This is a genomic window from Isoptericola sp. NPDC019482 (assembly GCF_040632295.1).
Taxonomy (GTDB): domain Bacteria; phylum Actinomycetota; class Actinomycetes; order Actinomycetales; family Cellulomonadaceae; genus Isoptericola.
Genome location: NZ_JBEYBQ010000035.1, coordinates 1 through 47,553 on the forward strand (window position 1 = coordinate 1; position 47,553 = coordinate 47,553).

The following is a 47,553-nucleotide window of genomic DNA, read 5'->3' on the forward strand; positions in this document are numbered from 1 at the left end:
GCAACCCCCGCCGAGAAACTCGCCGAGCTACTCTCGACCACCTGACCAACCCGGTGTTGCGATGACCGGTTGAGACCGCCGTACTACCTCGGCCCACGCGGTACTACCTCGGCACCACGGGTACAACCTAGGCAGCGCGGTAGCGCCCCCCACACGACGACGGCCCGACCGCTCTGCGCGAGCGTCCGGGCCGTCGTGGTGACCGAGGTCAGCGAGCGAGGATCACTCCTCGATCTTGCCCTCGATCTGCCGCTGGTAGGTGTAGGTGTTGTCGGCGCCGTACTTGTAGATGCCGATGAAGGCCGACGTCGGGTCGTTCGACTCGTTGAGCGGCCCGATGCCGGACTTGCCGACGTAGTTGATGTCGTCTCCGGCCTCGAGCGCCTTGACGCCCTCCTCGAAGGTCGTCACCTCGGTGCCGCCGTCGGCACCCGACACCGCACGGAGGTTCTTCGAGATCGTCTCGCCGTCCGTGCCGTTGCCCTTGATCGCCGCGAGCGCGGCGAGGACGACGGCGTCGTACGACTCGGCGGAGTACGAGAAGTCGTTGAGCTCGCCGCTCTCGTTCTCCGTGTACCAGGTCTTGAGCTGCTCACGGAAGGCCTCGTCGGCCTGCGCGCCGGGCAGCGTGCCCTGGACGCCCTCGAGGGTGCCCTTGTCGAAGTCGTCGCCGTAGTTGGACAGGTTGCCGTCGACGAAGTACGTGGTGCCGTCGAACTTCCAGCCCTGCGAGACGAGCTCGTTGACGATGGCGGTCGTCTCCTCGAACGCGATGATCGAGATGGCGTCGGGCTTCTGCGCGAGCAGGTCGGTCACCTGTGCGCCGAAGTTCGTCTCGCCGGGGGCGAACTCGTGGCCCTCGCCGTTACCGCCGTAGACGGCCTCGCAGCCGCCGGCCTCGAGTGCCTCCTGGACGTAGTCGCGCAGGCCGTTGCCGTAGGCCTCGTTCTGCACGAGGAAGCCCACCTTGCAGTGGCCGTCGCCCATGATGAGGTCGGCGTGCGCCGGCCCCTGGACGGTGTCCGGCGGCGCCGTGCGGGCGAAGAAGTCGCCGTAGCCCGACAGGTCGGCCGCGGTGTTCGCGGGCGAGATCTGCATGACCCCGGCCTCCTCGAACTGGTCGACCACACCGAGCGAGACGGCCGAGGACGCCGCGCCGATGACGACGGAGACGCCCTTGCCGATCAGGTCGGTGGCCGTGCTCTTCGCGACGTTGAGGTCGGTGCTGTCGCCGGAGTCGCCCCACTCGACGCCCACGTCGTTGCCGAGGACGCCCCCCGCGGCGTTGATGTCGTCGATCGCCAGGCCGACGCCGGCGATCTCCGGCGGGCCGAGGAAGGCGAGCGTGCCCGTGACGGGGAGGATCGTGCCGATCTTCAGCGGCTCGGTCGAGCCGCCGCCCTCTCCCTCGTCGCCCCCGCCGTCTGACGAGGCGCATGCTGCGAGGCCGAGGCTGAGGACTGCCGCGAGGGCGATGCCCTTGGCGGCGGTGGTGCGTCGGATCATGCTGTTCCCCTTTTGGAGGTAGGACATTCGCGGCTCAACACCGCATTCAGTGCCGCTGAACGTAGCGAGACTGTATGTCGCCGACGTGTCGCGCGGGTCACTCCCTGCAGATCGTGACGAACCTGTTACCTGCGTCACACTCGGCCCTCGCCCACCCCCGTCAGGACCGGAACTGCGTGAACGACGCGGTGGCCGGGTCCGCGCCCGTGCGACCCTCCACGCCGGCCTCCAGGGCGTCGATCGACGCCACCTGCGCGGCCGACAGCTCGAACGAGAACACGTCCAGGTTGGTGGCCTGCCGCGCGGCCGACAGCGACTTGGGGATGACGACCCGCCCCTGCTGCACGGCCCACCGCAGCACGACCTGCGCGGGCGTCACACCGAGCTCCGTGGCCGCCGCCACGACGGCAGGTGCGTCCAGGTCGGCCCCGCGGCCGAGCGGCGAGTACGCCTCGACGACGATGCCGAGCTCACGGCACCGTCGCTGCAGCGCGGTCTGCTGGAACGTCGGGTGCACCTCGATCTGGTTCACGGCGGGCACCACGTCGGTCTCGGCGACCAGCCGGTCCAGGTGCTCGACCAGGAAGTTCGACACACCGATCGCCTGCACCGCCCCGTCGGCGAGGAGCTTCTCGAACGCCCGCCACGTCTCGACGTACAGGTCCTTGCTCGGCACCGGCCAGTGGATCAGGTACAGGTCCACCTGGTCGACGCCGAGCGCGCGGCGCGAGTCGTCGAAGGCACGCAGCGCCTGCTCGTACCCCTGGTCGCCGTTGCGGAGCTTGGTCGTGACGAAGACGTCCTCGCGCGGGAGGCCCGACGCCCGCAGCGCGGCACCGACGCCGGCCTCGTTGTAGTAGCCGGCGGCGGTGTCGACGTGGCGGTAGCCGAGCTCGAGCGCCTGCTCGACGTTGGCCTGCGTGCCGTCGTCGGGCACCTGGAACACGCCGAGGCCGACCTGGGGGATCTCGACGCCGTCGGTGAGGGGCAGGGCAGGGACGGGGGAAGTGGTCATGACTCCTTTGTATCCGCACCCGCCGACCCCGCGTCCACCGGCGTGACCACCCTGTGGACAGCCGGTGCGGCAACACTGGTGCGCGTGCTCGCGCTCGCGTACCGTTGTGCCCGTTGCAGTGCCTCGCTCGATCCGGACGGTCCCCGTCCGCGCCACGGCGAACGCGTCGGAAGGAACGACGCGGACTCCCGGCGGACCTTGGTCTCAAGAGTTGACGACGATTCACCGTGATGCGCGATCTCGACGGTCGAGGTCGTCGACACCTCTTGAAGGAGTAAGCATGGCCACCGGAACCGTGAAGTGGTTCAACAGCGAGAAGGGCTACGGCTTCATCGCCCCCGAGGACGGCTCGGCCGACGTGTTCGTCCACTTCTCCGCGATCCAGTCCCAGGGCTACCGGTCCCTGGACGAGGAGCAGCGTGTGGAGTTCGACGTCACGCAGGGCCCGAAGGGCCCGCAGGCGGAGAACGTCCGCCCGCTCTGATCTCGCTCCCGGCCGGCTGACGCCGGCTGTGTGAGTCGTACGGCCCGCACCCCGCTCGTCGGGGTGCGGGCCGTCGCCGTTCCCGGGAACGGACGCGTCCCGGTGGTCGTTGGACCGTCATGGGATTCCTCGACCGACTTCTCGGCAGAACGCCCGACGAGCGCTCCTACCACGGCGTGCCCGGCCGGCCCGACGACGCCCGGCCGGGCACCGGTGAGGCCCCGGGTAAGCACGGCTACGCGCCGTACCCCGGCGAGCAGCCCGCCGGGCGGCCCGGCGCCGGCGTCCCCGCCGCGCACCGCGACCCCGACGAGGTGGCCGTCGAGCGCTACCGCTACCTGCTGCGCACCGCCCCGCCGGACGCCGTCGAGCAGGCGCACGCCGAGGCGTTCGCCCGCCTGACGCCCGAGCAGCGACGCCGCGTGCTCGACGAGGTCGGCTCGGGCCTCCCCGCGAACGAGCGGCCCACCTCCGACGACCCGCAGTCCCTCGCGCGCATGGCCACCCGCGCCGAGATGCGCAACCCCGGCACGCTGGAGCGGTCGTTCCGCGGGCGGGGCGGCGCGCGCGGCCCCGGCTTCGGGTCGATGGTCGGCTCCAGCCTGCTCGGCACCGTCGCGGGCGTCGTCATCGGGTCCGCGGTGGCGAACGCCCTCTTCGGCCCGGCCTTCGGCGACCCGTCGCAGGACTTCGCCGGCGACGCCGGGTCCGAGGGTGGCGAGGCCGGAGCCGACGCCGGGGGCGACGCGGGCGCGGACGCCGGGTCCACCGAGGCCGCGGGCGCGGACCCCGGCTACGACGGCGGCGGCGACATGGGCGGGTTCGGCGACTTCGGCGGCGACTTCGGGGGCGGCGACTTCGGCGGCTTCTAGACCGCCCGCGCGCACAGCCCGAGGAAGGCGCCGAGGCGCCCGAGTCCCTCGGGGGTGTGCGGCAGGTAGTCGGTGAGCTCGGGCGAGCGCACGACGATCGCGCACCACTGCCCCCGCGAGACCGCGACGTTGATCCGGTGCCGGGACAGCAGGAACCCGGTGCCGCGGGGCACGTCGTGGGGCGACGACGCGGCGAGCGTGACGATCGCGACCGGCGCCTCGGCGCCCTGGAACCGGTCGACCGTGCCGACCCGGACGCCGTGGAGGCCTGCGTCGTCGAGCGCGCGCCGCACCGCCCAGACCTGGGCGTTGTAGGCGGCGAGGACGACGACGTCGCGCGGCTCCAGCGGGCGCGGGGGCCGCCCGGGGCTCGGCGTCCAGGCCCGCCCGACGACGGCGGCCGCCTGCGCCGCCACCTCCTGCGCCTCCTCGGGCGAGGCGACGCCGCGGCCCTCGTGCCGCACCGGCACGTGGTGCACCCCGGGGGCCACGCCGTCGAGCCGGCGCGCGGCCGCGGTCTCGTGGGCCTGCAGCCGTCCCTCGTACGCGAGCTGGGACACCGCCTCGCAGAGCGCCGGGTGCATCCGCCACGACCGCGCCAGGAAGTAGCCGAGCCCCGGCGGCAGCACGTCGCGGCCGTCCGCGAGCCACCCGAGGGCGGACCGGTCCACCGGCTCGGGGTGGCGCCCGCGGCTGACCTGCGGCAGCTGCTGCGGGTCGCCCAGGAGCAGCAGGCGCCGCGCGGACCGCGACACCGCGATCGTGGACGCGAGCGAGAACTGCCCCGCCTCGTCCACGACCAGCAGGTCGAGGCCGTCGTCCGGCCAGCGGCCCGGATGGGCGAAGTCCCAGGCCGTGCCGCCGACGACGCCGGGGCCGCGGCGGGAGAACTCGGCCAGGTCGTCCCCCGACAGCTCCGCGCAGACCGCGCTCGAGGAAGCGTGCGGGGCGCCGTCGGCCGGCCGCTTCCTGGCCACCCGGTCGGCGGCCACGCCGGCCTTCTCCACCACGGCCCGCAGCATGTTCTCGACGGCGGCGTGCGACTGCGCGACCACCCCGACGCGCCAGCCCTCCGCGACCAGCGCGGCGATCACGTGCGAGCCGACGTGCGTCTTGCCGGTGCCGGGCGGGCCCTGCACCGCGAGGTACGACCGGTCGAGGTCGCGGGTCGCGTCGAGGACCGCGGCGGTGAAGTCGTCGCCCACGACGTCCGGCAGCGGGCCGCCCGACGTCAGGCGCGGCGGGCGGCGGCGCAGCAGGTCCGCGGCCGGCCCGTCGGGCAGCGCACGGTCGGCGTCCCAGGCGGCCAGGGCGCGCCCCGCCACGTCCTCGAGCGCCTGCTCCTGCGGGTCGGCGCGCGGGCCGCTGGACGGGGTGAGCGCCATCGGCAGCGCGTCGAAGGTCTCCGCCCCGACGCGCACCTGCTCGCGGAGCACGAGCACGTCCCGCTCCCCCGCGTCCGTCTCCCGACGCACCGCGTCGACGATCGTCGCGCCGCCGTGGAAGCCGCGCACCGCGTTCGCCGGCACGGTCACGGCGTCGGGCGCCGGGTCGTCGTAGAGGACGAACGGCACGGCTCCGATGCCGAGCTCCGAGCCCTCCGACAGCCGGCCGACCAGCTCCAGCACCCGCGCCGGCGCGCGCCGGCCGTCCTCGACGAGCCAGTCCTGGACGACGGCCGCACGTTCCACGTGAAACGTGTTCCGGCGGCCCTGCCACTCGTCCGGCGGCAGCTCGAGCCGCGAGTAGTGCTCGTGCCAGAACGGCTTGCCCTCCCGCCGCCAGTACCCCAGCGACGCGCCGATCATCGCGAGCGCCTGCGCCTCGTCGTCCCGGGCGCCGCGGTCCTCGCCGACCCGCTCGCGCACCGCGGACTCCAGGGCCAGCCGCCGCTCGCGCGCCTCCCGTGCCGCCGCCTGCCGGGGCGACTCCTCGGCCGTCGCGGCGCCGTCCTCCTCGACGCGGGCGGCGGCGTCCGGTACCGCGGCCTGGGCGCCCTCGCGGGCGTCGACGACGCCGGCGGCGGAGCGCAGCCAGTCGAGGAGGCGCAGCGTGGAGACGCAGTCGTACCGGTTGTAGTCGGCGATGTCGCGCAGGAGGGCGTCGGCCTCGTCGTGCCGGCCCGCCTCGCGCAGCGCCGTGTACTCGGCGTACGCGACGATGGACGCCGCGCCGGTCGTGACGTCTCCCGACCGCAGGTCGTCGCCCATGTAGAGCGGCTCGAGCTTCTTGATCGACTTGGACCGGTCGGAGATGCGCAGCGACGACCGCACGACGGCGTACAGGTCCACCAGCACGCCGTCGCGCAGCAGCTGGTCCACCTCCTCCTCGTAGACGCCGTGGCGGGCGGCGATGGACAGCAGGTGCACCCGCTCGTACGACGCGTAGTGGTACACGTGCAGGTCCGGGTAGGTGCGGCGGCGCTCGGTCAGGTAGTCCACGAAGTCGACGAGGGCCTGCCGCTCCTGGGCCAGGTCGTGGGCCCAGAAGGCACGGAACGGCGGGGCCCCGCCCTCGGCGTCGGGGCGCTCCACCAGCCCGAACAGGTAGTCGATCCCGGTCTGCTGGCCCCACTGCTCGCCCTGCGGGTCGGACCACAGCGGGTCGCCCTCGAAGTCGAAGAAGACGTCGCCGGGGCTGGGCGGCGGCAGCCGGCGCACGCCGGAGGTGTCGGGCAGCTGCCAGCGGATGACGGCGGGCACCCCGTGGTCGTCGTAGCCGACCTCCCCGTCCCACACCTCGTCCCACGGCGCCGTCCCGGTCTCGCCCGGGCCGAGCTGCAGCCGCGCCTGGTCGCGCACGCGCTCGAAGCTGCGGGCCGGCATCCCGGCGGGCGGGCCCTCCGCCTTCGCGAGCTCGTCGATGGTCGCGATACCCCCGGCGACGAGCTGCGCCCGCTGGCGCTCGTAGACCCCGCCCACGAGCAGGACGTCGCGGTGCGCGGCGGCCTGCTCGGAGCAGGCCGGGCAGCGGCCGCAGGCGGTGAACCGGGCGTCGCCCCACGCGAGGGGTCCGTCGTCGGCGCGGTGCGCGGCGACGACCTGCCGCAGCCGGTCCCGGCGCTGCCGGAACACCGGCAGCAGCTCGGCGAGCCGGTGGGAGCTCGTGACGCGCGTGCCGAGCACGAGGTGCACGGCGTCGGCCGGGTCGACGTGCGCGGCGGCGAGCTGGTCGGCGTACGCGGCGAGCTGCAGCAGCGCGGTCACCTTGGCCCGCCGCGCCAGCTTGGCCTCGACGACGGCGTACCGGGGCAGCGCGGCGCCGGCGTGCTCCCCCGGGCGCCCGGGCCCGACGTCGGGGTCGCCCAGCGGGTCGCGGACCAGGAAGTCGGCACGGCCGTGCAGCTCGCCGTCGAAGAACGACGCCTGCGCGACGACGTCGGCCCCCGCCTCGATCGCCGCGAGGGTCGCGCCGTGCGCGGCCTCCAGACCGTCCCGCGTGAGCCGCGCCGGGGCCCCGACCTCGACGACGCCGCCGGCACCGCCCCCCGAGCGCCCGAAGCGGGCCACGTACTCGTCCAGCACCCGGCGCTCGTGCGCGTCGCCGAGCGCCGCCGCCCGCTCGAGCATGACGTCGGCCTCGCGGTCGGAGCGCGGCACCCGGCCGAGCAGCTCGTCGAGGCGGTGCAGCAGGCGGAACTCGCACTCGGCGGCCACGACCAGGTCGCTCACGGAGTGCACGACGGTGGCTTCGCCGGGGGCGCGGTCCGCGTCCAGGAGGAACATGCCCCCCGGTCTACCAGCGGCGACCGACACCCTTCCCCCCTCCCTTCGAGCAGGTCATCTTGCATGCAAGATGGATGCAAGCGTAGGTTGCCCCGGGTGACCGTCCCCTCGACACCCCCGCCCACCCCGCCGACCCCGTCGCTCAGCGCCGCCGAGCGCGCGTACCGGCACACCAAGGCGAAGATCCTCTCGGGCGAGGCGGCCGGCGGCGTGCTGCTGTCCGAGGGCGACGTCGCGGCGGAGCTCGGCATCAGCCGCACGCCCGTGCACGAGGCGTTCCTGCGGCTCGACGCCGAGCGGCTGCTCGCCGTAGCCCCGCGGCGCGGGGCCGCCGTCGTACCCATGGCGCCCGACGAGGCGCGGGACGTGCTCGAGATGCGCGAGGCCGTCGAGCGGTCCACCGCCCGCCGCGCGCTGGCGCACGGGCGCCCCGCGGTCGCCGTCGTCGACGAGCTGCGAGCGCACCTGGACACGCAGCGGAGCGCCGCCGCGGCGGACGACCTCGAGGCGTTCGTCGTCGCCGACTCGGCGTTCCACGGGGTGCTCGTGCGGGCGTCGCGCAACCAGACGGCGATCCAGTTCATGGGGCTGCTGCGCGACCGGCAGCTGCGCCTCATGTTCCAGCACCTGCAGGTCGGGGCGGACGAGGTCGCGTCCGCGCTCGCCGAGCACGAGGCGATGCTCGCCGCCGTCGAGCAGGGCGACGCCGACGCGTACTGCGACCTGCTGCACGACCACGTGCGCCGCCACCGGGGCATCCTGTGAGGCGCCCGTGGCTCGGCGCGTTCGCCGCGCTGTTCGTCTCGTCGTGGGCGGGCAACCAGTTCACGCCCGTGCTGCTCATGTACGAGGAGGTGCAGGGCTACGGCGACGCCACCGTCAACGCGTTCCTCGGGGTGTACGTGCTCGGCCTCGCGCCCGCGCTGCTCGTCGCCGGGACCCTCTCCGACCGGTACGGCCGCCGCCCGGTGATGCTCGCGGGCACCGTGATCGGCATGGCCGCCAGCGCGGTGCTGGCGTTCGGCGCGCTCGGCCCGGTCCCGATCTACGTGGGCCGCCTGCTCGCCGGGATCACGGTCGGGACGGCGACCTCGGTCGGCACCAGCTGGATCAAGGAGCTCTCGCAGGTCCCGTACGACCGGACCGCGGACGCCGGCTCGGGCGCCCGCCGTGCGTCGCTCGCGTTCACGCTCGGGTCGGGGGTGGGCGCGCTCGTCGCGGGCGCGCTGGCGCAGTGGGGCCCGTGGCCCGAGGTGCTGCCGTTCGTGGTGCACCTGGTCGTCACGGCGCCGTTCCTCCTGGTCGTGCTCCGCACGCCGGAGTCGAACGCGTTCGGCGGCGAGGCCGGGCCGTGGTGGCGCGGGCTGCGGGTGCCCCCGGCGGGGCACCGCCGGTTCACCCGGGTGGTCGCCGTCGTCGCGCCCTGGATCTTCGTGGTCGCGGCGCTCACCTACGGGTACGCGCCCGTCCTGCTGCGCGAGCAGACGCAGGGCTTCGGCGTGGCGTACGCCACGTTGCTCACCGTGGTCGCGCTCGGCGTCGCCGCCGTCGTCCAGCCCGCGGCCAAGCGGCTCGACGCCGTCGACTCCGCGCGCGGGCTGGCCGTCGCCGCGGGGGCGCTCACGCTCGCCGTGGCGTGCGTCGGGCTGGTGGTCGCGTCGGGCTCGCCCTGGTGGGGCGTGGGGGCCGCCGTCGTGGGCGGCGCGGGCATGGGGATCGGCCTGTCCTCAGGGCTCCTGGAGGTGCAGCGCATCGCCGGGCCGCGCCATCTCGCCGGCCTCACGGGCGTGTTCTACGCCGTCGCGTACGCCGGCTTCCTCACCCCCGCGATCATGGCGGCGATCACCCCGCCGTTCACGACGGCGCAGCTCTTCGTCGTCCTCGTGGCGCTCGGCGCGGTGTCCACAGGGGTCGTCGTCGCGCACTACCGCAAGCACCTCCCGGGGGCCTGAGCCGGCTCTCTCCCCCGGTCCATGGACGGGCGCGCATGGACCGGAGCAGGCGGTTTCCGCCATAGTGGGGCCCGCTCGACGACGGAGGAGTGTCATGGCTGTGCGATTCAACCCGCCCCCGGGGTGGCAGGTGCCCCTCGGGTTCCGGCCCGACGCGGGGTGGGTCCCCGACCCCTCCTGGCCGCCCGCCCCCCAGGGCTGGGAGTACTGGGTGGACGACGCCGCGACCCCACGCCGCACCCGACCGGAGACCCCGGCCGAGTCGACGACGGTCATGGCGCCCGTCCCCGCGACCGTCGCCTCGCCCGCCGCCGCCGTGACCGCCGTCGCGGCCATGCCGCCGGTGCCGCCGGTGCCGCCGGTGCCGCCGGTACCGCCGCTGCCGCTGCCCTCACCGACGGCGACCTACGGCGCTCCCGTCGGCACCGTCTCCGCACCGCCGCCCCCGCCGCCCGCGTCGATCCCCGCCGCCGCGCCGCCGAGCCACCACCTCGACGGCGAGGAGGACCGCGGCGCGGTCGCGACCGTCTCCGCGGCGCTGCGCACGGTCGGTGACCGGATCCGTACCAGCAACGGCCGGCGCGCGGCGCGACGGGCGGCCGACGAGGCCGCCGAGGCCGCGGCCCCCCGCAGCCGGTCCCGCGGGAAGGCCGGCCGTGGCGGCCCGCTCGTCGCCGGCGTCGCCGTCGCCTGCCTCGCCCTCGGGTGCATCCTCGGCGTGTCCATCTCGATGATGCGCAGCTCGGACGCCGCGCAGGCCCTCGTGGACGCGGACCGCAAGGAGGCCGCCGCGGCCCAGGCCATGGACGAGGTCGACGAGGCGCGCCAGGCCATCAGCGCCCAGAAGGAGGACATCCAGGAGCGCGAGGCGGCGCTGAAGGAGCGCGAAAAGGCTGCCGAGGCCGAGCAGGCCGAGTTCGCGAACCAGAAGAAGGCGTTCGAGGACCAGCAGGCGCAGCAGGAGGTGAACCAGCAGCAGCAACAACAGCAGCAGCAACAGCAGCAGAACCAGGCCTGGTTCTACTTGGACTGCAACGCCGCCCGCCAGGCCGGCGCCGCGCCCATCCAGAACGGTCAGCCGGCCTACCGCGGCGCGCTCGACCCGAACGGCAACGGCATCGCCTGCGAGGACGGGGAGTAGGCCGGGCTCAGCCGGCTGCCGCCAGCCGCAGCTGTCGCGCGAGCGTCTCCAGCGTCCGCACCGACGCGTCGCTCCCGTCGAGCCCGACGACGTCGCGCTCCGCGGCGGACAGGTCGCCCGGGCAGTACTCGCGCTTCGCGAGGACGTCGATGCCGTCGTCCGCCGGTTCCTCGCACGGGACGGCGCGTGGGTCGCCGTCGGCCTCCCAGTAGCTCAGCACGAAGGCCACCTCCTCCCCGGCGCAGTCCGCCGTGCCCTCCAGCAGGTGCTCGCGTCCCGTCGCGAGGTGCAGCGTGGTGCCCTCGGTGGCCCGCTCCTCGAACGGGTTCGTCGCGTCGACGGCACCGGCCCGCGCGGCGGCGAAGCCCTCCAGCAGGTCGCCGGAGCGGGCGGCCCCCGACCCCGACCCCGACCCCGACGAGAAGACGGTCTCGGTGCGCTCGTCCACGCGCTCCCCGTCGGGCGGCGGGTTCGTCGCGTCGCGCTCCGCCGCGCGCAGGATGCCCTCGCGGAATCGCGGTCGCTCGACGCTCACGTGCGGCGCGGCCGCGGCCCCGTCGACCTCGACGAGGCGATCGACGGCCGACTTCTGCCCCGTGCGCGACTCCCGGTCCAGCCACAGGACGATCGGCTCCACCGCCTCGGAACGCCAGGTGACGTCGACGTCGGAGGGCTGGCACCCGGCCACGGTCCCGACGCCCGCGGGGGCGGTGCCCCCGTGGGGCACGGACTGCCAGAGCCCGGGCGCCGCCGGGAGCCCCACCCCCACCACGGCGAGCGCGGCGACGCACCCGCCGCCGACCACCGCGCGGTGCCGGGCCGCGCTGCGCCGGCTCGCGCGCAGGACGGCGTCCAGGTCGAGCGTGGACGGCGGGACGTCGGCGGTGGCCCGGCGCAGCCGCGCGCCCAGCTCGTCGTCGGACAGCGGCGGTTCGGTGGTCATCGTGGCCCTCCCAGGGCGTCGAGGTCGAGCACGGAACGCAAGCGGGCGAGCCCGCGCGAGGACGTGGACTTCACGGTGCCTCTCGGGATGCCGAGCTCCCGGGACACCTCCTCCTCGGACAACCCGACCAGGTGCCGCAGCACCACGACGCGCCGCTGGCGCAGCGGCAGCAGGAGCAGGGCGCGCACGACGGCGTCGCGCTCCTCGACCGCCCGCGTCGCGTCCTGCCCGGGACGGCCGGCGCCCTCCGGGAAGCCGTCGTGATCGGTGAGCACCTCGCGGCGGGTGCTCCGCCAGGTGTCGATGCGCAGGTTCGCCAGGGTGCGGCGCGCGTAGGCGAGCGGGTCGCCCTCGCGGGCCCGCCCCCAGGACCGGTAGGTGCGCTCGAACGTCTGCTGCACGAGCTCCTCCGCGCGGTGCCGGTCGCCGCACAGCAGGTAGGCGGTGCGGTGCAGCGGGTCCGCGGCGGCCGCCATGAACGCGGCGAACTCGGCGTTCCGGCTCGTGTGCGTCACCTGCACGTCGACGACGGGCACGTCGTCCAGGGCGCCGGCGGCGTCGCTCGTGGCTGTCACGACCGGTACACGGTGCAGGCGGCGGGAAGGTTCCACCGCACGGTCACCGGCTGACGGCGACCTCCGTCGTCGCGCCGTCGGAGAAGGTGAGCTCCGCCGTGGCGCGCAGCGACGCCTCCCCCGGCGCCCAGACCGCCCACCAGCCGTCCTGCACGGTGGCCTCGACCCGTTCGCCCGCGGTCGTGGCGAGCGACACCGACGCGACGTCGGCGCCCACGCGCCCGTACGCGGACGTGAGCGCGCCGTCTCCGGTGTCGCCCTCGGACCAGGACGCCGTGCCGACGTGCACGGTCGTGACGTCGCGCGGCCCCGGCGCGGCGGGGGCGGACGCCAGCACCGCGTCGCCGCCGACGACGTCGGTCGCGCCCGAGGCCCGCGTGGTGACCAGGCACTCGCCCGTCGCGCCCTTGCCCGTGAGCAGCACGTACGTGTAGTCGCCGCGCTGCTCGGCCAGGACCGGGCTGATCGGCACGTCCTCGAGGTGCGGGCCGTCCTCGCCCTCGGCGACACCGTGCGCCACCCTGCCGCAGGCCTCCGCGCGAGCGGCCACCTCGGCCGGCGTCACGTCCGAGGGGACTGCGGTCCACGACGCGAACGCGGCCGGCGGGGCCGGCCACCACACGGTCGCGACGCCGGCCACCGCGACCACGGCGGCGGCCGCGGCCCCTGCCAGGACGGCGGGGCGCGTGGAGCGACGGATCGGGGTGGCACGCCGAGCGCTGCCGAGGATCTCCTGCAGAGCGGCGTCGTCGGGGCGGCCCGGCGCGCGGAGGTCCCGCGCGGGGTCGAGGTCGGCCAGCTCCGCCATCATGGGGGACTTCATCGCGTCTCCTGGAGGTTGCGCAGCACGGTGGCCGTGTCCTGCTTCAGCCCGGAGTAGGCGAGCAGCCGCTTCCGCGCCCGGGTGAGCCGGACGGAGAAGGTGGACGGCCGGATGCCGAGGACCCTGGCGCCCTCGACCGCGGTGAGCCCGTCCCACGCGACCAGGGCGATGACCTCGCGGTCCGCGTCGGAGAGCATCTCCCAGGCGCGGCGCAGGTCGGCCCGGTCGGCCGCGAGGTCGTCGGTGCCCTCCTTGCCCGCCTCCGGCTCCCGCTCGAGGCGGACGCCCAGGGCGCGCCAGCGCCCGTGGGTGCGCAGGTGCGTCGCGAGCACGTTGCGGGCGACGCCCAGCAGCCACGGCTTCGGGTCGTCGGGGACGTCGCCGAGACGGCGCCAGGCGACCAGGAACGTCTCCGACACGACGTCGTCCACCAGCCCCGCCTCCACCCGACGCGCCACGAATCGTGTGACCACCTCGTGCTGCTCCACCCACATCTGCGTCAGCAGCTCACGGGCGTGGGCGTCGTCCACGATGAAACCTTTCCGTCCTACCACTGGAGTTGCCGCCAACCCCCTGAGTGCTACACCGTAGTCACCGCGAGAGTCGACGACGACGCCGCACACCGCGCGCCGGAGCCCAACCGAGGAGCGTCATGAGCCGAGGCAAGACCGTCAGAAGGAACATCGCCGCAGGTCTGGGCGTCGCCGCGCTCGCGCTGGGGGTGACGCTCACGGCGGTCGCCCCGTCCCAGGCCTCGACCACGGCCGAGAACCTGCCCGGCGTGCCCGCCCCGGGGAGCCCCGCGAGCGAGTGGGAGGCGTGGGCCGCACAGGAGCGGGCCGCCGCCGAGGCCACCGACTGGGAGGCCGACTCCGCGGCCCGCGGCTGCACGCTCGAGGACGTCACGATCTCCGAGGAGGTCGACCGCGACTACAACCTCGCGATGGGCGCGCCAGCCGACCTCGCCACGCACCGCGTCGACCTGCTCGAGGACTGCGACGACGTCGCGACCGCCGTCACCGACGGCACCGCGACCGCCTCACGGGCCGCGACGTCCGAGGCGAGCACGCTGGCGCTACCGTCCGGCAACCGGTGCGCGTACACCTCCGGCCCCGGCACGATGTGCCTGTCCAAGAGCAGCGGACGCATCTACGCGACCTGGAAGTACCGCGGGTCGGGCTCGATGACCGGGTTCCTGCGCATCTACCGCGTCTCGTCCGGCGTGAGCGGCTGCCCCACCGGCACCACCTGGCTCACCGGCGCCAGCAGCAAGTGGTACAGCGGCGACACCCGCACCATCTCCAAGACGCGCACCACGGCCGGCGGCTACTCCGCGCACATCTGGAAGAAGGTCACCATCGGCCACACCGACTGGGGCGGCGTCTGCTCGGTGCTGTGACGCCGGGCTGACGACGACCGGGGGCGCCCGATGACGAGCGACCGGCTGGGGGCGGCGATCTTCGTGGCGTGGACGGCGCTGCTGGTCGCCGTCCCCGTCGTCACGATCGTCCTGGTCGCGCGCCGACGACGCCACGTCGGCGGCGGGCTCGTCGCCGTCACGGTGCTGGCGTTCGCGGTGCTCGGCGTCGGCTGGTGGCTGGTGCTGTCCCCCGTGGTGATCGACGGGACCACGTGCATGTCGGGGCTGGCAACGGCGGGCCTCCTCGACGACAGCCTCGACATGACGGAGTGGGCCGTCCCGCCCGAGGAGCGGCTGGCGTGCCGCGACCTCGCCCGCCAGATCGTCGGAGGGTGGGCGCTGGCCTCGGCGGCCGCGTTCGGCCTGTGGCTCGTCGTCGTGGCGCACGCCCCGCGGCACGACGTGCCGACGACGCCCACCGGGACGCCGGCGGCCTGACGGCCCCGCTCCGGGGCGCGTCAGAGCACGTGGGCGAGGAAGTCCCGCAGGCGCGGCTCGGAGGGGTTGTCCAGCACGTCGGCGGGCGCACCCTCCTCGACGATGACGCCGTCGTCCATGAAGACGACGTGGTCGGCGACCTCGCGCGCGAAGCCGATCTCGTGGGTCACGACGATCATCGTCATGCCCGAGCGCGCCAGGTCCTGCATGACGGCGAGCACCTCGCCCACGAGCTCGGGGTCGAGCGCGGAGGTGGGCTCGTCGAACAGCATGAGCTCGGGGTCCATGGCGAGCGCCCGCGCGATGGCGACGCGCTGCTGCTGACCGCCCGAGAGCTGCGCCGGGTAGAACTCCGCCCGCTCGGCGAGCCCCACCCGGTCCAGCAGCTCCAGGCCCCTGCGGCGGGCCTCCGTCTTGGACAGCCCGCGCACCTGGACGGGCGCCTCCATGACGTTCTCCAGCGCCGTCTTGTGCGGGAACAGGTGGAAGCGCTGGAAGACCATCCCGATGCGGGAGCGCTGCTTCGCGATCACCTTGGGGTGCAGGCGGTGCAGCACGCCCTTGTCGTCGCGGCGGTAGCCCATGAGGTCGCCGCCCACGTGGATGGAGCCGGCGGTGATCTCCTCGAGCTCGTTGACGCAGCGCAGCAGCGTGGACTTGCCGGAGCCGGACGGCCCCAGCACCACGGTCACGGAGCCGCGCGGGACGTCGAGGGAGACGCCCTTGAGCACGTGCACGGCGTCGTGGCCGCGGCCGAACACCTTGTGCACGTCGCGGACCTCGACCATGGCCTCGGGAGTTGCGGCAGGCGCGGAGGCCTCGGCCGACGCGGTCATGGGGTCACCTCCAGGAAGGGGTCGTCCTTGGTGGTGCCGGACGCGCCGATGAGGTCCTGCTTGCGGGGCTTGCGACCACCGCGGGGCCCGCGGCCCCCGCGCCCGCCCGTACGGCCGCCGTCGAACCCGCGACCGTAGTACCGCTCGAGGTAGTGCTGGCCGATCATGAGCACCGACGTGATGAGCAGGTACCAGAGCGCGGCCACGATGAGCAGCGGGATCGGCTGGAAGATGCGGCTGCCGATCTGGTTGGTGGCGTACGTGAGCTCGAGCGTGAACGGGATCGCCAGCACCAGCGACGTCGTCTTGAGCATGGAGATGGTCTCGTTGCCCGTGGGCGGCACGATGACGCGCATCGCCTGCGGCAGCACGATGCGGCGCAGGATCTTGGCGTCCTTCATGCCGAGCGCCTTCGCGGCCTCGGTCTGGCCGGGGTCCACCGACGACAGGCCGGCGCGCACGATCTCCGCCAGGTACGCGGACTCGTTGAACGCCAGGCCGATCAGCGCCGCCCAGAACGCCGTGATGACGTCCTGGGTGGTGAAGGTCCAGAACTCCGGCCCGAAGGGGATGCCGAGCGACAGCCGCGGGTACAGCACCGACAGCAGTCCCCAGAACACGAGCTGCGTGTAGATCGGGGTGCCGCGGAAGAACCAGATCCAGAACCACGACACCGACCGCATCACGGGGTTGTCGCTGCGCCGCATCACCGCCAGCAGCACGGCCAGCACGATGGCGATCGCCATCGAGCCGAACGTGAGGACGAGCGTCCAGCCCACGCCCCGCACGACGACGACGTCGCGCAGGTACAGCCAGACGGTGTCCCAGCGGAAGTTGGGGTTGGTGACCAGCGCGTTGACCGCCATCGCCACGAGGACGAGGACGACCACGGCCGACACCCACCGCCCCGGCCGGGGCACCGGCCGGGCGTGCAGGGGCTCCGGCAGCTGGCCGGACGGTCGGTCTTCCATACGGGTCAGCCTGCCGGGTTCAGCTCGGCCGTGTCGAGCACGGCCGCGCCGGAGCCCCAGGTGTCGGCGACCTGGGCGAGCACGCCGTCGTCCATGAGCTTCTGCAGGCCGGCCTGGACGGCCTTCGCGAGATCCTCGTCGTCCTTGGCGACGACGACGCCGTACGGCGCGGCGTCCGTGATCTCGCCGAGCGCCTCGACGGAGCCGCCGGTCTGCTCGACGGCGTAGGCGATGATCGGCGAGTCCGCGTACATCGCCTGCAGCTTGCCGCCCGCGAGGTTGGTCGTGACGTCGGACTGCGAGTCGTAGGGCAGCACGTCGACGGCTTCCTTGCCCTCGTCCGTGCAGGTCGTGCTGACCTCGGCCAGCTCGTCCTGCTGGATGGTGCCGGTCTGCACGCCGACGCTGACGCCGCACAGGTCGTCGGGGGTCACGCCGTCGGGGTTGCCCTTCGCCACGGCGAACTGCGAGCCGGCGGTGAAGTAGCTGACCATGTTGACCGTCTCCAGGCGCTCGGGCGTGACCGAGAACGCCGACATGCCGGCCTCGTACTTGCTGCCGATGGCCGGGATGATCGAGTCGAAGCCCGCGTTCTCGACCTTCAGCTCCAGACCCATCGTCCTGGCGAGCGCGGTCGCGATGTCGATGTCGATACCGACCGGCGTCGTGCCGTCCGCGTCGAGGAACTCCACCGGCGCGTACTGCAGGTTGGAGCCGAGGGTCAGCGTGCCGTCCTCGGACACGGCGTCCGGGACCAGCGCGGCGACGGCGTCGTCCTTCTGGATCGCGTCGAGGTCGACGGCGGCGGAGGTGCTGTCGTCGGACGCGCCCGGCGTGGAGCCGAGGTCCTGCGAGGCCGTCGTGCAGCCGGTGAGGGCGAGGGCGGCGACAGCCGTGGTGACGACGGTCGACGCGAGGACGTGGCGGGTGCGCATGGTGGGCTCCGAGGATCGTGCGAGGGGTCGATGCATGAGTATGCAGGCTGAGGAATTATTCTCCAAACCGCCTGGTGATCCGCACACTCCTGGGTGACGTAGCGCGACCGGTACCGTCGGGCCGGTGACCCCCGCCGCGCTCGCTCTCGTGCTGGCCGCGGCGGTGCTGCACGCGGTGTGGAACGTGGCCGCCAAGCGGGTCACGGGCGACTCGCGCGTCTTCGTCTGGCTCTACGCCACGGCATCGGCGGTTCTGTGGGTGCCGGTGGGCCTGGTGATCCTCGCCCGGGACGGCTGGCCCGACCTCGGCGCGCTGGTCGTGGCCGGTGCCGTCTCGGGCGTGCTGCACAACCTCTACGGCGTGGCGCTCAACACCGGCTACGCGCGTGCTGACCTGGGGATCGTCTACCCGACCGCGCGGGGTACCGGTCCGCTGCTCACGATGCTCGTCGCGCTGGTCGTCCTCGGCGAGCAGGTCGACGCCGTCCACGTCGTGGGAGGTCTCGTGGTGATCGCTGGCGTGGCGGTGGTCGCGAGCTCGGGCGCGACCGGGGTCGACCCGTCGCGGGGCCTCGCGGGGGTCCGTTGGGGCCTGGCGACCGGCGCCGCCATCGCGGCGTACACGCTGTGGGACGGCCACGCCGTCACGGCCCTCGCGCTCGACCCCGTGGCCTACTTCGCGTGCAACGCCGTCTGGCAGTCGCTCACGCTGGCGCCGATCCTGCGCGACCGCGGGCGGCGCGCCGAGGCCGTGCGGATGAGCCGCCGGCACGCCAGGGAGATCGCGCTGGTCGCCGTGCTGTCCCCGCTGGGGTACATCCTCGTGCTCGTGGCGATGCAGACGACGCCCGTGGCGCTCGTCGCTCCCGCCCGCGAGTCGAGCATCGTCATCGGCACCCTCCTCGCCTGGTGGCTGTTCAAGGAGCCCCGTCCGATGGTGAAGATCGCCGGGTCCCTCGTCGTGCTGGCCGGCATCGCGCTCCTCGCCGTCCCCGCGTGACGACGCAGGACACGGCGGCCCGACATGCCGCGGCGGCGTCCCGGCCCTACGCTCCGAGCATGATCAGGTTCCTGCTCCGCACGGCCGTGTTCCTGCTGGCGGCGGTGGTGGGCGTCCTCGTCGCCGCCTGGGTCTTCGCCGCCTTCGACCTCGAGACGTTCTCCATCAACTGGTCCGAGCCGCTGGGCTTCGTCCTCGCCGTCGTCATCTTCGCCGTGGCGCAGGCGATCATCTCCCCGTTCCTCACCAAGGTGGCCCGCAACAACGCACCCGCGCTCGTCGGTGGCGTCGGCCTGCTCTCGACGTTCGTCGCGCTCGCCGTCGCGGTGGTCTTCACGGACGGGCTCGACGTCGGAGGCGTCGCCGGCTGGATCATCGGCCCGGTCATCGTCTGGCTGGCGGGCATGCTGGCGGCGTTCATCCTGCCGCTGTTCCTGCTCAAGGAGGGCGTGGAGAAGGTCAAGGAGAACCGCGAGGACGACTGACCGCCGAGATAGAGAAGCTGGACCCGCGAGATAGAGAGGGGGTCCAGCTTCTCTATCTCGGCGACAGGGTCACGTGTCGCGCTCGGTGATCGCGTCGTCCTCACGGTGGTCGTCGTCGCCGCCGGGCGGGTAGTCCGCGCGCTCCGAGCGGGCGCGCAGGGCGAGGATGCTCACCAGCAGGCCGCCCCAGACGACCGCCAGCGACAGCACCATGAGCAGGATCGCGTCGCCGTTCATCGGGCCGCCCCCTTCGTCGTCGTGGCCGCCGTGACCGGCGGGTAGGCGGGCCAGGCGACGAAGTCGTCAGGGCTGCGTCGCCAGCGCGGCAGCGTCAGCACCACGGCCCCGACGACGAGCACCACGAGCGTGCCCCAGCCGGCATACAGCAGGTAGGTCTCGTCGTAGCCCTCGTACCCGTTCTGCACGAGGTCGACGATGCGCGAGACCAGCATGTACGCGAGCACGGCCGGCACGATCGCCCCGACGCAGACGTACCACCAGCGGCCCACCTGGAAGGTCGAGACCGCGTTCAGGTGGTAGCGCAGCTCCGGGCTGGTGCGCAGCAGCCAGACGAGGAACACGCACATGAGCACCGCGGACGCCACGATGCCGACGTTGTTGGACCAGTTGTCGATCGTGTCCAGGGCGATGAGGCCCGTCGTCGTCGAGAAGCCCACCACGGACAGCACGGCCGCGACGACGCCGATCCACAGCACCGCCTTGCGTCGCGTGAGGCCGAACTTCTCCTGGAACCCGGCCGACACGACCTGGAGGATCGAGATCAGCGACGTGAACCCGGCCATCGCGAGCGACCCGAAGAACAGCGCACCGAACAGCGGCCCGGCCGGCATCTGCGAGACGACGGCGGGGAACGTCACGAAGGACAGGATCGGGCCGGTGATGCCCTCCAGGTCCGCGACGGCGACGCCCTGCTCGTGCGCGAGGAAGCCGAGGGCGGCGAACACGCCGATGCCCGCCAGCATCTCGAAGCCCGAGTTGGAGAACGCCACCACGAGGCCCGGCGACGTGAGGTTCGCCTTGCGCTTCCGGTACGACGAGTACGTGATCATGATGCCGAACGCGACCGAGAGCGAGAAGAAGATCTGCCCGTAGGCGGCGATCCACACGTTCATGTCGCCCAGCGCGCTCCAGTCGGGCGTGAACAGGGCGTTGAGGCCGTCGGTCGCGCCGTCCAGGAAGATCGCGCGCACGACCAGCACGGTGAACGCGACGACCAGCAGCGGCAGGAAGATGACGTTGGCCTTCTCGATGCCCTTCGCGACGCCGCCCACGAGGACGGCGATGGTCGCGACCCACACCAGCAGCAGCGGGATCAGCACCGCGGGCACGAAGTCGAGCGTGAACCACGCCCCGCCGTTCGCGGTGTCGGAGAGCTGGAGGTAGTCGCCGGTGAAGAAGCCGGCCGTGTCGTCGCCCCACTTCAGCGTGAAGGAGTACACGAAGAAGCTCAGCGCCCAGCCGATGATGGCCGCGTAGTAGATCGCGATGACGAAGCAGATCATCACCTGGAACCAGCCCAGCGTCTCGAGCCACTTCTTCACCCGGCGGAACACGGTGGGCGGGCCGCCGCGGAAGCGGTGCCCCAGCGCGTAGTCGAGGAAGAGGATCGGGATGCCCGCGGTCAGCAGCGCGATCACGTAGGGCACCAGGAAGGCGCCACCGCCGTTCTCGTACGCGACCCCGGGGAACCGCCAGATGTTGCCCAGCCCGACGGCGGAGCCGATCGCGGAGAGGATGAAGCCGACCTGCCCGGTGAACTGCTCCCGGGGAGGCGAGGTGTCAGTGGTCGTGGTGCTCACAGGCGTCGAACCTCCACGGTGAGGGGCGTCACGTCAAACGTGTCTCACGGATCGATGCTGCCCGACAGGCCGGTCCCTGGCCAGCCCTCGCCCCGGCGGGTCCCCGCCGGGACCGGGCCGGGGTCAGCCCGCGAGCAGGCGCCCCACCAGCCCGCCGTGGAGCCGGCCGTCGGGGTCGAACCGCGCGGCCAGGCGCCGGAAGTCGTCGAACCGCGGGAAGAGCGCCGTCGTCGTCGGGGCGTCGAGCGTGCTCACCTTGCCCCAGTGCGGGCGCGCACCGAGCGGCACCAGCGCCTGCTCGACGGCGGGCAGCACGGCCCGCACGTCGTCCTCGCGCGGCACCCACGTGAAGTGGAACGCCACGGACGGCTCGTCGAAAGGGCTGAGCCACAGGTCGTCGGCGGCGACCGTGCGGATCTCGCTGGTCTGCAGCAGCGGCGCGACCGTCGGGCCGAGGCCGCGCATCGCCTCGATCGCGGCGACCGCGTTGCGGCGCGGCAGCAGGTACTCCGACTGCACCTCGTCGCCGTTCGACGGCGTGAACTCCAGCCGGAAGTGGCTCAGCCGCTCGTGCCACGGGCCGTCCACTCCGAGCTGCTCGGTGCACGCCGACGGGTCGACGCCCGGCAGCGGGTGCACCGGCACGTCCGACCAGCGCAGGAAGTCGGGGGCGAGCCCGCGCACCTCGGGCCGGTCCGCGCGGGCCACGGACTTGAACCACACGTGCCGCACGGCGGGCTCGTCCCAGCTCGTGAAGGCGCTCACCGAGTACGCCGCCGAGGTGATCGCGTCGAAGCTGGCGAGGTACGTGTCCCACGGGACGTCGGCCGCGACGTCCTGCCGCACCACGTAGGCCGGGACCGTGCGCAGCTCGACGCGCGTCACGACGCCCAACGCCCCCAGCGACACCACCGTGCCGGGGAAGACGTCCGGGTCGCTCGCGCGGGTGATGCGGCGCAGCTCGCCGCCCGGCGTCATGATCTCCAGGCCCTCGACGACGCTCGCGAGGCTCTGGTTCGTGTCGCCGGAGCCGTGCGTGGCCGTGGCGACCGCGCCCGCCACGGAGATGTGCGGCAGCGACGCGAGGTTGCCCAGAGCGCGGCCGGTCGCGTGCAGGGCGCGGGACACCTCGCCGTAGCGCAGGCCCGCGTTCACGGACACGACGTCGCCCTCCGCGCCGTCCTCGGGCGTCAGCGGCTCGACCGCGGGGCGGCCGTCGTCGAGCCCGTCCACCTGGACGTGCACGCCGTCCGTGTCCGCGACGTCGTTGAACGAGTGGCGCGACCCCAGCGCGCGCACCCGGCCGCCGGCGGTGAGCACGTCGGCGAGCTCCTCCAGCGACGCGGGGCGCACGACGGAGCGTGCGGAGTACGTGAGGTTCCCGGCCCAGTTGCGATGCACGGGACCACCCTGCCATCCGGTCGCCCGGCGCGGTGCCCCGGTCCAGGTTCAGTCCCGCGTTCAGTCCAGGTAGTTGTCGAGATCGGCGACCGCGGCGTCCAGGGCGCCGCGCTCGGCCGGCGTCAGGTCCCGCAGCCACTGCACGTCCAGCGCGGTCCGCCCGGCCGGCCAGCGCCAGCGGCCCGCGACGACGCCGTCCACCGCCAGCGAGTGCACGTACGCCCCCGCCCGGTCCGGCGGCGGCAGCGCCGGGTCGAGCACGACGTGCCGGGTCTCGCGGTAGGACATGAGGAGCTCGTCGTACGCCTGCAGCAGGTCGGCGACCGGCCGGTCCGGGTCGTCCCGCGCCACCGCACCGCCGGCCCACGCCTCCGCCGTGCCCGCCGTCGCCACCAGCGTCAGGCCCTCGAGGTCGCCGGCACCCGGCACCTGCACCGCCTCGCCCGCGTCGAGGAGCGCGGCCAGCGCGGGGGCGAGGTCCCGCACGGTGACGTCGCTCCACAGGCGCAGGTCGTTGACGGTCGCGAACGCCCGGCCGGGCAGGTAGCGGCGCCACAGCTCGACGACGGCCGCCTCGGCGTCGAACCGCTCGCCGAGCGGCCCGTAGCCCGCGGGGACGCGGTCGTCGAAGGTCGCGTACGACTGGTGCTGCAGCTCCTTGCCGGCCGGCGGCGGCCCGCTGATCACGAGCCGCTGCAGCTCCGCGTGCATGAGCATCTGGGTGTACGCGAGGCCCGGGGCGTCGGGGTCGAGCACGCCGCGGGCGACCAGCTCGGCCTTGATCTCCGCACGGGTGCGCGGGCCGTCCGCGACGGCGGCGGCGACGGCGTCCGTCCCCGGCCCCAGGTCGCCGAGGTCCCACGACCGCTCGGTGGACGCCATCAGCCTCTCGACCCGCGGCGCGGTGAGCTCGAGCAGCCAGCGCGCGTCGCGCGGCCGCACGAGGTGCCACGTCGGGCGCAGCACGTGGGTGCGCAGCAGGTCCCCGTCGGCGAGCGCCGTGTTCAGGGCGGCACGGCCCGGTCGCGACGACGGCGCCACCCGCCGCGAGAGGCCCCACAGCGCCGGCTGCAGCTCCTGCCCCTGCACCGCGAGGAGCGCGTCGACGACGGCAGGCGCGTCGGGCAGGCCCGGCCCGCGCAGGCCCGTGGCGGCGAAGCGCTCGGCCCGCACCGTGGCGCCGTCGACGCCACGCTCGACGGCTCTGTCGACGGCTCTGTCGATCGGGGCGGCCACCCGGTCAGCCGGCCCGGCCGGCGGGAACCGCCTCCGCGAGGGGGATGCGGCCGCCCATGCCGACCATGTCGAGCACCTCCGCGACCGCCTCGGACGGCTGGTACAGGCTCACCGACGTCCCCGTCTCCTGCCCCAGCATGTACACCTGCAGGATGAACGCGACCCCGGACGAGTCGATGAACGTGACGTCCCGGGTGTCCACGACGATGGGTTGCGTCGTGCCCCGCGCCGCGAGCGCCGCCATCGCGTCGCTCGCCGCCTCGCGCAGCGCCGCGTCGACCTCGCCCCACAGGGTGAGGACGGTCGCCTCGTCGGTGGTCCGGGACGCGATCCCCGAGCTCGGCAGGGGGTCGCTGCTGCTGTCGATGTCCATGTGGTCGAGTTGCTCCCGTGCGTGGGGCCGTGCGGCCTGGGACGCGGTCTGCGCCCTCTCGGTACAGCGAACGGCCCGCGTCGAGTGTTCCCCCGTCAGGCGGATTCGTCCAGCATCCGTTCAATCCTGGCGGGTCGACGCCGGGCCGGCCGGCGTCGTGCGGGCGGGGCCCGCCGGTACAGGGTCGTCCAGGTCCGTGACGTCCGCGACCCGGGCGTCGAGGACGCGAGCAAGGTCACCGCCGTCGACCGTCGCGGAGACGCCGTGGCCGCCGCCCCCGATCGACACCGGCCCAGCCTGCGCGACCCGCGAGTCCGCGACCACCGGCCAGGGCGTGAGCGAGCCGAACGGGGTGATGGTGCCGCGCTCGTACCCGGTGACGTCGCGCGCCACGTCCTTGTCCGGCATCGACAGCCGGGACACCCCGAGCAGCGCCCGCAGCCGCGGCCACGCGATCGTGCGGTCGCCCGGCACCAGCACGAACAGGAAGTCGCCGTCCCCGCGGCGCACCACGATCGTCTTGACCACCTGCGCCGGCGTGACGCCACGCGCGGCGGCGGCCTCCGCCAGGGAGCGCACCGGGCCGTGCCGGACGATCTCGAACGCGATGCCCGCCGCCTCCAGCGCCTCGCGCGTCCGCCGCTCGCCGGGGGTCTCGGCGGGCGGCTCGGACGACGTCACTCGCCTGTGCCCGTCGAGCTGCCCGTCGCCACGACGAGGGTGATCTCGCTCCCCAGGAGTGCGAGCTTCCCCGCCGCGACCTCGGTCCCCGCGACCTCGGCGTCGTCCCCGACACCCTCCGCCGTCACAGCCACGAACCCGTGCGCCTCGAGCTCCTCGCGGGCCGCGGCCACGGTCATCCCGGCGACGTCCGGGACCGGGTCCGCCGCGCCCCCGGTGATCAGGACGGTCGAGCCCTTGTCGACCTTGTCGCCGACCCCCTGGGTCTCGACGACCAGGTCGTCCGCCTCGACGTCGCCCGACGTCTCGACCAGGAGCCCGAGGCCCTCGAGCTCCGCGCGGGCGTCGGCCACCGTCCAGCCGGTGACGTCCGGGACGGTCACCTGCTGCGGACCGCTCGAGACGTAGAGGGTCACCGTCGAGCCCGGGGCCACCTCGGTCGAGGCGCCGGGATCGGTCCCCAGCGCGACCCCCGCCGGCCGATCCGTGCTGGCCTTCTCCACCACGGTGACCTTGAGCCCGCGGTCCCGCAGCGCCTGCTCCGCCGCCCCGCTCTCCTCGCCTGCCACGGCCGGGACCGCCACCTGCTCAGGCGTCGGCTCGGCCTCCGGGCCGCCCGAGACCACGAGGGTGACCGTGGCCCCGGTCCGGACCTTCGTGCCCGCGCCCTTGGTCGTCACGACCGTGCCCTCGGGGACGTCGTCGTCCGCGCGCGTCACGGTGGTGACCTTCAGCCCCAGCGACTGGAGCGTCTTCTTCGCCGTGGCGAGGGTCTGGCCGGCGACGTCCGGCACCGTGACCTTCGCGGGCGCGGCGGGCTGCTCGGCGGAGTCGCCGCCCTTGCCCGAGCCCTTGCCGCCGTCGGACGTCGAGCCGGACGGCTTCCCGCCCTTGTCCGTCGCCGTGTCGCCGGCGCCGCCCTTCGCCGTGCCGTCCTTGCCGCCCGCGGCCTTCGAGCCGCCCTTCGTGCCCTGGACGTCCTTGCCGGCCTGCTCGGCCGCGGCGGTGGGACCGCCGCCGCCCGCGACGTCGTCGGACTTCCACGCCCGGTCGGGGATGGGGCCCGCGGCGAAGAACTCGAAGTGCCACGGCTCGGGCTTCGACCCGGTGGAGCGCGCCCACGACGGGTTGTCCCAGCCGTAGTCCGGCCCGTGCACGCGCATCCACGTGTGCTCGGCGGACGTGAAGGTCGAGATCGGGTAGCCCAGGTCGACGGCGAGCCCCCACCCGTGGTTCGACGTGCCCGGCGTCGCCGCGAGCCACCCCTTCGTGGCCTTGACGCGGATCTGCAGCTCCAGCGATCGGTACGAGTCGGTCATCGGGATGGGCACCCCGAACTCCTTCTCGTACTCCTTGCTCAGCGCGGAGAGCTGCTCGGCGGCGTCGCACCGCAGCATGTGGCCGGGGGCGAAGTCGAGCGGGCACAGCGCCGACGCGGGGATGCGCCCGTTGGCGTAGCCCGCCGTGCTCGTGCCGTACCGGTCGACGACCTCGCGCAGGCTCGCCGTCAGCGTGGCGCGCGCGGCGGTCGTGCCGTCCATCCCCGCGGGCAGGATGCCCGCCTCGAGCGTCGTCGTCGCCGGGTCCAGCAACGTCGCCAGGCGCGTGGCCGCGACGACGAGGTCGTCGAACGTCACCTCGTCGTCCTCGTGCGCGTCGGGCTGCTCGGCGTCGGGCTGTACGGCGTCGGGCTGCTCGGCGTCGGGCTGTACGACGTCCGGCCGTTCCCCGGTGGCCGCCGGCGTGGGCTCGTCACCGGGGTCGATCGCGACCTGCCGGGCGACGGGCACGGCCTCCGGCTCGCCGGTCGCCGGTGGCACGACGTCGGGTGCGAGGTCCGGCTGGGTCGCGTCCGGCTCGGGCGTGGGGGCCGGGAGGACCGGCGCGGGCACCTCGGAGCCCGCGGTCGCGAACGGGCGGTCGGACGACGTGGCGGCCTGCTGCGCCAGGTAGGTGCTGAGCAGCATGCCGAGCTCGGCGGCGGCCTGCTCCACCGCGGGCGTCACCTTCCGGCCCGCGTCCTGGGCGGCGAGCTCCGCACGCTCGAGGACGCCCAGCACCTCCTGCAACGTCGTCGGGCCGGTCGACGTCGGCGTCCCGACGACGCCGACGGAGACCCCCTCGCCCACGCGGCTGCCCGCACCGAGGTCGGGGGTGTGCTGGTCGGCGGCGATGGTCTGGAGGGTGTCGGCGTTCCACGGGAGACCGGCGACGGGGGCCGCGACGAGGCCCGCGGCGAGGACGCACGACGCCGTCGCCGTCGCGAGCACCCTGCCGACACGCACACCCCGTCCGGGGTCCCTCGGAGACCTCACGACGACGAACCTCCCCCATCGGCACTGCTCAGGCGCTCGGATCCTGCCACACCTCGGGGTCGTCGTGTGACATGGGCGACAGGATCGTCCCTTCACTGTGCGTCACGCGCCGCGGACGTGCCACCCCTGGGACGAGAGTTCACTCCCCGGCCATGCGCGCACCATGACCGGAGCAACCGTCGCTGCACGGTGATACGTACCGGCCGCCCCCGTCGGCGCGCGGCAGACTGGGTGCATGATCACCGTCGACCTCAACAGCGACCTCGGCGAGGGCTTCGGCGACGGGGACCGGAGCGACGACGCGGCGATGCTCGAGGTCGTGTCGTCGGCGAACGTCGCCTGCGGCTTCCACGCCGGGGACCCCGCGTTGATCCACCGCACCGTGCGCCTCGCGGCCGAGCGCGGGGTCACGATCGGGGCGCACGTCGGCTACCGCGACCTGGCGGGCTTCGGCCGACGCGACCTGGACGTCCCGTCCGCCGAGCTGCGTGCCGACGTGATCTACCAGCTCGGCGCGCTGCAGGCGCTGGCCGCCGCCGAGGGCACCCGCGTCACCTACGTGAAGCCGCACGGCGCGCTCTACAACACGTCCGCCGTCGACGACCGGGTGGCGGCCGACGTCGCGGCGGCGATCGCGGCCGTCGATCCCGCCCTCGTGCTGCTCGGCCTGCCCGACAGCCTGGCCCTCGCCGCCGCCGGGGCCGCGGGCCTGGCCACTGCCGCGGAGGCGTTCGCCGACCGCGCCTACACGTCCGCCGGCACGCTCGTGCCGCGCGGCGAGGCGGGCGCCGTCCTGCACGACCCGGACGTCGTGGCCCGCCGGATGCTCCGGCTCGTCACCGAGGGCGTGGTCGAGGCCGTCGACGGCACCGTGGTGCGGGTGCCCGCCGACTCGGTGTGCGTGCACGGAGACACCCCCGGCGCCGTCGCGATGGCCCGCCGCGTGCGCGCCGTGCTCGTCGACGCGGGGATCGCCCTCGCCGCGTTCGCCCCGGCGTCGCCGAGGGCGTGAGCGTGGGCGCGAGGGGGCGCGTCCTGCCCGTGCGGGTCCTCCCCGTGCGCGACGACGCGCTGCTCGTCGAGGTCGCGGACCTCGCGCACGCGCTCGCGCTCGACGCGTCCCTGCGCGACGACCCTGTGGCCGGCGTCGGGCAGCCCGTGCCCGGCGCGCGCACGCTGCTGGTCCCGTTCGACCCGTGGCGGCTGCCCGCGGCGCGCCTCGCGGAGCTGCTGCGGGCACGGGCGGCCGCGACGACGCGACCGACCGGGGCCGGGGAGGACGGCGGGAGGCTCGTCGAGATCCCCGCCGTGTACGACGGCGAGGACCTGGCCGACGTCGCGCGCCTGCTCGGGTGCAGCCCCGAGGAGGTGGTGCGGCGGCACACCGGCGCGTCGTGGGTGGTGGGGTTCGTCGGCTTCGCGCCGGGGTTCGCGTACCTGACCGGGGACGACGAGACGCTCGTCGTGCCGCGGCGGGAGACGCCCCGCACGCGCGTGCCCGCGGGCGCGGTGGCGCTGGCCGGCCCGTACTCGGGCGTCTACCCGCGCTCCAGCCCGGGCGGGTGGCAGCTCGTCGGGCGGACCGACGTCGTCACCTGGGACGCCGACCGTGACCCGCCCACGCCGTGGGCCCCCGGCGACCGGGTGCGGTTCACGGCCGTGCGCAGCTCGGCCCGGATCGGCGGAGGCGCTCGCGGCGGCAGTTCCGGCCCGGCGCGGCAGTCCGAACTGCCGACGCGAGCCCGAACTGCCGCGCCGACGACGTCGAGCACCGGGCGGACGACGACGTCGGGCGGCGCGCTGGAGGTCGTGGCACCCGGCCTCCTGGCTCTCGTGCAGGACCTCGGCCGACCGGGGCTGGCGCACCTCGGCGTCTCCCCGTCCGGTGCCGCCGACCCGCGCAGCCTGCGTGCGGCGAACCGCGCGGCGGGCAACTCTGCGAGGGCGGCCGCGGTCGAGGCCGTGGGCGGCGGCCTGCGGCTGCGCGCCCACACCGACGTCGTCGTCGCGCTCGCCGGGGCGGACGCGCGCGCCGTCGTGCACCGCGGCGGCGACCCGCACGACGCCCGCCGCGCATCCCTGGCTCAGGCGTTCCGCCTGCGCGCCGGCGACGAGCTCGCGCTGGGCGCCCCGGCCCGCGGCCGGCGCACGTACGTCGCCGTCCGCGGCGGCGTGGACGCGCCACGCGCGCTCGGCTCCCGCGCCACCGACACCCTCGCCCACCTGGGCCCGGATCCCCTCGCCCCGGGGGCCCTCCTGCGCTGTGAGCGGGCGTTTGGCCCCGTTCTCGGTGTCAGACAGGGCCAAACGCCCGCTCACAGCGATGCGGGGGCGGTGGCGGTGGACGACGTCGGGGCGCCGGTCGCGGCGGCGCTGCCCGCGCCTGGCGAGGTCACGACGCTCCCCGTCGTGCTCGGCCCGCACGACGACTGGTTCGCGGACCCCGCCGCGCTGCTCGACCAGGAGTGGCGGGTGACCGACCGCTCGGACCGGGTGGGGCTGCGGCTGGACGGCACGCCCCTGGCCCGGACCGCCGACGCGCGGGGGCGCGAGCTGCCCAGCGAGGGCTGCGTGACCGGAGCCCTGCAGGTGCCGCCGGACGGCCTGCCGGTGCTGTTCGGCGTCGACCATCCCCTCACCGGCGGCTACCCGGTGGTCGCGTCCGTGGCGTCCACGCACCTGTGGCTGCTGGGCCAGCTGCCGCCGGGCGCGCTGCTGCGGTTCGTGCCGGTCGTACCTCATCCGTTCGGCTGACTCCCGGCGAGCCCGGCAGGCGATGTGGTCGTCGGGTGCCCGGAACCACGATGGATCCGACGCACCGACGCACCGACGCACCGACGCACCGGGACACGCTCCGTCGTCCCGGGCACGAGAGAAGGACAGCCACGTGAAGCTCACGAAGTCGACCAAGCCCGCCACGATCGCCCTCTCGGCGCTGGTCGCGCTGGGCGCGCTCACCGCCTGCAGCACCGGCGAGGCGGACGCCGCGGCCGGTGCCGACACCGCCGCGTCGCAGGAGGCTGCCGCGGCCGACGAGGCGCAGACGCCGTCCGACGTGCTCGCGTCGACCGCGTGGGAGACCACCGGCGCGACCGACGAGTCGGGCGCGGACGTCCCGCTGGACGACGAGGACGTCAGCACCTTCGTCGGCTGGGCGTACTTCGGGGCCGACGGCACGTTCGCGATGTACGACCTCGACGACAGCCCCAAGATGCAGGGCGACTGGACGGTCGACGCGGAGGGCACGACCCGCCACATCGTGGCGAAGGACGACGCCGGCGAGGTGCAGTTCGAGCGCGACTCGGACATCGTCACGCTCACCGACGAGGAGTTCACCTACCGCGTGTTCCCCGAGGAGGGGAACACCGACGTGTACTACGACATCGTGCACACCCCGACCGACCACGCGGAGCCCGCGGCGTCCTGACGCCGACCCGTCGCCCGCCCGGTCAGGCGCGCTCGGCGGCGAGCGCCGCGACCCCGGCGACCACACGCGCGACGCCGAACCGCAGGGCGTCGTCGTGGCCGCCCGGCTCGGCGTCGGCGAAGGCCGCCACGGTGAGCGGGTAGTCGTCCGCATGCTCGGCGAGGACGGGCCCGAGCCCGGCGGCGAGGTCGCCCTCCGGCGAGGCGCCGCGCGGCTGCTGGCGCACGAGCGACATCACGTGACCGACCAGGAGCGCGAGCGTGTCGAGCTTCTCCGCGCCGGTGAGGGGGAGGTCCCCGAACGCCGCGAGGCCGGCCTCGAACCAGGCGAGCTCGACGGGGCCGGGCACGTGCGGCCGCTGCGCGAGCTCGACCGACCAGGGCCGCGCGAGGGCCCGCGCGTGGACGCTGCCGGCCCAGCCCGTCAGCGCGGCCCGCCAGCCCGCCCCCGTCGCCGCGGGCGGCGCGGCCCCGAGCGCGGCGTCGAGCAGGAGCGCGTCCAGCTCGACGCGGCCCGGCACGTAGCGGTACAGCGCCATCTTGGTGGTGCCGAGGCGTGCGGCGACGGCCTGCATCGTCACCGCGTCGAGCCCGCGGTCGTCCGCGATCTCCGTCGCCGCGGCCACGATGGCGTCGACGCTGAAGCGCGGCTTGGGCCCGCGGCGGGCAGGCGTCGCGCGCCGCCACAGCAGCGCGACGACGTCGTCGGTGCTCGTCGCGCTCGTCCCGGCCCCCGGATGGTCGGCGCTCATCGCTCCCCCTGCCTCCGGCGGCTGCCGGTCTCGCGCGCCCTGAAGTATTGCGTCCATCGTACGCGGATGTTTACTGTGTCCTTCAGACGCAATTAAGCGTCGGTCACCGAAGGAGCAGTTATGTCCACCTCAAAGGTCCTCGTCTCCGGCGCGAGCATCGCAGGGCCCGCGCTCGCCCGCTGGCTCGGCCGCAACGGGTTCGACGTCACCGTCGTCGAGAAGGCCCCCGCGCTCCGGCCCGGCGGCCAGGCGGTCGACTTCAAGGGCCGCACGCACCGCGACGTCCTGGACCGCATGGGGATCCTCGACGACGTGCGCGCCCGCCAGACCCCGCGGACCGACTGGCGCATGGTCGACGCCCACGACCGGGTCCGCGCCGTGATCCCGGGCGAGTTCATCGGCGGCGACGTCGAGATCCTGCGCGGCGACCTCGCCACGATCCTGCACGAGCACACCGCCCGCGACGCCGAGTACGTGTTCGGCGACGAGATCGTCGGCACGACCGAGACGACGGACGGCGTGCAGGTCGCGTTCGCGCACCGGCCGAGCGAGCGGTTCGACCTGGTGGTCGGCGCCGACGGCGTGCACTCCGCCGTGCGGCGGCTCGCGTTCGGCCCCGAGGACCAGCTCGTGCAGCACCTCGGGCACTACTACGCGGTGGCCGACGCCGCGGCGCCGCTCGACGGGCTCGAGACGCGGCGGCCCGACGGCCGCGCCGTCGCCTACGGGTACAACGAGCCCGGCCGGCTCGCGCTGCTCGGCGGGCAGAAGGCGCCCAGCCTGTTCGTGTTCCGCGCGCCGGGCGGCGGGGCACCTGCCTACGACCGCCACGACGCCGCGTCCCAGCGAGCGTTCCTGGAGGCCGCCTTCGCCGGCGCGGGCTGGCGCGTGCCCGCCGCGCTCGACGCCGTCCGGCGGTCCGACGACCTCTATCTGGACGCCCTGGCCCGCACCCGCATGACGTCGTTCACGCGCGGCCGGTTCGCGCTGGTCGGCGACGCGGGGCACGCCAACACCCTCGGCGGGTTCGGGACGGGCCTGTCCCTCGTCGCCGCCTACGTCCTCGCCGGCGAGCTCGTGGCGGCGCGCGGCGACCACGAGGTGGCGTTCGCGGCCTACGACCGGCGGATGCGCAGGCCCACCCGGGTCGCGCGGACCGGCAACGCGGGGCCGTTCCTGGCACCACCGACGGACGCGCGCATCCGGATGCGGGACCGGACCTTCACCCACCGGTGGCTGTACGGCTCGATGCTGTGGCTGACGGACACCTTCGCCACCGACGACCGGATCCCGGCCTACGCGATGCGCTGAACCACGGGCGCCTCCGGCGGGACGGCCGCGCGGCGCCGGTCCCACCGCCGGTAGGACGCGAACGCGAGCGCCGCGGCGACGAGGAGCACCACGACCGCCGGGAGGCTCGCCTCGGTGCCGAACTCGCCACCGGTCAGCCAGGTCGGCGCGTCGTCCGCCGCGCGGAGGAAGACCGCCGACGTCGTGTGCGGCTCGAGCCCGCTGACGGCGATGCCGTACACGTTCCCCAGGGCGAAGTTCCACCCGGCGTGGATGCCGATCACGAGCCACAGGCTGCCGAGCCGCAGGACCAGGAAGCTGGCCATCAGGGCGTAGAGCAGGATCATCGAGAACGCGAGCGGCTTCGTCAGCACCCCGTGGATCAGCGTGAAGACGAGGCTCGGCACGAGCACCGCGAGCCAGCCGGGGAGCTTGAGCCCGTTGTTCTGGAGCAGGAAGCCCCGCACCAGCACCTCCTCGGTGCCGCCCTGGACGAGCACGAAGCAGGCGAGGAGGAGCAGCAGCGGCAGGGCCGACCAGCCCGACGTGGCACCGGCGGGCGCGTCCACGACCTCGTAGGCGCCGATCGCCAGCAGGAACAGCGTGGGGATCGACAGCAGGACGATCCCGGCGACGACTCCCCCCAGCATGGTCAGGACGCCCCGGCCCGGGCCGCGGAACCCGAGGGTCGCGACACGACGCCGCTCGAACAGCACGACCCACAGGAGCAGGAGCGCCAGCGCGGCGGCGAACGAGATCGCCTCCTGCAGCTGCGCCGTCGGTGTCCCCGCGGTCACCTTCCACGAGGACTCGAAGACCGCGCCCACGGCCCCCTGGACGCCGATGATGGCCACCAGGAAGACCAGGACGTACGCGAGCCAGATCGGCGTCACCCGCCTGCCGGTCGATGCGTCCTGGACGAAGGGGGTGTTGCGTACGGACACGCGCGGTCTCCTCTTGTCAGCCTGGCTCACGACTGCCGTCAGGCTAGTGCGCAGTCTCCCTCCGGGCGCGGCGAGAGCAGCGGACCGTGACTCCCTCAGACCCTGCGCACGAGCAGGCTGAACGCGTTCGGGACGCGGCCGTCCCAGGCGGCGGCATCGATGCCGGCAGGGAGCCAGAACGGGTCGGGGTGCTCCTCGAGGTGCTCGATCTCGAACCCGGCGCCCAGGCAGTCCATGACGGTCTCGGCGAGCGTGCGCTGCCGCTCCACCGCCCCGTTGCCGGGGAACGTGTCGTTGACGTGCGACGCCTCGAAGTACCCCCGGTCCGGGCGCACGCGGATCTCGTCGGCGTCCCATGCCCACAGCGGCACCAGCGGGTGGGCCTCGTAGACGTAGAACCGGCCGCCGGGCCGCAGCAGCCGGCGCACCTCGGCGAGGAACGCCGGCAGGTCCGCGACCCAGATGGGCGCGCCCTTGCCGGTGTAGACGAGGTCGGCGCACGCGTCGTCGAGGCCGCTGTCGGGCAGCGTCGCGCGGGTGTACCGGCAGGGCAGGCCGAGGGCGTCGGCCCGGCGCTGCGCGCTCTCGACCGGCGCCGGGCTGTAGTCCAGCCCGTGCACGGACCGCGCGCCGAGGCGCACCAGGGCGACGTCGTCCAGGCCGTGGCCGCTCATCGGGTGCACGACGTCGGCCCCGACGACGAGCTCCCCGATCGCGGCGACCTCCGCGGGCAGCAGCTCCACGGTGCGCGCCGCCTCGAGGTGCTCGTCGTACTCGTCGGTGTACTTGCGGGAGGCGATGGCCCATGCGGCCCGGGTGTCGTCGTCGACGGTGTCCATGCGGGGCAGCCTGGCACGGATGACTGCCGCGCACCCCCGGTTTTTCTCGGCGGCGACCGCCCCCGTATGGCTTCCGTCAGGGTGCGCCCGCGCGCCGTATGGATCCCGTGAGGACGGGGTTCACGGGCTTCCGGCGGGTGTTGCATCGACGTCGGCGCCCGAGCAGGGGCGCCCGGCCGGGCCCCACCCGGGACGGCCGCCGTACTCGGAGTGGGGACGTGCTGGTGCTCGACGTCGTCTACGTGCTGGGCGTGATCGCCCTGTTCGCACTGGTGGCCGGGATCGCGAAGGCGGTGGAGAAGCTGTGATCGTCGTCGAGCTCCTCGCCGCCGCGCTCGGCGTGGCCGCGCTGGTCTACCTCGTGGTGGCCCTCGTGAAGCCGGAGAAGTTCTGATGGGCTGGGTCGGGGCGGTCCTCGCGCTCGGGACCGTCGCCCTCGTCCTCGCGGTCGTCCACCGGTCGTTCGGCGACTACCTGGCGACCGTGTACACCACGCCCCGCGACTGGCGCGTCGAGCGGGGCCTGTACCGGGTGCTGGGCGTGGACCCGAGGTCGGGGCAGACGTGGCAGGCGTACGCCCGCGGCGTGCTGGCGTTCTCGGTCGTCGGCCTGCTCCTCGTCTACGCCCTGCAGCGCTCGCAGCAGTGGCTGCCGTACTCGCTGGGGCTGCCCGCCGTGCCGCCGGACCTGTCTTTCAACACGGCCGCGTCCTTCGTGGGGAACACGAACTGGCAGTCGTACTCGCCCGAGCAGACCGTCGGGTACACGGTGCAGCTCGCCGGGCTCGCGGTGCAGAACTTCGTCTCCGCGGCGGTCGGCATGGCCGTCGCCGTGGCGCTGGTGCGCGGGTTCGCGCACCGCCGCACGGGGACGATCGGCAACCTCTGGGTCGACCTGGTCCGGGGCTCGCTGCGCGTCCTGCTGCCGCTCTCGGTGGTGGGCGCGGTCGTGCTGATGATCGGCGGCGTCGTGCAGAACGTCGACGGCTTCACCGACGTCACGACCGTGGCCGGGGGCGCGCAGAGCATCCCCGGCGGGCCGGTGGCGTCGCAGGAGGCCATCAAGCTGCTCGGCACCAACGGCGGCGGGTTCTTCAACGCGAACTCGGCGCACCCGTTCGAGAACCCGACGGCGTGGACGAACGTCGTCGAGGTGCTCCTCATGCTGGCCATCCCGTTCTCGCTGCCCCGTACGTTCGGCCGGATGGTCGGCGACCTGCGGCAGGGGTACGCGATCCTCGCGGCGATGGGCGTGATCTTCGTGGCGTCGTTCGCCGCGCTGACGGCGTTCGAGTCCGCCGGGAACGGCACCGCCCCGCAGCTCGCCGGCGGCGCGATGGAGGGCAAGGAGGCGCGGTTCGGCATCGTCGGGACCACGCTCTTCGCGACGGCGAGCACGACGACGTCGACCGGCGCGGTCAACGCGATGCACGACTCGTTCACCGCGCTGGGCGGGATGCTCCCGATGCTCAACATGATGCTCGGCGAGGTGGCGCCCGGCGGCGTCGGGTCGGGCCTCTACGGCATGCTCGTGCTCGCCGTCATCGCCGTCTTCGTCGCGGGCCTGCTCGTGGGGCGCACGCCCGAGTACCTGGGCAAGAAGATCGGGCCCCGCGAGATCAAGCTCGCGAGCCTCTCCATCCTCGTCACCCCGACGCTCGTGCTGGCGGGCACCGCGCTCAGCTTCGCGATCCCGGCCGTGCGCGAGAGCGTCGTGGGGACGACGATCTGGAACCCGGGCGTGCACGGCACGTCCGAGGTCCTCTACGCCTTCACCTCCGCGGCCAACAACAACGGCTCCGCCTTTGCCGGCATCACGGCGAACACCCCCTGGATGAACACGGCGCTCGGCGTCGCGATCCTGCTCGGGCGCTTCGTGCCGATCGTGCTCGTGCTCGCCCTCGCCGGGTCGCTCGCCCGGCAGGACAAGGTGCCCGCCACCGCGGGGACGCTGCCCACGCACCGCCCGCAGTTCGTCGGGCTGCTCGTCGGGGTCGTCGTCATCCTCACCGCGCTCACCTACTTCCCCGTTCTCGCGCTGGGTCCCCTGGCGGAAGGGCTCGTCTGACCATGTCCACCTCATTGCCCACCACGACCGACACCCCGTCGTTCCCCGCTCCCTCGTCACCGCAGGCCCCCCGCACGCCCGGCGGGGTCTTCACCTGGGCCCAGGTGCGGGCCGCCTTGCCGGGCGCGGTCCGCAAGCTCGACCCGCGCCAGATGTGGCGCAACCCCGTGATGTTCGTCGTGTGGGTCGGCGCCGCGCTGACCACGGCGCTCGCCGTCGTCGAGCCGTTCCTCGGTGGGCCCGTGACCTCGGGCGGCACCGTCGTCCCCGGCTCGTTCACGGCCGTGATCGCGCTGTTCCTCTGGCTCACCGTCGTGTTCGCGAACCTCGCCGAGTCGGTCGCGGAGGGCCGTGGCAAGGCCCAGGCGGACACGCTCCGCCAGACCCGCACGGCCACGGTCGCGCACCGCGTCGCCGCCTACGACGACGCGGCCGACCCCGACGCCCTGCGCGCCACACTCGACGACGTGTCGTCGGCCGACCTGGACCTCGGCGATGTCGTCGTGGTCGCCGCCGGCGACCTCGTGCCGGGCGACGGCGAGATCGTGCGCGGCATCGCGTCCGTGGACGAGTCCGCCATCACCGGCGAGTCCGCGCCCGTGATCCGCGAGTCGGGCGGCGACCGGTCCGCCGTCACCGGCGGCACGCGGGTGCTGTCCGACCGGATCGTCGTGCGCATCACCTCGAAGCCGGGCGAGACGTTCGTGGACCGGATGATCGCGCTCGTCGAGGGCGCCAGCCGGCAGAAGACGCCGAACGAGATCGCGCTGAGCATCCTGCTGGCGTCGCTGTCCATCGTGTTCGTCGTCGTCGCGCTCACCCTGGACCCGATCGCGTCGTACGCGGCGAGCCCGGTGAGCGTGGCGGTGCTCGTCGCGCTGCTGGTCTGCCTCATCCCGACGACGATCGGCGCGCTGCTGTCCGCCATCGGCATCGCCGGGATGGACCGCCTCGTGCAGCGCAACGTGCTCGCGATGTCCGGCCGCGCCGTCGAGGCCGCCGGGGACGTCACCACGCTGCTCCTCGACAAGACCGGCACCATCACCTACGGCAACCGGCAGGCGAGCGAGTTCCTGCCGCTGGCCGGCGTCGACGCCCGCGACCTGGTGCGCGCCGCCGCCCTCTCGTCCCTCGCGGACCCGACGCCGGAGGGCGCGTCGATCGTCGCGCTCGCCGCCCGGGCCGGGACGGAGGCGGGCCGCCACGAGAGCACCTCGGTGCCCGGCGAGGTCGTGCCGTTCACCGCGCAGACCCGGATGTCCGGCCTCGACGAGCCCGACGGCACGCAGATCCGCAAGGGCGCCGGCTCGGCCGTCATGGCCTGGCTCGCCGACGACGCCCCCACGGCGGGCACCGTCGTCGCGGAGGTCGAGGACGCCGTCGAGCGCGTGGCTCGGTCCGGCGGCACGCCGCTGGTCGTGGCGGTCCGGACGCCGGGCGAGGCCGGTCGCGTGCTCGGCGTCGTGCACCTCAAGGACGTCGTCAAGGAGGGCATCGCGGACCGGTTCGCCGAGCTCCGCGCCATGGGCATCCGCACCGTGATGGTCACCGGCGACAACCCGCTGACCGCCGCGGCCATCGCCGCCGAGGCCGGCGTCGACGACTACCTCGCCGAGGCCACGCCGGAGGACAAGCTGGAGCTGATCCGGCGCGAGCAGGAGGGCGGCAGCCTCGTCGCGATGACCGGGGACGGCACCAACGACGCCCCCGCCCTCGCGCAGGCCGACGTCGGCGTCGCGATGAACTCGGGCACGTCGGCCGCGAAGGAGGCCGGCAACATGGTCGACCTCGACTCCGACCCCACCAAGCTCATCGACGTGGTCCGCATCGGCAAGCAGCTGCTCATCACCCGCGGCGCGCTGACGACCTTCTCCATCGCGAACGACATCGCCAAGTACTTCGCGATCATCCCGGCGATGTTCATGGGCGTGTTCCCCGGGCTCGAGGCGCTCAACATCATGGGCCTGAGCTCGCCGTCGTCCGCCGTGGTCTCGGCGATCGTGTTCAACGCGCTCGTCATCGTGCTGCTCATCCCGCTGTCGCTGCGCGGCGTGCGGTACCGGCCGATGGACGCGTCGAAGACCCTGGGCCGCAACCTCCTGGTCTTCGGCCTCGGCGGCATCGTCGCGCCGTTCGTCGGCATCTGGCTCATCGACCTCGTCGTGCGCCTCGTCCCCGGCTTCTGAGCAGCACAGTCCTGAGCAGGAAGAAGGACCACCCATGAACGCCACCACCCGCAGCACCGGTCGCACCCTCGGGGTCGCGGTCCGGGCGATGATCGTCCTCACCCTGCTGCTCGGCGTCGGCTACACGGCGGCGATCACCGGCGTCGGCCAGCTCGTGCTGCCGGCGCAGGCCGACGGCTCGCTCGTGCTCGACGGCGACGGGGACGTCGTCGGCTCGGCCCTGATCGGCCAGGGCTTCACGGACGCGGACGGAGCGCCCCTGCCGCAGTACTTCCAGCCGCGACCGTCGGCCGCGGGCGACGGCTGGGACGGCGCCGCGTCGTCCGGGTCGAACCTCGGCCCCGAGAACCCCGACCTCGTCGCCGCGATCGGGGAGCGGCGCGCGGCCGTGGCCGCGCTCGAGGGCGCGGACCCGGCGGACGTGCCGGCGGACGCCGTCACCGCGTCCGGGTCCGGTCTCGACCCGCACATCAGCCCGGCGTACGCGGACCTCCAGGTCGCGCGGGTCGCCGCCGCTCGCGGCCTGCCCGACAAGGAGGTCTCGGCCCTCGTCGCGAGGCACACTGAGGGTCGCGCCCTGGGATACCTCGGGGAGCCCGTGGTCGACGTGCTGGAGCTCAACGTGGCCCTCGACGAGAGCACGGACGAGCTCGGGAGGTGAGCATGGGTCGCGGACGGTTGCGCGTCCTCCTCGGCGCGGCGCCGGGCGTGGGGAAGACCTACGCCATGCTCGAGGAGGGCAAGCGGCTGCGCGACGACGGCCGGGACGTCGTGGTCGCGCTCGTGGAGACGCACGGGCGCGCCGCGACGGCCGCGATGGCGGGGGGCCTGGAGGTCGTGCCGCGCGCATCGGTCGTGCACCGCGGCGTCGAGCTCACGGACCTGGACCTCGACGCCGTCCTCGCGCGGCGGCCGGACGTCGCGCTGGTCGACGAGCTGGCGCACACCAACGCCCCCGGCCTCGCGCACGCGAAGCGGTGGGAGGACGTCGACGCCCTGCTCGACGCCGGCATCGACGTCCTGTCGACCGTCAACATCCAGCACATCGAGTCGCTCAACGACGTCGTCCAGAAGATCACCGGGGTGGCGCAGCAGGAGACCATCCCCGACGCCGTGCTGCGCGCCGCCGACCAGATCGAGGTCGTGGATCTCGCCCCGCAGGCGCTGCGCGACCGCCTCTCGTCCGGCGTCGTCTACCCGGCCGAGCGGGTGGACGCGGCGCTGTCGAACTACTTCCGCCTCGGCAACCTCACCGCGCTGCGCGAGCTCGCCCTGCTGTGGCTGGCCGACGAGGTCGACGCTGCGCTGCAGCACTACCGCACCGAGCACGGGATCGACTCCACGTGGGAGGCCCGCGAGCGCGTGGTCGTGACGCTCACCGGCGGGCCCGAGGGCGAGACGCTGCTGCGGCGCGGGGCGCGGATCGCGGCGCGGTCGGCCGGCGGCGACCTGCTCGCCGTGCACGTCACCAGCCAGGACGGGCTGCGCGGGGCGACCCCCGGCGCGCTCGCGCGGCAGCGGCTGCTCGTCGAGGAGCTCGGCGGCACCTACCACCAGGTGGTGGGCGACGACGTCCCGACGGCGCTCGTGGAGTTCGCGCGCGGCGTCAACGCGACGCAGCTCGTCATCGGCGTCTCCCGGCGCGGCCGCCTCGCCGCCGCCCTCAGCGGGCCCGGCATCGGCGCGACCGTGACGCGCGAGGCCGGCAACATCGACGTCCACATCGTCAACCACGCCGCCGCTGGCGGCCGCGCCCGGCTGCCCCGGATGGGCGGCGCCCTGTCGGCGAAGCGCCGCGTGGCCGGCTTCCTGCTCGCCGTCCTGGGCGGTCCGCTGCTGACGTGGGGGCTCGTGTCGGTCCGCAGCGCGGAGTCCATCGTCTCGGACGTCCTCGCCTACCAGCTGCTGGTCGTCGTGGTGGCGCTGATCGGCGGGGCGGGTCCCGCCGTCTACGCCGCGATCCTGTCCGGGATCACGCTCGACTTCTTCTTCGTGGAGCCGATCCACACCATCACCGTGGGCGAGCCGCTGCACGTGGTCGCCCTCGTCCTGTACGTCGTCACGGCCGTGCTCGTGAGCGTCGTCGTGGACCGCGCCGCCCGCACGACGCGCGCCGCCCACCGGGCCGCAGCCGAGTCGGAGGTGCTGGCGACGGTCGCGGGCAGCGTGCTGCGCGGGCAGGACGCCGTGCAGGCGCTGGTGAGCCGGGCGCGGGAGGCGTTCGGCCTCTCCGGGGCGCGGCTCGTCGCCGGCGGCGTCGTGCTGGCCGCGGACGGCGAGGACGACCCCGCGGGCCCGCGCACCACGATCGACGTCGGCGACCGCGCCGTCCTCGAGCTGTCCGGGGGCGACCTCGCGGCCTCCGAGCGCCGCCTCCTGAACGTCATCGCGGTCCAGCTGCAGGCCGCGCTGGAGCGCAGCGACCTGGCCGAGGTGGCGAGCGAGGTGGACCAGCTCGCCGAGTCCGACCGCGTGCGCAGCGCCCTGCTGTCCGCGCTGAGCCACGACCTGCGCCGCCCGCTGAGCTCCGCGGCCGCCGCCGTGAGCGGGCTGCGCTCCGCCCGCGGCGCGCTGAGCGAGGCGGACCGCGACGAGCTGCTCGCCACGGCCGACGAGAGCCTCACCGCGCTGGCCACCCTCATCACCGACCTGCTCGACGTGAGCCGCCTGGAGGCCGGCGTCCTCGCCGTCTCGGCGGCGCCCGTCGAGACGGCCGACGTCGTGCTGCCCGCGCTCGACGAGCTCGGCGTCGGCCCCGGCGAGGTGGAGCTCGACCTCGACCTCACGGCACCCAGCGTCGTCGCGGACTCCGTGCTGCTGCAGCGCGTGCTGGTGAACCTGCTGGCCAACGCGCTGCGGCACTCGCCTGCCGGGCGACGGGTGCGGGTCTCGACCAGCACGTTCGCCGGCACGGTCGAGATCCGGGTGGTCGACCACGGCCCCGGCATCCCCGCCGACCGCCGCGAGGACGTGTTCGTGCCCTTCCAGCGCCTCGGCGACACCGACAACACGACCGGCCTGGGTCTCGGCCTCGCGCTGTCCAAGGGGTTCGTCGAGGGCATGGGCGGCACCCTGACCCCGGAGGACACCCCCGGCGGCGGCCTCACGATGGTCGTCGCGCTCCCGGCCGCGGGCGCGGCGCCGCACGACCACCCCGAGGACCCCGACGAGCCGGAGGCGACAGCCCCATGAAGATCCTCATCGCCGACGACGACCCGCAGATCCTGCGCGCCCTGCGGATCACGCTCACCGCGCAGGGGTACGAGATCGTCACGGCGACCACCGGCACGCAGGCGATCGCCCGCGCCATCGACCACCGCCCCGACGTGCTCATGATCGACCTGGGCATGCCGGAGCTGGAGGGCATCGACGTCATCCACGCCGTGCGCGGCTGGTCGGACGCCCCGATCCTCGTGGTGTCCGGGCGCACGGGCGCGGCCGACAAGGTCGAGGCGCTCGACGCCGGCGCGGACGACTACGTCACGAAGCCGTTCTCCATCGAGGAGCTCCTGGCCCGGATCCGCGCCCTCACCCGCCGCGTGGCGCACGAGGACTCCGACCCCGTGGTGCGGTTCGGCGACGTCACCGTGGACCTCTCCGCGCACAGCGTCACGCGCGCCCGCGACGGCCGGACCGAGCACGTGCGCCTCACCCCCACCGAGTGGCAGATGCTCGAGCGGCTGGTCCGCAACCCCGGCAAGCTCGTCACCCGCCAGACGCTCCTCACCGAGATCTGGGGGTCGGAGCACGTGACCGACACCGGGTACCTGCGGCTGTACGTGGCGCAGCTGCGCAAGAAGCTCGAGCCCGACCCGGCCGCCCCGCGCTTCCTCGTCACCGAGGCCGGCATGGGCTACCGCTTCGACCCGGACGGCTCGCCGGCAGGGGCCTCGCCGGTCTGACGCGCCCGGCGGGCGTTGCCGGCGGCGCGCCGGCTCGGTAGTGTCCTCCGGCTCCCACCCGCTCGTTCGTCCCGGAGGTCTGTCGTGCGCACCGTGTCCCCTGCCGAGCTCGACCGGGAGCGGGCGCACCTCGAACGGGCGCGCGAGGAGCTCGCCCGGATGCGCGAGCGCACCGCCGGCCTGACCGCCCGTGCCGGCGACCGGGTCAGCGCGGAGGCGCTCGAGCTCACGCTGGCGCGGCGCCTCGCGCAGCTCGCGGACGACCCGCACGTGCCGCTCTTCTTCGGCCGGCTGGACCACGACGAGCCGGCCGGGGGCGGGGTCTTCCACGTCGGGCGACGGCACGTGTCGGACACCGCCGGCGACCCGCTGGTCGTGGACTGGCGCGCACCGGTGAGCGCGGCGTTCTACCGCGCCACCCGGCACGACCCGATGGGGGTGGAGGTCCGCCGCCGGTACGGCTTCGCGCGGGGCGTGCTCACCGGGTTCGAGGACGAGGTGCTGTCGGGCCCGGAGACGTCCGCCGCCGAGCACTCGGAGATCCTCGAGCAGGAGATCGAGCGGCCGCGCACCGGTCCGATGCGGGACATCGTGGCCACGATCCAGCCCGAGCAGGACGTCATCGTCCGCAGCGAGCTCGGCCGGACGGTCGTCGTGCAGGGGGCGCCCGGCACGGGCAAGACGGCCGTGGGCCTGCACCGCGCGGCGTACCTGCTGTACGCGTTCCGCGACCAGGTGACGCGGCGGGGCATGACCGTCGTCGGGCCGAACGCGAGCTTCCTGCGCTACATCCGGGCCGTGCTGCCCGCCCTGGGTGAGGTCGACGCGACCCAGACGACGGTCGAGGAGCTCGTCGCGGCGCACGGTCGCCTGCGCGGCACGGAGCCGGCGGCGGTCGCCCGGCTCAAGGGCGACGCCCGCATGGCGCAGGTGCTGCGTCGCGCCGTCTGGTCGCACCTGGCCGACCCCGTCGAGGCGATGGTGCTCCCGCGCGGCTCGCGGCGCTGGCGCGTGCCCGCGCACGAGGCCCGCGACGCCGTCGCGCACGTGGTGGGCCGCGACCTGCGGTACGACGCGGGACGGGAGGCGCTGCGGTACGCGCTCGCGCACCGGGTCCTGCAGCAGATCGAGGCGAGCGGCGACGCGCTCGACGACAAGGCGTGGGACGTCCTCGCGCGCACCAAGGCCGTCAAGGACTACGCCGCGACGCTGTGGCCGGTGCTGTCGCCCGCGCGGCTGCTCCACCGGCTCCTGGCCGACCCCGAGCTCCTCGCGCGGGCGTCCGACGGCATCCTGACCCCGGCCGAGCAGCAGGCGATCGCGTGGGACGTGCCGCCGCGGAGCCCGGGCACCGCCCGGTGGACGCTCGCCGACCTCGTGCTGCTCGACGAGCTCGCCGACCTGCTGGAGCGGGCGCCGTCGGTGGCGCACGTCGTCGTCGACGAGGCCCAGGACCTGTCGCCGATGATGCTCCGCGCCCTCGGCCGGCGGGCCCGCACCGGATCGCTCACCGTGCTCGGCGACCTCGCCCAGGCGACCACGCCGTGGGGCGTGCGCTCCTGGGACGACGCCCTCCACCACCTCGGCAAGCCCGACGGGCACGTCGAGCAGCTCACCGCCGGGTTCCGCGTGCCCGGGGACGTCATCGAGTACGCGGCGCGCCTCCTGCCCAGGATCGCCCCCGAGCTCGCGCCGCCCGTGGCCGTGCGGCGGGCCCGCGGCGAGCTCCTGCTCACCACGACACCGACGGTCGATCTGGTGCGGGCCGCGCTCGCGCGCGACGGCTCCGTGGGGCTGATCGTGCCCGACGGCGGCGTGGCGGACGCCCGGCGCGGGCTCGTCGCCGCGGGTCTGGCGTTCGCCGTCGTCGGCGAGGAGGACCCGAGCGCGTCCGACGGCCCCGACGGCGGGGACGACGACGCCACCGAGTTCGACGCGCGCCTCGACCTGGTCCCGGCCTCGCTCGCCAAGGGCCTCGAGTTCGACCACGTCGTCCTCGACGACCCGGCCGGGATCGTGGCCGGGGAGTCCGAGCACGAGTCCGGGCTGCGGCGGCTGTACGTCTGCCTGACCCGCGCCGTGACGTCCCTCGCGGTGCGGCACGACGACGACGTGCCGGCCGAGCTCGGCGCCCCCTGACGGCGCCGTCCTCGGCATCCCCTGCACGAGCGCCGTGCGGGCGGCCCGACCTCGCGCGCTGACCTCGTTCGGCCCCGGGACGACGCGCGAGGGCCCGGCGGGTGTGCACCCGCCGGGCCCTCGTGGTCGTGCGTCGTCAGGCGCGCGAACCGGCCTCCGCCAGCTCGCGGTCGTCCTGCGCGGCACCGTCCTGCGCGGCGCCCTGCACGTCGCCCTGCGCGGCGTCGTCCTCGTCGAACAGGTGCTCCGACGACGCGGCGCGGTACTGCTCGAGGTCGAGGATGCCCTCGCGCTTGGCGACGATCGTCGGGACCAGCGTCTGCCCGGCGACGTTCACCGCGGTGCGGCCCATGTCGAGGATCGGGTCGACGGCAAGGAGCAGGCCCACGCCCGCCAGCGGCAGGCCCAGCGTGGACAGCGTGAGGGTCAGCATGACCATCGCGCCGGTGAGGCCGGCGGTCGCGGCGGAGCCCACCACGGACACGAACGCGATGAGCAGGTAGTCGGTCAGCGACAGGTCGATGCCGAAGATCTGCGCCACGAAGATCGCGGAGATCGCCGGGTAGATCGAGGCGCAACCGTCCATCTTCGTCGTCGAGCCCAGCGGCACGGCGAACGACGCGTACTCGCTCGGCACGCCGAGGTTGCGCTCGGTGACGCGCTGCGTCACGGGCATGGTGCCCACCGACGAGCGGGAGACGAACGCGAGCTGGATCGCCGGCCACGCGCCCTTGAACCAGGCGATGACGCCGAGGCCGTTGGCCTTGAGCAGCACCGGGTAGACCACGAACAGCACGAGCGCGAGGCCCACGTAGATCGCCACGGAGAAGGAGGCGAGCGAGCGCAGCGACTCCCAGCCGTAGGTGGCGACGGCGTTGCCGATGAGGCCCATCGTGCCCAGCGGCGCGAGGCGGATGATCCACCACAGCACCTTCTGCACGATGGCGAGCGCGGACTTGTTGAACGCGAGGAACGGGTCGGCCTTGGCGCCCGACTTCAGCGCGGCGATGCCGATGACCAGCGCGACGACGAGGATCTGCAGCACGTTGAAGCTGATGCCGGTCTCGGCGCTCAGCGCGCCGTCGGCGCCCGCCTCGACCGACGTCTTCGCGCCCAGGCCGAGCACGTTGGTCGGGATGAGGCCGTTGAGGAAGTCGAGCCACGTGCCGGTGCTGGACGGCTCGGCCGCCTCCGCCGTGGTGAGCGTCGTGTTGTGGCCCGGCTGGAACACGAGGCCCAGGCCGATGCCGATCGCCACGGCGATCGCGGAGGTGATGGCGAACCAGAGCAGCGTCTGGCCCGCGAGGCGCGCGGCGTTGGTGACGGTGCGCAGGTTCGCGATCGACGCGACGATCGCCGTGAAGATCAGCGGCGGCACGATCGCCTTGAGCAGGGTGACGAACGACGAGCCGATGGTGTCGAGCGTCGTGGTCAGGCCGTTCGGCGTCTCGCCGTCGGCCTGCGGGCCGAGTGCCAGCGCGAGCCAGCCGAGCAGCACACCGAACGCGAGGCCCAGCAGGATCTGGACCGAGAACGACGGGAAGCGCAGCTTCTTGCGTTCGCGCGGCTGCGCGCCGGGGACCTTGGTTGCGGAAGACAAGGGAGGACCTTTCGCCTGTGGCGCACGGAGGCGCACGGGGTGTGGACGCCGGGGCATGCCGTCGTCCGGGAGATCGGGGGGTTGCACGGAGGTGCGGGGGACGCCACGGGCTCGGAGGGCCTGCGGGCGTCGCGGGGCGTCGTCGGCGGCGACGACGGTCAGCGCGCGGTCAGCGACGCGAGGGGGTCACCGACACAGCGCGCTGGCGACGCGACGGAAGTCGACGTCGAGACGCGCGGTGAGGTCGGTCCTCACGGGGACGCTGACGATCACGGGAGCTCCATGCACGATCGAGGAAGGATGTTCAGGCCCTGATTGATCGACGTCGTCGAACGTCGTCATCGAACCTACGAATACCGGACCCTAGCAGCGGCCCCCGACGAATCACAGCGGTCTCGCCGGAGGTGTGAGGCACCTCATGGAGGCCGTACGGTCGGCGGGTGACGTCCGCTCCCCTGCCCCACGACCCGCTCTGGCCCCGCGCGGGCGGCTGGCCTGCACGAACGGGTTCTCGCGCCGACCTGGCCGTGATCGGGGTGCCCACCTGGCGCACGTCGCTCTCGACGACGGGCGCGCACGCGACGCCCGCCGCCGTCCGCGACGCGCTGCGCCGGTACAGCCCCGCCCTGATCCGTGGCGCCGACGGCGCGCCCGTCGATCTGGGCGAGCTCGCCGTCGTCGACCACGGTGACGTCGACGAGCCCGACCGGCCGGAGGGCGAGGCCCGCGCGCGAGCCGCGGTGGGGGCGGCGCTGGCCGGGGCGCGCGCCCTCGTCGCACTGGGTGGGGACAACGCGCTCACCGTCCCGGTGGCGCTCGGCGCGTGGGGCGACGACCTCCCGACCGCCGGCCTGGTGACCTTCGACGCGCACCACGACCTGCGCGACGGCGTCTCCAACGGCTCGCCCGTGCGGCGCCTGGTCGAGGCCGGGCTGGACCCCGCGCGCGTCGTGCAGGTCGGCATCGCGGACTTCGCCAACAGCGCCACCTACGCCCGCCGGGCCCGCGACCTGGGCCTCACGGTCGTGACGCTCGACGACCTGCGCGCTCGCGGGAACGGCGCCGCCGGCCTGGCCGACGTCGTCCGCGAGGCCCTGGACGTCGCGGGCGGCGCGGGCGGGCCGGTGCACCTGGACGTCGACGTGGACGTCTGCGACCGCTCCGTCGCCCCCGGGTGCCCCGCGTCCGTGCCGGGCGGGCTGGCGGCCTGGGAGCTGCGCGCGCTCGTCCGCGCAGCCGCCACCGACCCGCGCGTCCGCTCCGTCGACCTCGCCGAGGTGGACGCCACCGCCGACTCCCCCGACGGCCGCACCGTCCGCCTCGCCGCCCTCTGCGTCCTGGAGGTCCTCGCGGGCCTCGCCCTCCGGCCGAGGTAGTACGGCGGTCTCAACCGGTCATCGCAACATCCTGATCTGGAGGGTGTGCGTGATGGTTCGTGGTGGGGTGCGGGTGCCGAGGGCG

General features: G+C 74.3%; 42 protein-coding genes. 21 read left to right on the top strand and 21 right to left on the bottom strand.

Going from position 1 to position 47,553, the window contains the following annotated elements; genetic code table 11:
- Nucleotides 1-222 precede the first annotated feature (222 nt).
- Nucleotides 223-1,506, bottom strand: a complete 1,284-nt coding sequence (locus ABZ493_RS18050) for an ABC transporter substrate-binding protein (protein WP_430583505.1) — start codon at nucleotides 1,504-1,506, stop codon at nucleotides 223-225.
- Nucleotides 1,507-1,666: 160 nt separating this feature from the next.
- Nucleotides 1,667-2,521 (bottom strand): aldo/keto reductase, encoded by an 855-nt coding sequence (locus ABZ493_RS18055; RefSeq protein ID WP_430583506.1) that lies wholly within the window; start codon nucleotides 2,519-2,521, stop codon nucleotides 1,667-1,669.
- 280 nt (nucleotides 2,522-2,801) lie between these two features.
- Between ABZ493_RS18055 and ABZ493_RS18060 the strand changes: the two genes are divergently transcribed.
- Nucleotides 2,802-3,005: a transcription antiterminator/RNA stability regulator CspE gene (locus ABZ493_RS18060; RefSeq protein ID WP_079576569.1), complete on the top strand. Its 204-nt coding sequence runs from the start codon at nucleotides 2,802-2,804 to the stop codon at nucleotides 3,003-3,005.
- A gap of 119 nt (nucleotides 3,006-3,124) precedes the next feature.
- Entirely contained in the window at nucleotides 3,125-3,877 is a 753-nt protein-coding gene (locus ABZ493_RS18065; RefSeq protein WP_430583507.1) for a hypothetical protein, read from the top strand.
- Here the strand turns inward: ABZ493_RS18065 and ABZ493_RS18070 are convergent.
- Nucleotides 3,874-7,602 carry a TM0106 family RecB-like putative nuclease gene (locus tag ABZ493_RS18070; RefSeq protein WP_430583508.1) on the bottom strand — a complete coding sequence of 1,243 codons (3,729 nt, stop codon included), beginning with the start codon at nucleotides 7,600-7,602 and terminating at the stop codon, nucleotides 3,874-3,876. The two genes, ABZ493_RS18065 and ABZ493_RS18070, sit on opposite strands and share 4 nt — an antisense overlap.
- A gap of 96 nt (nucleotides 7,603-7,698) precedes the next feature.
- Here ABZ493_RS18070 and ABZ493_RS18075 point away from each other — a divergent pair, with 96 nt between their 5' ends.
- From ABZ493_RS18075 to ABZ493_RS18085, 3 genes are all read left to right on the top strand, one after another.
- Nucleotides 7,699-8,367: a GntR family transcriptional regulator gene (locus ABZ493_RS18075; protein ID WP_430583509.1), complete on the top strand. Its 669-nt coding sequence runs from the start codon at nucleotides 7,699-7,701 to the stop codon at nucleotides 8,365-8,367.
- On the top strand, nucleotides 8,364-9,554 hold the full coding sequence (locus ABZ493_RS18080) for an MFS transporter (RefSeq protein ID WP_430583510.1): 1,191 nt from the start codon (nucleotides 8,364-8,366) through the stop codon (nucleotides 9,552-9,554). Before ABZ493_RS18075 ends, ABZ493_RS18080 begins: the two co-directional genes overlap by 4 nt.
- Nucleotides 9,555-9,648: 94 nt before the next feature.
- A complete protein-coding gene (locus ABZ493_RS18085) occupies nucleotides 9,649-10,695 on the top strand; it encodes an excalibur calcium-binding domain-containing protein (RefSeq protein WP_430583511.1) in 1,047 nt (348 codons plus the stop codon).
- A 7-nt stretch (nucleotides 10,696-10,702) separates the two neighbouring features.
- Here ABZ493_RS18085 and ABZ493_RS18090 read toward each other — a convergent pair whose 3' ends face one another.
- The 4 genes from ABZ493_RS18090 to ABZ493_RS18105 are packed head-to-tail and all read right to left on the bottom strand — an operon-like array spanning nucleotide 10,703 to nucleotide 13,566.
- Nucleotides 10,703-11,638 (bottom strand): hypothetical protein, encoded by a 936-nt coding sequence (locus ABZ493_RS18090; RefSeq protein ID WP_430583512.1) that lies wholly within the window; start codon nucleotides 11,636-11,638, stop codon nucleotides 10,703-10,705.
- Nucleotides 11,635-12,213, bottom strand: coding sequence for a SigE family RNA polymerase sigma factor (locus ABZ493_RS18095; RefSeq protein ID WP_430583513.1), 579 nt, complete (start codon nucleotides 12,211-12,213; stop codon nucleotides 11,635-11,637). The genes ABZ493_RS18090 and ABZ493_RS18095 overlap by 4 nt, the downstream gene beginning before the upstream one ends.
- Nucleotides 12,214-12,256: 43 nt before the next feature.
- Nucleotides 12,257-13,036 carry a hypothetical protein gene (locus ABZ493_RS18100; protein ID WP_430583514.1) on the bottom strand — a complete coding sequence of 260 codons (780 nt, stop codon included), beginning with the start codon at nucleotides 13,034-13,036 and terminating at the stop codon, nucleotides 12,257-12,259.
- Nucleotides 13,033-13,566 carry a sigma-70 family RNA polymerase sigma factor gene (locus ABZ493_RS18105; protein WP_430583515.1) on the bottom strand — a complete coding sequence of 178 codons (534 nt, stop codon included), beginning with the start codon at nucleotides 13,564-13,566 and terminating at the stop codon, nucleotides 13,033-13,035. Before ABZ493_RS18105 ends, ABZ493_RS18100 begins: the two co-directional genes overlap by 4 nt.
- Before the next feature lie 122 nt (nucleotides 13,567-13,688).
- On the opposite strand from ABZ493_RS18105, the gene ABZ493_RS18110 reads away from it, so the two are divergent.
- Both ABZ493_RS18110 and ABZ493_RS18115 read left to right on the top strand, forming a co-directional pair.
- Nucleotides 13,689-14,435, top strand: coding sequence for a hypothetical protein (locus ABZ493_RS18110; RefSeq protein ID WP_430583516.1), 747 nt, complete (start codon nucleotides 13,689-13,691; stop codon nucleotides 14,433-14,435).
- Nucleotides 14,436-14,465: 30 nt separating this feature from the next.
- Nucleotides 14,466-14,894, top strand: coding sequence for a hypothetical protein (locus ABZ493_RS18115; RefSeq protein ID WP_430583517.1), 429 nt, complete (start codon nucleotides 14,466-14,468; stop codon nucleotides 14,892-14,894).
- A gap of 20 nt (nucleotides 14,895-14,914) precedes the next feature.
- On the opposite strand, the gene ABZ493_RS18120 is transcribed toward ABZ493_RS18115, so the two are convergent.
- Genes ABZ493_RS18120 through ABZ493_RS18130 form a run of 3 tightly spaced genes read right to left on the bottom strand, consistent with a single transcriptional unit; the run spans nucleotide 14,915 to nucleotide 17,636 of the window.
- Nucleotides 14,915-15,730 carry an amino acid ABC transporter ATP-binding protein gene (locus tag ABZ493_RS18120; RefSeq protein ID WP_430583518.1) on the bottom strand — a complete coding sequence of 272 codons (816 nt, stop codon included), beginning with the start codon at nucleotides 15,728-15,730 and terminating at the stop codon, nucleotides 14,915-14,917.
- The gene (locus ABZ493_RS18125; RefSeq protein WP_430583519.1) at nucleotides 15,727-16,701 is read right to left on the bottom strand and encodes an amino acid ABC transporter permease; all 975 of its coding nucleotides are present in this window, start codon (nucleotides 16,699-16,701) and stop codon (nucleotides 15,727-15,729) included. Before ABZ493_RS18125 ends, ABZ493_RS18120 begins: the two co-directional genes overlap by 4 nt.
- A 5-nt stretch (nucleotides 16,702-16,706) precedes the next feature.
- Nucleotides 16,707-17,636: an ABC transporter substrate-binding protein gene (locus ABZ493_RS18130; protein ID WP_430583520.1), complete on the bottom strand. Its 930-nt coding sequence runs from the start codon at nucleotides 17,634-17,636 to the stop codon at nucleotides 16,707-16,709.
- A 124-nt stretch (nucleotides 17,637-17,760) separates the two neighbouring features.
- On the opposite strand from ABZ493_RS18130, the gene ABZ493_RS18135 reads away from it, so the two are divergent.
- Together ABZ493_RS18135 and ABZ493_RS18140 are read left to right on the top strand one after the other, a co-directional pair.
- Complete coding sequence (locus ABZ493_RS18135) at nucleotides 17,761-18,636, top strand: EamA family transporter (RefSeq protein ID WP_430583521.1); 876 nt, start codon at nucleotides 17,761-17,763, stop codon at nucleotides 18,634-18,636.
- Nucleotides 18,637-18,695: 59 nt separating this feature from the next.
- Nucleotides 18,696-19,121: a hypothetical protein gene (locus ABZ493_RS18140; protein WP_430583522.1), complete on the top strand. Its 426-nt coding sequence runs from the start codon at nucleotides 18,696-18,698 to the stop codon at nucleotides 19,119-19,121.
- A 69-nt stretch (nucleotides 19,122-19,190) separates the two neighbouring features.
- Here the strand turns inward: ABZ493_RS18140 and ABZ493_RS18145 are convergent, their stop codons facing one another.
- From ABZ493_RS18145 to ABZ493_RS18175, 7 genes are all read right to left on the bottom strand, one after another.
- Nucleotides 19,191-19,358 (bottom strand): methionine/alanine import family NSS transporter small subunit, encoded by a 168-nt coding sequence (locus ABZ493_RS18145; RefSeq protein ID WP_430583523.1) that lies wholly within the window; start codon nucleotides 19,356-19,358, stop codon nucleotides 19,191-19,193.
- Nucleotides 19,355-20,941 (bottom strand): sodium-dependent transporter, encoded by a 1,587-nt coding sequence (locus ABZ493_RS18150; protein WP_430583524.1) that lies wholly within the window; start codon nucleotides 20,939-20,941, stop codon nucleotides 19,355-19,357. The genes ABZ493_RS18145 and ABZ493_RS18150 overlap by 4 nt, the downstream gene beginning before the upstream one ends.
- A 123-nt stretch (nucleotides 20,942-21,064) precedes the next feature.
- Nucleotides 21,065-22,342 carry an FAD-binding protein gene (locus ABZ493_RS18155; protein ID WP_430583525.1) on the bottom strand — a complete coding sequence of 426 codons (1,278 nt, stop codon included), beginning with the start codon at nucleotides 22,340-22,342 and terminating at the stop codon, nucleotides 21,065-21,067.
- Nucleotides 22,343-22,402: 60 nt separating this feature from the next.
- Nucleotides 22,403-23,578 (bottom strand): winged helix DNA-binding domain-containing protein, encoded by a 1,176-nt coding sequence (locus ABZ493_RS18160; protein ID WP_430583526.1) that lies wholly within the window; start codon nucleotides 23,576-23,578, stop codon nucleotides 22,403-22,405.
- A 4-nt stretch (nucleotides 23,579-23,582) separates the two neighbouring features.
- A complete protein-coding gene (locus ABZ493_RS18165; RefSeq protein ID WP_430583527.1) occupies nucleotides 23,583-23,951 on the bottom strand; it encodes an STAS domain-containing protein in 369 nt (122 codons plus the stop codon).
- A 120-nt stretch (nucleotides 23,952-24,071) separates the two neighbouring features.
- Nucleotides 24,072-24,632, bottom strand: coding sequence for a YbaK/EbsC family protein (locus ABZ493_RS18170; RefSeq protein WP_430583528.1), 561 nt, complete (start codon nucleotides 24,630-24,632; stop codon nucleotides 24,072-24,074).
- Nucleotides 24,629-26,917 carry a PASTA domain-containing protein gene (locus ABZ493_RS18175; protein ID WP_430583529.1) on the bottom strand — a complete coding sequence of 763 codons (2,289 nt, stop codon included), beginning with the start codon at nucleotides 26,915-26,917 and terminating at the stop codon, nucleotides 24,629-24,631. Before ABZ493_RS18175 ends, ABZ493_RS18170 begins: the two co-directional genes overlap by 4 nt.
- 265 nt (nucleotides 26,918-27,182) lie before the next feature.
- Here ABZ493_RS18175 and ABZ493_RS18180 point away from each other — a divergent pair, with 265 nt between their 5' ends.
- The 3 genes from ABZ493_RS18180 to ABZ493_RS18190 all read left to right on the top strand — a co-directional run bounded on the left by ABZ493_RS18180 (nucleotide 27,183) and on the right by ABZ493_RS18190 (nucleotide 30,374).
- Nucleotides 27,183-27,959 (top strand): 5-oxoprolinase subunit PxpA, encoded by a 777-nt coding sequence (locus ABZ493_RS18180; protein ID WP_430583530.1) that lies wholly within the window; start codon nucleotides 27,183-27,185, stop codon nucleotides 27,957-27,959.
- A 2-nt stretch (nucleotides 27,960-27,961) separates the two neighbouring features.
- Entirely contained in the window at nucleotides 27,962-29,701 is a 1,740-nt protein-coding gene (locus ABZ493_RS18185) for a carboxyltransferase domain-containing protein (RefSeq protein ID WP_430583531.1), read from the top strand.
- 133 nt (nucleotides 29,702-29,834) lie between these two features.
- A complete protein-coding gene (locus tag ABZ493_RS18190) occupies nucleotides 29,835-30,374 on the top strand; it encodes a DUF4822 domain-containing protein (protein ID WP_430583532.1) in 540 nt (179 codons plus the stop codon).
- A 22-nt stretch (nucleotides 30,375-30,396) separates the two neighbouring features.
- Here ABZ493_RS18190 and ABZ493_RS18195 read toward each other — a convergent pair whose 3' ends face one another.
- Nucleotides 30,397-31,125 (bottom strand): TetR/AcrR family transcriptional regulator, encoded by a 729-nt coding sequence (locus ABZ493_RS18195; protein WP_430583533.1) that lies wholly within the window; start codon nucleotides 31,123-31,125, stop codon nucleotides 30,397-30,399.
- Nucleotides 31,126-31,245: 120 nt separating this feature from the next.
- Here ABZ493_RS18195 and ABZ493_RS18200 point away from each other — a divergent pair, with 120 nt between their 5' ends.
- Nucleotides 31,246-32,436, top strand: a complete 1,191-nt coding sequence (locus tag ABZ493_RS18200; protein ID WP_430583534.1) for an FAD-dependent monooxygenase — start codon at nucleotides 31,246-31,248, stop codon at nucleotides 32,434-32,436.
- On the opposite strand, the gene ABZ493_RS18205 is transcribed toward ABZ493_RS18200, so the two are convergent.
- The gene (locus ABZ493_RS18205) at nucleotides 32,421-33,359 is read right to left on the bottom strand and encodes a CPBP family intramembrane glutamic endopeptidase (protein WP_430583535.1); all 939 of its coding nucleotides are present in this window, start codon (nucleotides 33,357-33,359) and stop codon (nucleotides 32,421-32,423) included. The two genes, ABZ493_RS18200 and ABZ493_RS18205, sit on opposite strands and share 16 nt — an antisense overlap.
- Nucleotides 33,360-33,454: 95 nt before the next feature.
- Complete coding sequence (locus tag ABZ493_RS18210; RefSeq protein WP_430583536.1) at nucleotides 33,455-34,198, bottom strand: methyltransferase domain-containing protein; 744 nt, start codon at nucleotides 34,196-34,198, stop codon at nucleotides 33,455-33,457.
- Nucleotides 34,199-34,502: 304 nt separating this feature from the next.
- Between ABZ493_RS18210 and ABZ493_RS18215 the strand changes: the two genes are divergently transcribed.
- The 7 genes from ABZ493_RS18215 (at nucleotide 34,503) to ABZ493_RS18245 (ending at nucleotide 44,492) form a co-directional block, all read left to right on the top strand.
- The gene (locus ABZ493_RS18215) at nucleotides 34,503-34,592 is read left to right on the top strand and encodes a potassium-transporting ATPase subunit F (protein WP_429734823.1); all 90 of its coding nucleotides are present in this window, start codon (nucleotides 34,503-34,505) and stop codon (nucleotides 34,590-34,592) included.
- On the top strand, nucleotides 34,592-36,265 hold the full coding sequence (gene kdpA, locus ABZ493_RS18220; protein ID WP_430583537.1) for a potassium-transporting ATPase subunit KdpA: 1,674 nt from the start codon (nucleotides 34,592-34,594) through the stop codon (nucleotides 36,263-36,265). The genes ABZ493_RS18215 and kdpA overlap by 1 nt, the downstream gene beginning before the upstream one ends.
- A gap of 14 nt (nucleotides 36,266-36,279) precedes the next feature.
- Nucleotides 36,280-38,451 carry a potassium-transporting ATPase subunit KdpB gene (gene kdpB, locus ABZ493_RS18225; protein ID WP_430583538.1) on the top strand — a complete coding sequence of 724 codons (2,172 nt, stop codon included), beginning with the start codon at nucleotides 36,280-36,282 and terminating at the stop codon, nucleotides 38,449-38,451.
- A 34-nt stretch (nucleotides 38,452-38,485) separates the two neighbouring features.
- Nucleotides 38,486-39,112 (top strand): K(+)-transporting ATPase subunit C, encoded by a 627-nt coding sequence (gene kdpC, locus ABZ493_RS18230; protein WP_430583539.1) that lies wholly within the window; start codon nucleotides 38,486-38,488, stop codon nucleotides 39,110-39,112.
- Nucleotides 39,113-39,114: 2 nt separating this feature from the next.
- Nucleotides 39,115-41,643 carry an ATP-binding protein gene (locus tag ABZ493_RS18235; RefSeq protein WP_430583540.1) on the top strand — a complete coding sequence of 843 codons (2,529 nt, stop codon included), beginning with the start codon at nucleotides 39,115-39,117 and terminating at the stop codon, nucleotides 41,641-41,643.
- Complete coding sequence (locus tag ABZ493_RS18240) at nucleotides 41,640-42,353, top strand: response regulator transcription factor (RefSeq protein WP_430583541.1); 714 nt, start codon at nucleotides 41,640-41,642, stop codon at nucleotides 42,351-42,353. The genes ABZ493_RS18235 and ABZ493_RS18240 overlap by 4 nt, the downstream gene beginning before the upstream one ends.
- 84 nt (nucleotides 42,354-42,437) lie before the next feature.
- On the top strand, nucleotides 42,438-44,492 hold the full coding sequence (locus ABZ493_RS18245; protein WP_430583542.1) for an AAA family ATPase: 2,055 nt from the start codon (nucleotides 42,438-42,440) through the stop codon (nucleotides 44,490-44,492).
- A 136-nt stretch (nucleotides 44,493-44,628) separates the two neighbouring features.
- On the opposite strand, the gene ABZ493_RS18250 is transcribed toward ABZ493_RS18245, so the two are convergent.
- Nucleotides 44,629-46,149: a dicarboxylate/amino acid:cation symporter gene (locus ABZ493_RS18250; protein ID WP_430583543.1), complete on the bottom strand. Its 1,521-nt coding sequence runs from the start codon at nucleotides 46,147-46,149 to the stop codon at nucleotides 44,629-44,631.
- A 383-nt stretch (nucleotides 46,150-46,532) separates the two neighbouring features.
- Between ABZ493_RS18250 and ABZ493_RS18255 the strand changes: the two genes are divergently transcribed.
- A complete protein-coding gene (locus ABZ493_RS18255) occupies nucleotides 46,533-47,468 on the top strand; it encodes an arginase family protein (RefSeq protein WP_430583544.1) in 936 nt (311 codons plus the stop codon).
- The last annotated feature ends 85 nt before the right edge of the window (nucleotides 47,469-47,553 follow it).

Coding starts and splice junctions, on each gene's coding strand:
- ABZ493_RS18125 (WP_430583519.1), bottom strand. CDS start 16,701: ATGGAAGACCGACCGTCCGGCCAGCTGCCGGAGCCCCTGCACGCCCGG.
- ABZ493_RS18055 (WP_430583506.1), bottom strand. CDS start 2,521: ATGACCACTTCCCCCGTCCCTGCCCTGCCCCTCACCGACGGCGTCGAG.
- ABZ493_RS18110 (WP_430583516.1), top strand. CDS start 13,689: ATGAGCCGAGGCAAGACCGTCAGAAGGAACATCGCCGCAGGTCTGGGC.
- ABZ493_RS18235 (WP_430583540.1), top strand. CDS start 39,115: ATGGGTCGCGGACGGTTGCGCGTCCTCCTCGGCGCGGCGCCGGGCGTG.
- ABZ493_RS18115 (WP_430583517.1), top strand. CDS start 14,466: ATGACGAGCGACCGGCTGGGGGCGGCGATCTTCGTGGCGTGGACGGCG.
- ABZ493_RS18120 (WP_430583518.1), bottom strand. CDS start 15,730: ATGACCGCGTCGGCCGAGGCCTCCGCGCCTGCCGCAACTCCCGAGGCC.
- ABZ493_RS18210 (WP_430583536.1), bottom strand. CDS start 34,198: ATGGACACCGTCGACGACGACACCCGGGCCGCATGGGCCATCGCCTCC.
- ABZ493_RS18250 (WP_430583543.1), bottom strand. CDS start 46,149: ATGCCCCGGCGTCCACACCCCGTGCGCCTCCGTGCGCCACAGGCGAAA.
- ABZ493_RS18130 (WP_430583520.1), bottom strand. CDS start 17,636: ATGCGCACCCGCCACGTCCTCGCGTCGACCGTCGTCACCACGGCTGTC.
- ABZ493_RS18090 (WP_430583512.1), bottom strand. CDS start 11,638: ATGACCACCGAACCGCCGCTGTCCGACGACGAGCTGGGCGCGCGGCTG.
- kdpA (WP_430583537.1), top strand. CDS start 34,592: ATGGGCTGGGTCGGGGCGGTCCTCGCGCTCGGGACCGTCGCCCTCGTC.
- ABZ493_RS18070 (WP_430583508.1), bottom strand. CDS start 7,602: ATGTTCCTCCTGGACGCGGACCGCGCCCCCGGCGAAGCCACCGTCGTG.
- ABZ493_RS18240 (WP_430583541.1), top strand. CDS start 41,640: ATGAAGATCCTCATCGCCGACGACGACCCGCAGATCCTGCGCGCCCTG.
- ABZ493_RS18180 (WP_430583530.1), top strand. CDS start 27,183: ATGATCACCGTCGACCTCAACAGCGACCTCGGCGAGGGCTTCGGCGAC.
- ABZ493_RS18195 (WP_430583533.1), bottom strand. CDS start 31,125: ATGAGCGCCGACCATCCGGGGGCCGGGACGAGCGCGACGAGCACCGAC.
- ABZ493_RS18050 (WP_430583505.1), bottom strand. CDS start 1,506: ATGATCCGACGCACCACCGCCGCCAAGGGCATCGCCCTCGCGGCAGTC.
- ABZ493_RS18140 (WP_430583522.1), top strand. CDS start 18,696: ATGATCAGGTTCCTGCTCCGCACGGCCGTGTTCCTGCTGGCGGCGGTG.
- ABZ493_RS18100 (WP_430583514.1), bottom strand. CDS start 13,036: ATGAAGTCCCCCATGATGGCGGAGCTGGCCGACCTCGACCCCGCGCGG.
- ABZ493_RS18085 (WP_430583511.1), top strand. CDS start 9,649: ATGGCTGTGCGATTCAACCCGCCCCCGGGGTGGCAGGTGCCCCTCGGG.
- ABZ493_RS18165 (WP_430583527.1), bottom strand. CDS start 23,951: ATGGACATCGACAGCAGCAGCGACCCCCTGCCGAGCTCGGGGATCGCG.
- ABZ493_RS18200 (WP_430583534.1), top strand. CDS start 31,246: ATGTCCACCTCAAAGGTCCTCGTCTCCGGCGCGAGCATCGCAGGGCCC.
- ABZ493_RS18145 (WP_430583523.1), bottom strand. CDS start 19,358: ATGAACGGCGACGCGATCCTGCTCATGGTGCTGTCGCTGGCGGTCGTC.
- kdpC (WP_430583539.1), top strand. CDS start 38,486: ATGAACGCCACCACCCGCAGCACCGGTCGCACCCTCGGGGTCGCGGTC.
- ABZ493_RS18065 (WP_430583507.1), top strand. CDS start 3,125: ATGGGATTCCTCGACCGACTTCTCGGCAGAACGCCCGACGAGCGCTCC.
- ABZ493_RS18060 (WP_079576569.1), top strand. CDS start 2,802: ATGGCCACCGGAACCGTGAAGTGGTTCAACAGCGAGAAGGGCTACGGC.